Annotated in this window: 53 protein-coding genes and 1 pseudogene (1 of these 54 running past the window's edge); 31 read left to right on the forward strand and 23 right to left on the reverse strand. The window is 61.9% G+C overall.

The genetic code is table 11. The annotated features are described in order from the left end of the window. Together AC1DWA_RS12315 and AC1DWA_RS12320 are read right to left on the reverse strand one after the other, a co-directional pair. A pseudogene (locus tag AC1DWA_RS12315) lies at positions 1-354 on the reverse strand (alpha/beta hydrolase); the annotation flags it as partial. Between the two features lie 5 nt (positions 355-359). Then, positions 360-632 carry a DUF2277 domain-containing protein gene (locus AC1DWA_RS12320; RefSeq protein ID WP_030534727.1) on the reverse strand — a complete coding sequence of 91 codons (273 nt, stop codon included), beginning with the start codon at positions 630-632 and terminating at the stop codon, positions 360-362. 131 nt (positions 633-763) lie between these two features. Here AC1DWA_RS12320 and AC1DWA_RS12325 point away from each other — a divergent pair, with 131 nt between their 5' ends. Continuing rightward, positions 764-1,642, forward strand: a complete 879-nt coding sequence (locus tag AC1DWA_RS12325; protein WP_020968475.1) for a bile acid:sodium symporter family protein — start codon at positions 764-766, stop codon at positions 1,640-1,642. 81 nt (positions 1,643-1,723) lie between these two features. Then, complete coding sequence (locus AC1DWA_RS12330) at positions 1,724-2,734, forward strand: ABC transporter substrate-binding protein (RefSeq protein ID WP_477846360.1); 1,011 nt, start codon at positions 1,724-1,726, stop codon at positions 2,732-2,734. 47 nt (positions 2,735-2,781) lie between these two features. Here the strand turns inward: AC1DWA_RS12330 and AC1DWA_RS12335 are convergent, their stop codons facing one another. Next, entirely contained in the window at positions 2,782-3,369 is a 588-nt protein-coding gene (locus tag AC1DWA_RS12335) for a TetR/AcrR family transcriptional regulator (protein WP_020906279.1), read from the reverse strand. Positions 3,370-3,464: 95 nt separating this feature from the next. Between AC1DWA_RS12335 and AC1DWA_RS12340 the strand changes: the two genes are divergently transcribed. Together AC1DWA_RS12340 and AC1DWA_RS12345 are read left to right on the forward strand one after the other, a co-directional pair. Continuing rightward, positions 3,465-4,865, forward strand: coding sequence for a cytochrome P450 (locus AC1DWA_RS12340; protein ID WP_020968473.1), 1,401 nt, complete (start codon positions 3,465-3,467; stop codon positions 4,863-4,865). Between the two features lie 97 nt (positions 4,866-4,962). Beyond that, positions 4,963-5,280, forward strand: a complete 318-nt coding sequence (locus tag AC1DWA_RS12345; RefSeq protein ID WP_020906277.1) for a DUF4333 domain-containing protein — start codon at positions 4,963-4,965, stop codon at positions 5,278-5,280. Between the two features lie 30 nt (positions 5,281-5,310). On the opposite strand, the gene AC1DWA_RS12350 is transcribed toward AC1DWA_RS12345, so the two are convergent. The 4 genes from AC1DWA_RS12350 to AC1DWA_RS12365 all read right to left on the reverse strand — a co-directional run bounded on the left by AC1DWA_RS12350 (position 5,311) and on the right by AC1DWA_RS12365 (position 9,242). Next, the gene (locus AC1DWA_RS12350; RefSeq protein ID WP_477916675.1) at positions 5,311-6,441 is read right to left on the reverse strand and encodes an acetyl-CoA C-acetyltransferase; all 1,131 of its coding nucleotides are present in this window, start codon (positions 6,439-6,441) and stop codon (positions 5,311-5,313) included. Between the two features lie 11 nt (positions 6,442-6,452). Continuing rightward, positions 6,453-7,124 (reverse strand): TetR/AcrR family transcriptional regulator, encoded by a 672-nt coding sequence (locus AC1DWA_RS12355; RefSeq protein ID WP_020968472.1) that lies wholly within the window; start codon positions 7,122-7,124, stop codon positions 6,453-6,455. A gap of 76 nt (positions 7,125-7,200) precedes the next feature. Continuing rightward, on the reverse strand, positions 7,201-8,013 hold the full coding sequence (locus AC1DWA_RS12360; protein ID WP_003945582.1) for an SDR family oxidoreductase: 813 nt from the start codon (positions 8,011-8,013) through the stop codon (positions 7,201-7,203). Beyond that, positions 8,013-9,242 carry an acyl-CoA dehydrogenase family protein gene (locus tag AC1DWA_RS12365; protein ID WP_019746947.1) on the reverse strand — a complete coding sequence of 410 codons (1,230 nt, stop codon included), beginning with the start codon at positions 9,240-9,242 and terminating at the stop codon, positions 8,013-8,015. Before AC1DWA_RS12365 ends, AC1DWA_RS12360 begins: the two co-directional genes overlap by 1 nt. A gap of 55 nt (positions 9,243-9,297) precedes the next feature. On the opposite strand from AC1DWA_RS12365, the gene AC1DWA_RS12370 reads away from it, so the two are divergent. From AC1DWA_RS12370 to AC1DWA_RS12405, 8 genes are all read left to right on the forward strand, one after another. Further along, on the forward strand, positions 9,298-10,839 hold the full coding sequence (locus AC1DWA_RS12370; RefSeq protein ID WP_019746946.1) for a FadD3 family acyl-CoA ligase: 1,542 nt from the start codon (positions 9,298-9,300) through the stop codon (positions 10,837-10,839). After that, on the forward strand, positions 10,836-11,708 hold the full coding sequence (locus AC1DWA_RS12375; RefSeq protein WP_019746945.1) for an enoyl-CoA hydratase: 873 nt from the start codon (positions 10,836-10,838) through the stop codon (positions 11,706-11,708). Before AC1DWA_RS12370 ends, AC1DWA_RS12375 begins: the two co-directional genes overlap by 4 nt. Continuing rightward, a complete protein-coding gene (locus tag AC1DWA_RS12380) occupies positions 11,708-12,868 on the forward strand; it encodes an acyl-CoA dehydrogenase family protein (RefSeq protein WP_007734181.1) in 1,161 nt (386 codons plus the stop codon). The genes AC1DWA_RS12375 and AC1DWA_RS12380 overlap by 1 nt, the downstream gene beginning before the upstream one ends. Further along, the gene (locus tag AC1DWA_RS12385) at positions 12,865-13,830 is read left to right on the forward strand and encodes an acyl-CoA dehydrogenase family protein (RefSeq protein ID WP_113682144.1); all 966 of its coding nucleotides are present in this window, start codon (positions 12,865-12,867) and stop codon (positions 13,828-13,830) included. The genes AC1DWA_RS12380 and AC1DWA_RS12385 overlap by 4 nt, the downstream gene beginning before the upstream one ends. After that, on the forward strand, positions 13,827-14,879 hold the full coding sequence (locus tag AC1DWA_RS12390; RefSeq protein WP_446696406.1) for an acyl-CoA dehydrogenase family protein: 1,053 nt from the start codon (positions 13,827-13,829) through the stop codon (positions 14,877-14,879). Before AC1DWA_RS12385 ends, AC1DWA_RS12390 begins: the two co-directional genes overlap by 4 nt. A 146-nt stretch (positions 14,880-15,025) precedes the next feature. Then, complete coding sequence (locus AC1DWA_RS12395) at positions 15,026-15,790, forward strand: SDR family NAD(P)-dependent oxidoreductase (protein ID WP_003945543.1); 765 nt, start codon at positions 15,026-15,028, stop codon at positions 15,788-15,790. A gap of 24 nt (positions 15,791-15,814) precedes the next feature. Beyond that, positions 15,815-16,480: a hypothetical protein gene (locus AC1DWA_RS12400; protein WP_097387859.1), complete on the forward strand. Its 666-nt coding sequence runs from the start codon at positions 15,815-15,817 to the stop codon at positions 16,478-16,480. A 225-nt stretch (positions 16,481-16,705) separates the two neighbouring features. Next, the gene (locus AC1DWA_RS12405) at positions 16,706-17,593 is read left to right on the forward strand and encodes an alpha/beta fold hydrolase (RefSeq protein ID WP_003945464.1); all 888 of its coding nucleotides are present in this window, start codon (positions 16,706-16,708) and stop codon (positions 17,591-17,593) included. A 1-nt stretch (position 17,594) separates the two neighbouring features. On the opposite strand, the gene AC1DWA_RS12410 is transcribed toward AC1DWA_RS12405, so the two are convergent. Beyond that, a complete protein-coding gene (locus AC1DWA_RS12410) occupies positions 17,595-18,413 on the reverse strand; it encodes an HAD family hydrolase (RefSeq protein ID WP_195791494.1) in 819 nt (272 codons plus the stop codon). A gap of 62 nt (positions 18,414-18,475) precedes the next feature. After that, a complete protein-coding gene (locus AC1DWA_RS12415) occupies positions 18,476-18,946 on the reverse strand; it encodes a MarR family winged helix-turn-helix transcriptional regulator (RefSeq protein WP_097387861.1) in 471 nt (156 codons plus the stop codon). A gap of 111 nt (positions 18,947-19,057) precedes the next feature. On the opposite strand from AC1DWA_RS12415, the gene AC1DWA_RS12420 reads away from it, so the two are divergent. The 3 genes from AC1DWA_RS12420 to AC1DWA_RS12430 are packed head-to-tail and all read left to right on the forward strand — an operon-like array spanning position 19,058 to position 21,465. Further along, the gene (locus AC1DWA_RS12420; RefSeq protein WP_097387862.1) at positions 19,058-19,573 is read left to right on the forward strand and encodes a VOC family protein; all 516 of its coding nucleotides are present in this window, start codon (positions 19,058-19,060) and stop codon (positions 19,571-19,573) included. A 37-nt stretch (positions 19,574-19,610) separates the two neighbouring features. After that, on the forward strand, positions 19,611-20,399 hold the full coding sequence (locus tag AC1DWA_RS12425; RefSeq protein ID WP_477846362.1) for a pirin family protein: 789 nt from the start codon (positions 19,611-19,613) through the stop codon (positions 20,397-20,399). 1 nt (position 20,400) lies between these two features. Continuing rightward, complete coding sequence (locus AC1DWA_RS12430; RefSeq protein WP_097387863.1) at positions 20,401-21,465, forward strand: maleylacetate reductase; 1,065 nt, start codon at positions 20,401-20,403, stop codon at positions 21,463-21,465. A 7-nt stretch (positions 21,466-21,472) separates the two neighbouring features. On the opposite strand, the gene AC1DWA_RS12435 is transcribed toward AC1DWA_RS12430, so the two are convergent. Next, a complete protein-coding gene (locus AC1DWA_RS12435; protein WP_019746936.1) occupies positions 21,473-21,994 on the reverse strand; it encodes an Lrp/AsnC family transcriptional regulator in 522 nt (173 codons plus the stop codon). A gap of 109 nt (positions 21,995-22,103) precedes the next feature. Between AC1DWA_RS12435 and ald the strand changes: the two genes are divergently transcribed. Together ald and AC1DWA_RS12445 are read left to right on the forward strand one after the other, a co-directional pair. Continuing rightward, positions 22,104-23,204, forward strand: coding sequence for an alanine dehydrogenase (gene ald / locus AC1DWA_RS12440; protein WP_019746935.1), 1,101 nt, complete (start codon positions 22,104-22,106; stop codon positions 23,202-23,204). A 53-nt stretch (positions 23,205-23,257) separates the two neighbouring features. Continuing rightward, positions 23,258-24,133, forward strand: coding sequence for an aldo/keto reductase (locus AC1DWA_RS12445; protein ID WP_477846363.1), 876 nt, complete (start codon positions 23,258-23,260; stop codon positions 24,131-24,133). Here AC1DWA_RS12445 and AC1DWA_RS12450 read toward each other — a convergent pair whose 3' ends face one another. From AC1DWA_RS12450 to AC1DWA_RS12460, 3 genes are all read right to left on the reverse strand, one after another. Next, on the reverse strand, positions 24,134-25,384 hold the full coding sequence (locus tag AC1DWA_RS12450) for an NADH:flavin oxidoreductase/NADH oxidase family protein (protein WP_020968459.1): 1,251 nt from the start codon (positions 25,382-25,384) through the stop codon (positions 24,134-24,136). A 28-nt stretch (positions 25,385-25,412) separates the two neighbouring features. Then, entirely contained in the window at positions 25,413-25,916 is a 504-nt protein-coding gene (locus AC1DWA_RS12455; RefSeq protein WP_007734158.1) for an SRPBCC family protein, read from the reverse strand. A gap of 72 nt (positions 25,917-25,988) precedes the next feature. Further along, on the reverse strand, positions 25,989-26,564 hold the full coding sequence (locus AC1DWA_RS12460; protein WP_097387865.1) for a TetR/AcrR family transcriptional regulator: 576 nt from the start codon (positions 26,562-26,564) through the stop codon (positions 25,989-25,991). 85 nt (positions 26,565-26,649) lie between these two features. On the opposite strand from AC1DWA_RS12460, the gene AC1DWA_RS12465 reads away from it, so the two are divergent. Further along, positions 26,650-27,108 (forward strand): PaaI family thioesterase, encoded by a 459-nt coding sequence (locus AC1DWA_RS12465; protein WP_003945940.1) that lies wholly within the window; start codon positions 26,650-26,652, stop codon positions 27,106-27,108. Between the two features lie 258 nt (positions 27,109-27,366). Then, a complete protein-coding gene (locus AC1DWA_RS12470) occupies positions 27,367-28,668 on the forward strand; it encodes a TrpB-like pyridoxal phosphate-dependent enzyme (RefSeq protein WP_477916677.1) in 1,302 nt (433 codons plus the stop codon). Between the two features lie 64 nt (positions 28,669-28,732). Here AC1DWA_RS12470 and AC1DWA_RS12475 read toward each other — a convergent pair whose 3' ends face one another. Then, positions 28,733-29,854, reverse strand: coding sequence for a CU044_5270 family protein (locus AC1DWA_RS12475; RefSeq protein WP_477846364.1), 1,122 nt, complete (start codon positions 29,852-29,854; stop codon positions 28,733-28,735). Beyond that, positions 29,854-30,453, reverse strand: a complete 600-nt coding sequence (locus tag AC1DWA_RS12480; protein ID WP_019746930.1) for an RNA polymerase sigma factor — start codon at positions 30,451-30,453, stop codon at positions 29,854-29,856. Before AC1DWA_RS12480 ends, AC1DWA_RS12475 begins: the two co-directional genes overlap by 1 nt. A gap of 246 nt (positions 30,454-30,699) precedes the next feature. Between AC1DWA_RS12480 and AC1DWA_RS12485 the strand changes: the two genes are divergently transcribed. Further along, on the forward strand, positions 30,700-32,124 hold the full coding sequence (locus AC1DWA_RS12485; protein ID WP_477846365.1) for an outer membrane protein assembly factor BamB family protein: 1,425 nt from the start codon (positions 30,700-30,702) through the stop codon (positions 32,122-32,124). A gap of 256 nt (positions 32,125-32,380) precedes the next feature. Further along, positions 32,381-32,698 (forward strand): hypothetical protein, encoded by a 318-nt coding sequence (locus tag AC1DWA_RS12490; protein WP_477846366.1) that lies wholly within the window; start codon positions 32,381-32,383, stop codon positions 32,696-32,698. 66 nt (positions 32,699-32,764) lie between these two features. On the opposite strand, the gene AC1DWA_RS12495 is transcribed toward AC1DWA_RS12490, so the two are convergent. Continuing rightward, positions 32,765-33,982 (reverse strand): PucR family transcriptional regulator, encoded by a 1,218-nt coding sequence (locus tag AC1DWA_RS12495; protein ID WP_046379770.1) that lies wholly within the window; start codon positions 33,980-33,982, stop codon positions 32,765-32,767. 419 nt (positions 33,983-34,401) lie between these two features. Here AC1DWA_RS12495 and AC1DWA_RS12500 point away from each other — a divergent pair, with 419 nt between their 5' ends. Beyond that, positions 34,402-35,742, forward strand: a complete 1,341-nt coding sequence (locus tag AC1DWA_RS12500) for an MFS transporter (RefSeq protein WP_477846368.1) — start codon at positions 34,402-34,404, stop codon at positions 35,740-35,742. 214 nt (positions 35,743-35,956) lie between these two features. Further along, positions 35,957-37,267: an NAD(P)/FAD-dependent oxidoreductase gene (locus AC1DWA_RS12505; protein ID WP_060938419.1), complete on the forward strand. Its 1,311-nt coding sequence runs from the start codon at positions 35,957-35,959 to the stop codon at positions 37,265-37,267. Between the two features lie 76 nt (positions 37,268-37,343). Here AC1DWA_RS12505 and AC1DWA_RS12510 read toward each other — a convergent pair whose 3' ends face one another. Both AC1DWA_RS12510 and AC1DWA_RS12515 read right to left on the reverse strand, forming a co-directional pair. Beyond that, positions 37,344-38,129, reverse strand: a complete 786-nt coding sequence (locus AC1DWA_RS12510) for an alpha/beta hydrolase (RefSeq protein WP_477916680.1) — start codon at positions 38,127-38,129, stop codon at positions 37,344-37,346. Continuing rightward, a complete protein-coding gene (locus tag AC1DWA_RS12515; RefSeq protein ID WP_477846370.1) occupies positions 38,126-39,352 on the reverse strand; it encodes a metal-dependent hydrolase family protein in 1,227 nt (408 codons plus the stop codon). The genes AC1DWA_RS12510 and AC1DWA_RS12515 overlap by 4 nt, the downstream gene beginning before the upstream one ends. A gap of 98 nt (positions 39,353-39,450) precedes the next feature. Here AC1DWA_RS12515 and AC1DWA_RS12520 point away from each other — a divergent pair, with 98 nt between their 5' ends. Further along, positions 39,451-40,014: a TetR/AcrR family transcriptional regulator gene (locus AC1DWA_RS12520; RefSeq protein ID WP_477846371.1), complete on the forward strand. Its 564-nt coding sequence runs from the start codon at positions 39,451-39,453 to the stop codon at positions 40,012-40,014. 245 nt (positions 40,015-40,259) lie between these two features. Beyond that, a complete protein-coding gene (locus AC1DWA_RS12525; RefSeq protein ID WP_462374520.1) occupies positions 40,260-40,628 on the forward strand; it encodes a cupin domain-containing protein in 369 nt (122 codons plus the stop codon). A gap of 26 nt (positions 40,629-40,654) precedes the next feature. Here AC1DWA_RS12525 and recD read toward each other — a convergent pair whose 3' ends face one another. From recD to recC, 3 genes are read right to left on the reverse strand one after another with little or no spacing between them, the layout of a single operon-like run. Next, positions 40,655-42,523, reverse strand: a complete 1,869-nt coding sequence (recD, locus tag AC1DWA_RS12530; RefSeq protein WP_477846372.1) for an exodeoxyribonuclease V subunit alpha — start codon at positions 42,521-42,523, stop codon at positions 40,655-40,657. After that, positions 42,520-45,837 (reverse strand): UvrD-helicase domain-containing protein, encoded by a 3,318-nt coding sequence (locus AC1DWA_RS12535; protein WP_477846373.1) that lies wholly within the window; start codon positions 45,835-45,837, stop codon positions 42,520-42,522. Before AC1DWA_RS12535 ends, recD begins: the two co-directional genes overlap by 4 nt. 3 nt (positions 45,838-45,840) lie before the next feature. Beyond that, positions 45,841-49,122, reverse strand: coding sequence for an exodeoxyribonuclease V subunit gamma (recC, locus tag AC1DWA_RS12540; RefSeq protein WP_477846374.1), 3,282 nt, complete (start codon positions 49,120-49,122; stop codon positions 45,841-45,843). A gap of 97 nt (positions 49,123-49,219) precedes the next feature. Between recC and AC1DWA_RS12545 the strand changes: the two genes are divergently transcribed. From AC1DWA_RS12545 to AC1DWA_RS12560, 4 genes are all read left to right on the forward strand, one after another. Continuing rightward, positions 49,220-50,053 carry an ABC transporter ATP-binding protein gene (locus tag AC1DWA_RS12545; RefSeq protein ID WP_020906250.1) on the forward strand — a complete coding sequence of 278 codons (834 nt, stop codon included), beginning with the start codon at positions 49,220-49,222 and terminating at the stop codon, positions 50,051-50,053. Further along, a complete protein-coding gene (locus AC1DWA_RS12550) occupies positions 50,050-50,880 on the forward strand; it encodes an ABC transporter permease (protein ID WP_060938425.1) in 831 nt (276 codons plus the stop codon). Before AC1DWA_RS12545 ends, AC1DWA_RS12550 begins: the two co-directional genes overlap by 4 nt. After that, a complete protein-coding gene (locus AC1DWA_RS12555) occupies positions 50,877-51,674 on the forward strand; it encodes an ABC transporter permease (protein ID WP_042950824.1) in 798 nt (265 codons plus the stop codon). The genes AC1DWA_RS12550 and AC1DWA_RS12555 overlap by 4 nt, the downstream gene beginning before the upstream one ends. A 78-nt stretch (positions 51,675-51,752) precedes the next feature. After that, positions 51,753-52,835 (forward strand): ABC transporter substrate-binding protein, encoded by a 1,083-nt coding sequence (locus tag AC1DWA_RS12560; RefSeq protein ID WP_020968444.1) that lies wholly within the window; start codon positions 51,753-51,755, stop codon positions 52,833-52,835. A gap of 89 nt (positions 52,836-52,924) precedes the next feature. Here the strand turns inward: AC1DWA_RS12560 and AC1DWA_RS12565 are convergent, their stop codons facing one another. Together AC1DWA_RS12565 and AC1DWA_RS12570 are read right to left on the reverse strand one after the other, a co-directional pair. Further along, entirely contained in the window at positions 52,925-53,938 is a 1,014-nt protein-coding gene (locus AC1DWA_RS12565; RefSeq protein ID WP_020968443.1) for a hemolysin family protein, read from the reverse strand. Then, a complete protein-coding gene (locus AC1DWA_RS12570; protein WP_195791505.1) occupies positions 53,935-55,320 on the reverse strand; it encodes a hemolysin family protein in 1,386 nt (461 codons plus the stop codon). The genes AC1DWA_RS12565 and AC1DWA_RS12570 overlap by 4 nt, the downstream gene beginning before the upstream one ends. A 466-nt stretch (positions 55,321-55,786) precedes the next feature. Between AC1DWA_RS12570 and AC1DWA_RS12575 the strand changes: the two genes are divergently transcribed. Beyond that, positions 55,787-57,121: a lipase family protein gene (locus AC1DWA_RS12575; RefSeq protein ID WP_020968441.1), complete on the forward strand. Its 1,335-nt coding sequence runs from the start codon at positions 55,787-55,789 to the stop codon at positions 57,119-57,121. Positions 57,122-57,159: 38 nt separating this feature from the next. Then, positions 57,160-57,671: the start of a PucR family transcriptional regulator gene (locus AC1DWA_RS12580; RefSeq protein ID WP_080908928.1), read on the forward strand. The gene runs 712 nt beyond the window's last position; the window shows 512 of its 1,224 coding nt (coding positions 1-512); its start codon is at positions 57,160-57,162; its stop codon lies beyond the right edge, outside the window.

Raw genomic sequence — 57,671 nt, forward strand, 5'->3', positions numbered from 1 at the left:
CTCCTCCCCCACACGCACAGCTTTGTCACGGAGGTCGGTGCCGACCTGAGACCGCAGAGACAACGCATGATGAAGATCCGCGCTGACCAGCAGTGCCTCACCGATCAGTTCTCRCACCGCGACCTCGAGCAACTGGGCATGCACGTGGAGCGGGTGACCGTCGGCGATGGGCGCAACGGCAGAGACCGTTCCGTCCTGACGAATATGCAAGTCGTCGGCGACGGCCTCTTTGCGCAGCGTATCCAGCCGTCGCCGGATGTCGCGGACACGATGAGCGACCAGAACGCCCTCCAGCCCAGCTGACAGCTGATCCAACGGTTCGACGTCCCATACGTCGATATCTGTGAGATCCACTCGGGTCAGGACGAACGAGCAGCGATCCGCGCCTGTACTTCCGGACGACGCAACGGCGGGACGGTCTGAGGTGGCTGTCTGCGAGGCGGCAATGTGCTGAGCAGGCGCGTCGTCGTTTCGGTCACCTCACGCACCGCCTGTTCGAAGGCGTCTCGGTTCGCGTCGGACACCTTGGCTATTCCACTCACCTTACGTACGTATTGGCGAGAGGCGGCCTCGATCTCCTCGGGCGTAGCAGCGGGCTCGAGTCCACGAAGTTCAGTGATGTTTCGGCACATAATTCGACGATAACCCTGCTCACCGACGCCGTCACGGTTCGATACACCAATGTATCCAAACTGCCACGCAGATCCGGGCATCACGGTAGTTTCAGTGAAATTCCCCAGTGACTGGAAGTAGCCACTAACTCATGGACTCTGCACTCACCTCCGTCGGCCTACCCGCCGCACTCGCCATCATCATGTTCGGCCTCGGGCTTTCCCTGACGGTCGGAGATTTCGCCCGCGTGGCAAAAGCGCCGAAGGCCGTTTCGATCGCCCTGATCTGTCAGTTGTTGTTGCTCCCGGCCGCGGCCTTCGGATTGGTCACGTTGTTCGACCTCGACCCACTGCTCGCGGTCGGCATGATGCTCCTCGCCGCATCACCGGGCGGCACGACGGCAAACCTGTTCAGCCATCTGTTCCGCGGCGATGTTGCTCTCAATGTGACACTGACTGCGGTCAATTCGGTGATAGCGGTGGTCACTCTCCCCCTGATCACCAACTTCGCGTTGGGTTACTTCGAACCCGAGGACGCGGACGGCACTCTCGGGCTTCAGTTCACGAAGGTGCTTCAGGTCTTTGCGGTCGTATTGATTCCTGTCGCCCTCGGAATGTGGGTTCGGTTGCGCTCGAGCGCCTTTGCCGAGCGGATGGACAAGCCCGTCCGCATCGGATCCGCGGTGGTTCTGGCACTGGTGATCGTCGGAACGGTTGTTTCCGAGCGCGAGAACATCGCGGACTATCTCGTCGACATCGGCGTCGTCGCTGCCTTGTTCTGCCTACTGAGCCTATCGATCGGTTACGTCGTTCCCCGGATATTCGGCATCGAGGATCGTCAGGCAATCGCCAGTTCCATGGAAATCGGCATCCACAACAGCACGTTGGCGATCACCATCGCCGTCAGTCTCCTGAACAACGTGCAATTGGCAGTGCCGGCTGCGGTGTACGGCGTTCTCATGTTCCCGCTCGCCGCTGCCTTCGGCGCAACGATCACCCGCAAGTCACGGACAATGGCCGAAATCGACTAATATCAGGCGGTTTTCGATATAGGTGATCTGGTATCGCCGACCCTACGATCGATACGGACTCAGACCGAAGGGTATCGAAAAATGCTGACCACCACACCTACCGTGCTGGACGAACGCGCCTGGCAAGAGCTAGCCGACGCACTGACCCGTCGCCAATTCGGCATCGGAGCCGGGATGGCAGCAGTAGCAACAATTCTGTCGTCCTGCAGTTCCAGTGACGGTTCGGGTACATCTGACGACACTCAAATGCGCACCGTCACCACACCGTTGGGAACTTACGACATACCGACCAACCCCAAGCGGGTCTTGGCCGTCGACGCCCGCACCGACCTCGAGCTCGCCATTGCCCTGGAACTACCGGTCTTCGGATACAACATCTCGCCCGCCACCGAGTGGGTTCCCGTCGACGGCTCGGCCGAATACCTCAGCGACAAGCCCAATCTGGAGCAGATCCTCGGACTCGCACCCGATCTCATCATCTGCGTCAACGCCGACAACGAGTACTGGCCCGCTGCAAAACTCCAAGCCATCGCTCCTGTCCTGACGACCGAATCGAGGCAGACGTGGCGAGAAAATCTCACCCGACTCTCCGATTGGTTGGGCCGAACACCCACCATGGATCGCCTGATCACCGACTATGACGCTCTGATCACCGACATCCGCTCTCGACACGCTTCGGCGATCGCGGGAAAGACCGTCGCGAGTTTGTCCTACAGTCCGGACAAGGCCACGATCTACATCGACAGCCTGCCTGTGTCGGAGGAAACCGGTAAGAAGAATCGCCAGCCCACCGACATGACGCTCGCCGACATCGGTGGAAGAACATTGAACACAACCGGTTTCGACAATCAGGGGCGACTGAGCATCGAGGAGATGGATCGCCTTCGCGATTGCGACGCGTTCATGGTTTCCGTCACCGACAGCAGCGACACCACCTTCGATCAGCTCTCGGACAACAAGTTGTGGCAACGACTTCCGGCTGTGCAGGCCGGGAACGTCACCGTTCTGCGCGGCAGTACGTACTACGGATCCATCTACACCAACATGTACGTAGCCAAGGGCTGGGACGATCTCTATTCGACGCTCGACTGATCAGACTTGTCCGTGGAAATGCCGGCCGCTCCCACGCGGTCGGCATTTCACGTTTCGAGGTCGATGCCCAACGCTCCGGAGAGGGTCCGCAGACAAATCACTCTCAACTCTTCCTGCGGTATGGAAGGTTGATCGAGCCAGTCGAGGCAGACAGCCCGGACGAATGCGATCCATCCCCGAACTGCGACGGCAGCAATCTGTCTTCTTTCACCCTCGAATTCCAGTGCGTCGAGGATTCGAATCTGCTGCTGTTCGAGTTCCCGTTCGACGATCGCTCGGATACCGGCCTCGGCGGAGAGCGTCCCCACGTTGATGGCGCGTACTCCCCTGCTGTGCGACTTCACGTACGCGAAGTAGGCGTCCAACCCGGCTGCCACCTGTTCGCGCACCGGTAGCGTCGCGTCCGGTGCGGTCACCTCGAGCAGGTGCTGCGATTCGCGCTCGACGATTGCGGCGAAGAAGTCTCGCTTGGTCGGAAAGTAGTGGTACATCAACCCGCGCGAGACGCCCGCAATCTCGGCGACCTCTTCGATCCAGACGTCCTCGTACGAACGATCGGCAAAAAGTTGCGCGCCGATGTCGAGCAACTGCGTGCGCCGCTGCTCTCGGTCCAGGCGTTTTCGTGGTGCGACCATAGACAAGTCAGATTACTACTTGACACCGATTCAGTAAGGCGTACTTTGCGTACTAGACACCAATTCAGTAAGCGATCTCACCCGGGGGACACACCATGAGCGTCGACACCACTCCAGAGGCGACGACCGATGCTCGGATCCCGCATCCGGCATGGCGCCTGCCAGTCCTCGGGGACGTCCTCGGGATCAATATCCGGACGCCGCTGCAGAACTCCGTGAGCATCGGGCGCGAACTCGGCCCGATCTTCGAGAGAAATGTCCTGGGAAATCGCTTCGTCTTCGCCTCGGGCGCGGACATGGTGGCAGAACTGTCCGACGAGTCCCGGTTCGCGAAGCACCTTGCGCCTGGAGTCAAAGCACTCCGCGGAATCGGCGGCGACGGACTGTTCACTGCGTACAACCACGAACCCAACTGGGGCAAGGCGCACAATCTCCTGGCCCCGGCGTTCAGCCAGACTGCGATGCGCTCGTACCACCGCACCATGCTCGATGTGGCCGGCGAGCTGGTCGACCATTGGGACAGTCGTGACAGCGACTCCCCCGTCGACATCTCCGCAGACATGACCAAGCTGACGTTGGAGACCATCGGACGCACTGGATTCAGCTACTCGTTCGACTCTTTCGAACGGGACGAGCAGCACCCGTTCGTCAAGGCGATGGTCGGCGCTCTCTCCCATTCACAACGCACGACGTTCTTGAAGTCGACGGCCCTGGGGCGAGTCCTCGCACGTCGGGCCGATCAACGTGACGAGGTCCGCAAGGCGTACATGGCCGAGGTTGTGGACGAGGTGATCCGTGCCCGGCGGACAAGTACCGAACCGGGGCCGGAAGATCTTCTCGAACTGATGCTACGGGCGGCACGCGAAAACGATCCCAACCGTATCGACGAACTGAACATCCGCCATCAGGTCGTGACCTTCCTCGTCGCGGGACACGAAACCACCTCCGGCGCGTTGTCGTTCGCGCTGTACTACCTGTCACGAAACCCTGACGTGCTGGCCAAGGCCCAAGCCGAGGTCGACAAGGTCTGGGAGGGCGAGGAGCCCGCCTTCGAGAAGATCGCGAAACTTCGATACGTACGACGCGTCCTCGACGAATCGCTGCGTCTGTGGCCGACCGCTCCCGCCTACGGCCGTGCGGCGCTCGAAGACACCACGCTCGTCGGCAAGTATCCGATGAAAAAGGGCGATTGGATGCTCGTGCTCATCCCGTCACTTCATCGCGATCCCGTGTGGGGCAACGATCCCGAGGCTTTCGATCCGGATCGCTTCCTACCTGCCAACATCAAGGCCAGGCCGGCGCACGTGTACAAGCCGTTCGGAACAGGTGAACGTGCCTGCATCGGAAGACAATTCGCCATTCACGAAGCCGTCCTCGTGTTGGGCACCATCTTGCAGAAGTATACGATCGAAGCCGATCCGGACTACGAGTTGAAGGTGGCCGAACGGCTCACCCTGATGCCCGAAGGCTTCAACTTGACGGTCCGCCGACGCTGAGCTCGGCAAACGGCGTCGAGTAAGTCGGTTGAACAGTCCCGAATGCGGTAATCCCTGAGGTGGCAGCAGCGAGCACCGGCGCACCCTGGGAGTTCACATGACAAAGAGGCCTGCAGTTGGAATCGTCTTGCTCTCGGCGGCATTGGCCACGGGAGCTTGCTCGGCAAGCGTCGGGACGCCGCAAGTGGACAAGTCCGAAGTCGCAAGTCAGATCTCCACTCAACTCGCCGAGAAGATCGGCGAGCCACCTGACGACGTGACGTGTCCGGAGAACCTCGACGCAGAAGTCGGCGCATCGATCACGTGCATCCTGACCGAGCAGGGCACCGAATACGACGTCACAGCTACCGTGACCAGCGTTGACGGTGAAAGTGCGAACTTCGACATCAAGGTTGCGGATGTGCCGAACAACTAACTGCTGTGCGCCTTTATTAACCGCCGGCGGTTAATAATGGGCGGTGCCGCCACCTTCACAGATGGTCAGCAGGCCGTAACGACCGCCGGTGCGCTCGAGTTCGTTGAGCAGGGTCGCCATCAGCTTGGTGCCGGTCGCGCCGAGSGGGTGACCGASKGCGATSGCGCCGCCGTTGACGTTGACCTTGGCCGGATCTGCGCCGATCTCCTTGATCCAGGCCAGGACGACCGGGGCAAAAGCTTCGTTGATCTCGACGATGTCGATGTCCTCGATGCTCAGACCGGCCTTCGCGAGAGCATGCTTCGTGGCCGGAATCGGCGCACTGAGCATGAAGATCGGGTCGTCGCCGCGAGCGCTGAGGTGATGAATCCGGGCGCGGGGCTTGAGGTTGTACTTTTCCACCGCTTCCGCCGACGCCAGCAGCAGCGCACTCGCACCGTCGGAGATCTGGCTGGCCACCGCTGCGGTCATGCGGCCGTCTTCGACGAGAACCTTGAGCGTCGCCATCTTTTCGAGGCTGGTCTCGCGGGGTCCTTCGTCGACGGTCGCGTCGCCCATGGCAACGATCTCGTTGTCGAAGCGACCCGCGGCGATTGCAGCCTTGGCGCGCTCATGGCTCTGCAGGGCCCACTTCTCGAGCTCTTCGCGGCTGATGTCCCACTTCTCGGCGATCATTTCGGCGCCCTTGAACTGCGAGACTTCCTGGTCACCGTAGCGCTCGGTCCAACCGACCGAACCCGAAGTCGGCGTGTCGAATCCGTACTGCTGACCGACGATCATCGCTGCCGAGATCGGAATCTGGCTCATGTTCTGAACGCCGCCGGCAACGATCAGATCCGCGGTGCCCGACAGGATGGCCTGAGCGCCGAAGTGCACTGCCTGCTGGCTCGAACCGCACTGACGGTCAACGGTCACCCCGGGAACGTGCTCCGGGAATCCCGCTGCGAGCCAGGACATACGGGCGATGTTGCCGGCCTGGCCGCCGATGGCGTCGACGCAACCGAAGATCACGTCGTCGACGTCACTGGGGTCGATACCGGTGCGCTCGACCAGTGCCTTGACGACGTGCGCACCGAGATCGATGGGGTGCACGCCGGACAGCGCGCCACCCCTCTTGCCGATCGGTGTGCGAATGGCGTCGACGATGTAAACCTCGGACATAGCGTTAGCTCCTAGTTTCGTTGTGCAGCAATAGTTCTTGAAGTTGATTCAGCAATAGCTTCTGAAGTTGTGGCCGGATCGGAGAGCCCGTCGAGCACGATCGCGAGATATTGAGCCGCGACGGCGTGAGCCGACAGGGATCCACCCGGGCGGTACCAGCGAACCGCGACCCACACGGTGTCTCGCATGAATCGGAAGACCAACTCGACGTCGATGTCGGAACGGAAGGTCCCGTCCGCRACGCCGGCTTCGAGGACGCCGACCCACAGGTCCCGGAATTCGGTGTTGCGCTCGGCCAGGTAAGCGAAGCGCTCGTTCCCGACGAGGTGCTTGACCTCGTCCTGGTAGATCGCCACAGCCGAATGTGAGGCGTCGATGGCCTCGTAGGAGGTCACCACCAGCGCTTCGAGCGTCGCGCGACTGTCCAACCCCGCCGCGACGATCTCGCGGTATTTTCCGAAGAGTTCGTCGAGGAACTGGTGCAGGATCTCGTCGACCATCGACTCTTTGGAATCGAAATGGTGATACAGGCTGCCGGACAGTATCCCGGCGGCGTCGGCGATGTCGCGGACGGTCGTCGCGCGCACTCCGCGATCGGCGAACAGCCCCGCCGCGATCTCGAGCAGCTCGTCGCGGCGCCCGGACTTGCCGTTTGATTCGTCGGAATTTCGAGGTGGCGTCATGTATTCAATCCTATCCAGGGCCTTCCCCTGTGCGCGGTCAGCGAGTCCGGGGACTCCTTAACCGCGCACGGGGACGCTACGCCCTCTGCGAAGAAACGGAGACGATCTCGCCGGTCATGTAGGTGGAGTAATCGCTGGCGAGCATCGCGATGACCGTTGCGATCTCCCACACCTCCGCGGCACGGCCGTAGGCCTCACCGGAAGCCAACTGGTCGAGCAGTTCCTCACTGGTGACCTTCGCCAAAAACGCGTGACGCGCGATGGAGGGCGAGACCGCGTTGATACGGACTCCGTACTCCGCGGCTTCGATAGCGCTGCACCGAGTCAGTGCCATGACGCCCGCCTTGGCTGCGGCGTAGTGAGCCTGGGAATGCTGCGCCCGCCAACCGAGAACGGACGCGTTGTTCACCAGAACACCGCCGTGCGGAACGCTCTTGAAGTACCGCAGCGCGGCACGCGTCGAACGGAAGGTGCTGTTGAGGGTGATGTCGAGAACGCGATCCCACTGATCGTCCGTCATGTCGACGACGGGTGTCTCGCCGCCCAGGCCTGCGTTGTTGACGACGATGTCGATACGTCCCAACTTCTCGGCCGCGCCGACGAACAACGCGTCGACCTGCTCGGTGCTGGAGACGTCGCAGATGATGGACTCGACCTGCTGGCCGGGAAACTCGGCCTTCAGCTTCTCCACCGTCTCGCCGAGCCGACGCTCGTGGAAGTCGGAGACGAGAACGTCGCCGCCCTCGAGAAGCACCCGGCGCGCGGTAGAGAAGCCGATGCCGGTTCCGGCTGCGGCGGTGATGATCGCCTTCTTGCCCGCGAGTAGTCCGTGGCCCGGGGTTTCCTCGGGCGCAACGGAAAGCGGGGACGCGGCTTTGGTGTCAGACATTAACGAGCCTCTCGGGGAAGACCGAGCACGCGCTCGGAAATGATGTTGCGCTGAATTTCGTTGGAGCCGCCGTAAATCGTGTCGGCGCGGGTGAAGAGGAAGAGTCGCTGCCACTCGTCGAGCTCGAGATGCTCGGGATCGGTGATGTCCGAGGCATTCCCTTCGGAATCCGCCCACGGCGCAACCAACGACGACGCACCCTGCACGTCCATCGCCAGCTGTCCCAGGTCACGATGCCAGTTGGCCCACAACAGTTTTGCGACGGACGCTTCGCCGCCACCGGTTCCGGCGTCGACCGCGTCGAGAGTACGCATCGCGTGGGCGCGCATCACGCGCAGTCCGACCCAGGCACGAGCGATCTTCTCGCGAATGTGCGGATCCTGGTCACTGCCATTGGCCTTCGCCAGGTCGACGACGCCCTGGAGCTCGCGAGCGAATCCGATCTGCTGTCCGAGCGTCGATACCCCGCGCTCGAAGGTGAGCAGCCCCATCGCAATCTTCCAGCCCTCGCCAGGTTCCCCGACCACCAGATCGGCGTCGGTGACGGCGTCGTCGAAGAAGACCTCGTTGAACTCCGACGTACCGGTGAGCTGCTGGATGGGCCGAACTGTCACACCAGGCTGATCCAACGGGACCAGCAGGAAGCTCAAGCCCTGATGACGCTTGGAGCCCACCTCGGTGCGGCAGACCACGAAGCACCACTGCGCGACGTGAGCCAGTGAGGTCCACACCTTCTGGCCGTTGATGATCCACTTGCCGTCTTCGAGGCGTGCGGTGGTGGAGACGTTCGCGAGGTCTGAACCGGCGCCGGGCTCGGAGTAGCCCTGCGACCACAGTTCGCTGACCGTGTTGATGCCAGGAAGGAATCGGCGCTTCTGCTCGTCGGTTCCGTACGCGATCAGCGTCGGGCCGAGCAGCTCTTCACCGATGTGGCTGACGCGAGCGGGCGCACCGGCCTTCGCGTACTCCTGATGGAAGATGACCTGCTGAGAGATGCTTGCTCCCCGCCCGCCGAACTCCTTCGGCCACCCGAGGCACGTCCACCCTGCGGCTGCGAGGTGCTTGTCCCACTCGAGGCGTTGCTCGAAGAACTCGTGCTCACTGCCGGGGCCGCCCTTACCCTTGAGCTGGGCAAATTTGCCCGTCAAGTTCTCGGCCAACCACTGCGCGACCGTGGCCGCAAACTCGTCGTCCGTCATCTGCCCGTCCGGGCTCTCGCTCTGGTCCACATATGTAAGATAACCTACCAAGCACTTGCTAGGTAGCGTGTCAGGTAGGAGTCCAGTGACCGAACAACCGAGAACCATCCCATCAGCCCTCATCCGGGCCGCCGAGGAGTTCGGTGAGCGCGCGGCTATCGCCGATGGCGACACCCGACTGACCTTCGCACAGCTACATCAACGTGTCCGCGATTTCGCCGGCGCGCTGATCAACCGTGGGGTGAAGGCAGGCGATCGCGTCGTCATCTGGTCGCCCAACACGTACCACTGGGTGATTGCCCTGCTCGGCGCTCAATATGCCGGCGCGGCCATCATCCCGATCAACACTCGATACACCGGCACCGAAGCTCTCGACATCATCGAGCGCGTCGACGCCGCGGCCTTGGTGGTCGTCGGCACGTTCCTCAAGGCCGATCGCTATCAGCAGTTGCTCGACGCCAACCCGGACCTGTCGATCCCGACTGTCATCCAGGTACCGATCGACGGGGACGACGACCGTGACGGCGTCATCGAGTTCGAGGACTTCCTCGCGCTCGCCACCGACGCCGCCCGCACCGAAGCCGACGCGCGTGCTGCGAAGGTGCAGCCAGACGACGTCAGCGACATCCTCTTCACCTCCGGCACCACGGGACGCAGCAAGGGTGCGATCACCGCGCATCGTCAGTCCATCGCTGTCGCGAAGTCGTGGGGTGAATGCGCCGAGGTCACCGCCGACGACAACTTCCTCATCATCAGCCCGTTCTTCCACACCTTCGGGTACAAGGCCGGAATCCTGGTCTGCCTGCTGAACGGTGCGACGATCGTGCCGGTGTCCGTCTTCAACATCGACGACACTCTTGCCCTGGTCAACAGCGAAAAGATCAGCATCCTGCCTGGCGCCCCGACGATCTACCAGACCATCCTCGATCATCCCCGCCGCAGCGAATACGATCTGTCCTCGCTCCGCATCGCGATCACCGGCGCAGCACCCGTTCCGGTTGCTCTCGTCGAGCGCATGCAGGCAGAGCTTTTCGACGCCGTCCTCACGGCATACGGTCTGACCGAGGCAGTGGTCGCGACCATGTGCCGCACCGACGACGACCCGGTCACCGTCTCCACCAGTTCCGGCCGCGCGACAGCCGATTTCGAGGTCAAGATCGGCGACCAGGGTGAGATCCTGCTTCGTGGACCGAACGTCATGCTCGGATACCTCGACGACCCCGAATCCACCGCCAAGGCAATCGACGCCGACGGCTGGCTGCACACCGGAGACGTCGGAACCCTCGACGAGCGTGGCTATCTCGACATCACCGACCGTCTGAAAGACATGTACGTCAGCGGCGGATTCAACGTCTACCCCGCCGAGATCGAGGGCATGTTGGCTCGCCTGCCCGGCGTCCACGAGTCTGCTGCCATCGGCATCCCCGATCACCGGATGGGAGAGGTGGGCCGCGTCTACATCGCCCAACTCGACGGTGCCGGCCTCACCGAAGAGTCGGTGATCGCCTTCCTCAAGGAGAAGATCGCAGGCTTCAAGGTGCCCCGCGAGGTGCGCTTCGTAGATCACCTGCCCCGTAACCCCTCAGGCAAGGTCCTCAAAACGGTTCTGCGCGAGGAACAATCATGACCGTTCCCTTCGAAGCCGACGTCGTGACCTACGAGGTTCGTGACTCGGTCGCCGTCGTGACCTTGAATCGACCCGACTACCGCAACGCCCAGAACTCGGTGGTCACGTACGCCCTCGACGCGGCATTCCAGCGCGCCGTCGAGGACGACGACGTGAAAGTGATCGTCCTGGCAGGCAACGGACCTCACTTCAGCGCCGGACACGACCTGGGAACTCCGGGACGCGACCATCACGTCGAGTACGAGAACAAGGCCACCATGTGGTGGGATCACGTCGACAAGCCAGGCGGTGACCAGCGTTTCGCCCGCGAGATGGAGGTCTACCTGGGCATGTGCCGCCGTTGGCGGGAGATCCCCAAGCCCACCATCGCGATGGTCCAAGGCGCCTGCATTGCCGGTGGGCTCATGCTCGCCTGGGTCTGCGACATGATCGTCGCGGCCGACGACGCCTTCTTCTCCGATCCCGTTGTCCGCATGGGCATCCCCGGCGTCGAATACTTCGCGCACCCGTGGATGGTCGGTTCACGTTTCGCGAAGGAAATGCTCTTCACCGGCGATCGATTCACCGCGCAACGCGCCTACGAAATCGGCATGGTCAATCGCGTCGTCGCCCGCAAGGATCTCGAGAAGGAGACGTTCGAGCTCGCCGGGCGTATCGCCGAGATGCCGCGCTTCGGACTGGCTTTGACCAAGAAGGCCGTCAACCAGTGCGAGGATCAGATGGGGATGCGTAACGGCATCGACTCCGTCTTCGGTCTGCATCACTTCGCTCACGCTCACAACGCCGAGGTCGGCAAAGACTCGCTTGGTGGTCTCGACGCCAAAGCCATGGCTGCCAGTGCTCGCGCACCGCAGGAAGGAACAAACTAGTGGATCTCGTATTCGACGACGCCACAACCGCATTCCGTGACGAGGTCCGCTCGTTCCTGGAGGCGAATGTGCCCGCCACTCCCCTGAAGTCGATGGATACCGCCGAAGGCTTCGAAGAGCACCGTCAGTGGGAGCACACTCTCGCCGACGCCGGCTACGCCGTCGTCTCCTGGCCCAAGGAACTCGGCGGACGCGATGCGTCCCTGCTCGAATGGGTCATCTTCGAGGAGGAGTATTACCGCTCTGGCGCGCCCGGGCGCGTAAGCCAGAACGGCATCTTCTTGTTGGCTCCCACACTGTTCGAGCATGCAAATGCCGAGCAGTTGGCTCGCATCATGCCGCGCATGGCTCGTGCCGACGACATCTGGGCCCAGGCCTGGTCCGAGCCCGAATCCGGTTCCGACCTCGCGAGCCTGCGTTCGAGTGCGAAGAAGGTCGACGGGGGCTGGCTGCTCAACGGTCAGAAGACGTGGAGCTCACGCGCAAGCTACGCCGACTGGGGCTTCGGCTTGTTCCGCTCCGATCCGGATGCGCAGCGCCACAAGGGCATCACGTATTTCATGTTCGACCTGCGCTCGAAGGGCGTCACCGTTCGCCCGATCGATCAACTCGACGGCGAGCCCGGCTTCGCCGAGATCTTCCTCGAAGACGTCTTCGTGCCGGACGACCCGGCCAACCCTGGTGAGTCGGGTGTGATCGGCAACGTCAACGAAGGTTGGCGCGTCGCGATGAGCACCGCGAGCAACGAGCGTGGTCTCTCGCTGCGCAGCCCCGGCCGCTTCCTCGCCACCGTCGACCGACTGCTCGAGCTGTACAAGTCCAGCGGACGAACCGACGACAGCGCTCTGCGTAACCAGGTTGCCGACGCCTGGATCGGCGCTCGCGCCTACCAGCTCAACACATTCGGTACCGTCACCCGTCTCGCCGACGGTGGACAACTCGGCGCCGAGTCCTCGATCAACAAGGTCTTCTGGTCCGAGTGGGATATCGCCACCCACGAGACTGCTCTCGAACTGCAGGGCCCTGAAGCAGAGCTGGCCGACAACTGGATGGACGGATACCTGTTCTCCCTGTCCGGCCCGATCTACGCAGGCACCAACGAGATTCAGAAAAACGTCATCGCTGAGCGTCTGCTCGGCCTACCGAAGGCGGACCGATGAGATTCGCGCTCGACTCCTCCCACCAGGACTTCGCTGCAAGCATCGATGCACTGCTGACCAAGTCCGACATGCCCTCCGTCATCCGTTCGTGGAACGACGGTGACACCGAGCCGGGCAAGAAGCTCTGGCAGCGCCTTGCCGAGACCGGCGTCAACGGCCTCGTCATATCCGAAGAACACGACGGACTCGGCGCCGACGCCGTGGACCTGGTCATTGCACTCGAACAGCTCGGTCGGCACGCAGTACCCGGACCGGTCGTCGAGACCATCGCAGTAGCACCGACGCTCCTGGCTTCCGTTGCACCGGAACGTCTCTCTGCTCTCGCCGAGGGTTCGCTGGCAACCGTCGCCGCTCCCCCGCGCACACCGTTCGCGCTCGACGCCAATGCGGTCGATCTGGTTCTACTCGCGCAGGACGGCACCGTCTCACTCGGCGTCCCTGGCGAAGCCAGGGCATCGGTGGATCTCTCCCGCAAGCTCTACGAGGTTTCCGCCGGCGAATCGCTGGGCTCCGCCGACTTCTCCGCAGCCTTCGACATGGGCGCTCTTGCCACTGCCGCGCAGTTGCAAGGTCTCGGCCAGACACTGCTCGAGGTCACCACCGAATACGCGAAGCAGCGCAAGCAGTTCGGCAAGGTCATCGGACAGTTCCAGGCAATGAAGCACCACCTGGCAGAAGTTGCCGTTTCGCTCGAAATGGCTCGACCCCTGCTCCACGGTGCCGCTCTGTCGGTTCGCGATCAGTCGGCCGACGCCTCGCGTGACATTTCTGCCGCCAAGGTCGCGTGCGGGGATGCTGCTTACAAGGCCGCCCGCGTCGGACTCCAGGTTCACGGCGCCATCGGCTACACGATGGAACACGATCTCTCACTGTGGCTCACCAAGGTACGAGCATTGCTCACCGCCTGGGGCACACCGTCCGAGCATCGTGCGCGCGTCGTCGAAGCGCTGGTTGCATCATGAGCATCGACACCGAAGACCAGGCAGCACTACGTGCGTCGGTACGCGATCTCCTGAGCAAGCATTCCGATTCCGCTGCCGTCCGCGCTGCCATCACCACAGAGATCGGCTACGACCCCGCGTTGTGGAGCAAGCTGTGCGAGCAGATCGGCGTCGCCGCGCTGGCGATTCCGGAGGAGTTCGACGGCGTCGGAGCAGGTTTGGGCGAGGTACATGTGGTCCAGGAGGAACTGGGCCGCACGCTGACCCCCTCACCGATGCTGGGTTCGGCGATTCTTGCCGCACAGGCACTGCTGCTTTCCGGTGACGACGACGCATGCTCGCGACTGCTGCCCGGTGTCGCGTCCGGAGAGAGCACGCTCGCCCTGTGCTGGGCAGGGGCTGCGGGTTGGAGCACCTTCGGCGTCGAGGCAACCGAGGATGCGTTGACCGGCACGGCGTCGTACGTCCTCGACGGACACATTGCGGACACCCTGCTCGTTCTCACGGCCGACGGCTTCTACGAAGTGGATCCCGCGGCCGAGGGCGTCTCCCGCCGACGCGTCCCCACCATGGATCCGACGCGAACGCTGGCGGAGGTCACGTTCTCCGGTGTTCGTGGTCGGCCACTGGAGTGGTCCGAAGATCTGGTCGATCGCATCCGAACCGTCGTTCTGATCGCGTTGTCAGCTGAACAGGTCGGAGCGGCCGCAGCGATCGTCGAACAGACCGTGGAATACACCAAGTCGCGCAAGCAGTTCGGTCGCGCGATCGGTTCTTTCCAGGCCCTCAAGCACCGGATGGCCGACATGTACACGTTGGTCGAGACGGCGCGGTCGATGACGTACGCCGCCGTGGCGACGCAGTCGGCGGACGACGCGGCAGTGGCGAAGGTCTACTGCTCGGAAGCTTTGCAGCAGATCACCTCCGAAGCAGTTCAGTTGCACGGCGGAATCGCAATCACCTGGGAGCACGACGCTCAGCTGTACTTCAAGCGTGCACACGGCAGCGCTCAGCTCTTCGGACAGCCGAGCACCTACCTGCCGAGCCTCGCTCAGGCCGCGGGTCTCTAAGACACATCGGTGCTTGTTCGCTCGCAATCCCGGGCGAACAAGCACCGATGCTGCCCAGTCAGTGGAATGAACCGCAGATTTATGCGGCTGGATCACGCAGAATCGGTCACCAGACAGCTGTCCATCTCACAGACCGGAGTTTTCTCGTGAATCGATTCGACGACAAGCGCGTCCTCATCAGCGGCGCAGGGTCCGGAATCGGCCAGGCCACCGTTGCCCGCATCCTGGCAGAAGGAGGCACCGTCGTCGCCGCCGACATTTCCGAGACCGGCCTCGAACAGACGCTGAACGCCGCGAAGGACGCCGGCCACTCCGATCGCCTCACCACGGTGAAGGTCGACATCTCCAGCGAAGAGTCTGTTCGCGAACAGGTCGGCGCTGCGATCAAGGCTCTGGGCGGGCTCGACGTGCTGGTCAATGCGGCGGGCATTCTGCGCTCCGCACACACCCACGAGATGACACTCGATTTCTGGAACACCGTCATCGGGGTCAACCTCACCGGAACATTCCTCATGACGAGGGAGTCCCTGCCGGCACTGCTCGAAAGCGGAGCAGGTGTCGTGGTCAACTTCAGTTCCACTTCGGCGACCTTCGCCCACCCGTACATGACGGCATATGCGGCGTCGAAGGGTGGAATCCAATCCTTTACGCACGCACTTGCACTCGAGTACAGCAAGCAGGGTCTTCGCGCCGTGGCCGTCGCACCCGGCAGCATCGCGTCGGGCATGACGTCCGATCCCGGTTTCCCGGCCGACATCGACTTCACGCTGCTCGGCAAGCTGGCCCCGGCAATCGGTGAGGGTTTCGCGCCCCCGTCCGCGGTCGCCGGTGTGATCGCGATGCTCGCTTCCGAGGACGGCTCGTTTGTCACCGGAACGGAAATCCGCATCGACGGCGGCACGCATATGTGATCCCCTGCTGTGGGGGAGCCAGCGGTGAGCGAATCAACAGGCAGTACAAACCTCGAGCCCGTGCTGATCAGTCCTGTCGTCGGCGGAATGATTCGCACCTGGTCCGAGGACGAGACCCGCTTGTGGAGCGTCGACGATCCCGCCGCTCTCGGCACACTGCTTGGACGCGGCATCGTAGCTCGTACTGCTCTGCCGGACAACAAGTTCCGAGAAGTTGCGTTTCTGGATACCCAGACCCAGGCCCTCACTGTGCAGCCGCGCTTCACTTCCCCGGACAGCACTGCCCTCGCCGCACCGTTCAAGCTCACCGAGGCGTCGGCCCCGACCGGCGACGCTTGGGAAGATCTCGAATCGGTACTCGCGTCCATCGCGATCTCCGCTGCTGGACGCGGCGAATTCTGGCTCGCGGAACTCGGCGGGTGGGATTCTCCGCACGAGCCGAACTGCCTCTTCACGACCGTCGACGAATCGGGCCTGGCCAACGCAGTCATGGAGGCAAACCCCGCACCCGTGGGCACAGGCGTCTGGCCGGAGGTTCCGAGCGACCAAACCGGCGTTTCGGTGTCGGCACCAGCCTCACAGGACACCATCGAGGCTGCCGGAATCTTCGCGGTTTCAGCGATCGAGACGTGGGGCGTCACACCGTGGGACATCAACCTCACCTTCGGCAAACTGGTCGATTTCGCCTGATCAACGGCGCCGACACGCGGCGGTGAGTTGTACGTCTCCTCTCAGCCGACGGCTCACGGTTCGTCACAACACGCCCGATGGCCACGACATCGACCCCCTCGATGGGCATACTGAGGGAACTGGGGTTACTCCCGGTCACAAATACCCGTGGATCCGCGTCGGGGCGGGTGCGGTCCGACAACACGCGAGCAGCCACAGACACTGGCGGCTCCGAAAGGTTCAATCATGGCAACCGACCAATTACAGACGGTTGTATTGCACGGCGACCAGCTCAAATACGTCGACCAAGGCAGTGGCCCCGTCGTGGTGCTCATTCACGGCCTGCTGGGCGCGCACTCCAACTGGGAACCGCAGATCGAGACGCTCTCGCGTCATTACCGCGTGATCGCCCCTGATCTCTTCGGACACGGTGCGTCGGACAAGCCTGCCGGCGACTATTCACTCAGTGCTCACGCCGCCACTGTGCGTGACCTCCTCGAAGCCCTCGACATTCCGTCGGCCACCCTGGTCGGACACTCCCTCGGTGGTGGGATCGCGATGCAGACGCTGTATCTGTTCCCCGACCGGGTGGAGCGGCTGTGCCTGGTGGCCAGCGGTGGACTCGGGCCCGAGGTGAGCCCACTCCTGCGCGCGGCGACACTGCCCGGCAGCGAACTGGTACTTCCCGTCCTCGCGTCGAGGACGCTGACCGACGTGACAGACAAAGCGCTCGGACTTTTCAACAAGATCGGCCTGTTCAAGCTCGGTGCCAGCGCAAGCGAGGCCCGTAAGAGCTTCGCTTCGGTATCGGACGCGTCGACACGTCAGGCATTTCTGGCGACGGCACGATCGGTCATCAATTACAACGGTCAAACCGTCAATGCCACTCCGCATTTCGCCAACTTCAAGAATCTGCAGGCACTACTGGTGTGGGGTGAGGAAGACACCATCATCCCCAACGCCCACACCGAGAACGCTCGCGCCGAACTACCGCTGGGGCGGGTGGAGATCTTCAAGCGAGCCGGACATTTCCCGCACCTTGACTACCCGGATCGCTTCGACCGCGTCTTCTCCGAATTCATGACGGACTGCGGAGTCGGTATCGGCACCGGACCCAAGGCCGTCAGCAGCTGAACTAGCGCCCCGCAACCAACTCTTCGAGGTAGCTCGCCACGCCGTCCTCGTCGTTCGTGGGCAAAATTCGGTCGGCGAGCTCGATGACCTCGGTTCTCGCGTTGGCCGGCGCCAGAGCCGTTCCAGCCCAGGTCAGCATGGCAACGTCGTTGAAGGCGTCACCGGCTGCGGCCACTTCCGACGCGTCGATGCCGTCGATCGCGCACAACTGCGCGAGAGCGCTGGCCTTCGAGACGCCCGCTGCAGCCATTTCCATGTACGGGGCGCCGGAGTGGGTCAACTCCACGCCCTCGATGCCCGCAGCGACGGCTGTTCGGTACAGGTCGGCGCTGGAAACCTCCGCATGCCGGGCCACGATCTTGACCATCGGCTCGACATCGAGCGGCAAGGTGTCGGCCAGCACCATCTCGTGCAGGTGCCGGTGATGGTCCGCGAACTCGCACAGAGCGGCGTACTCCGGCTCAGCAAAGAATTGGGTGGGTCCGACGTTCGCGAACACGACGCCCGGAACCAGCGCCCGAACTTGCTCCATAGCCGTTGCAGCCAAGGACATTTCGATCGAGACGGTGTCGACGATCTCCGGCGTCCCGTCGGCGAGGTCGAGAATCACAGCTCCGTTGGCACACACAGCTTTACCGCGAAATCCGCACGAGTTCGCCAATGTGTGTACCGAATGCCGGGCGCGGGCCGTCGCCCACACAACTTCGATTCCGGCGAGCCGCGCGTTCTCCATGGCCTGCGCGGTGCGCGCCGAAATCGTTCGGTCGGAGCGCAGCAGGGTGCCGTCGAGGTCGGTTGCGAAGATACGAATGCGGGTCACCAGACAATGATGGCAGTCCGTTCGCAGCCCTCACCAACTACGTGACACGGACCGTTGCTCTGTCAATTACCTGACTGGGTCTCGAGAAGGTGCCGACGCATCTCGCCGAAGACCACACCGAGCCGCTCGACATCTCGCGGGCTCAGCAGATCGAACATGCCCTCCCGCACTGCGGCTACGTGCGCCGGGCTTGCCGACGCCAGTTTGTCGGCACCCGAGTCGGTCAGCTCCGCATTGGCGCCCCTCTTGTCGTCGACACACTCAACCCGGCGCACCCACCCTGCGCCGACCAATCGATTTACGGCCCTGGTCACACCACTTCGGGTAGCCATCACAGCGTCGGCGAGCTCACTCATGCGCAGTTGCCGGCCGGGCGCTTCGGCGAGAGCGACCAGCAGTTCGAAATCGGTGAAGGAAATGTCGGAGTCTCGCACCAACTGCTGATCGAGAACACGCTGGAGCAGTCGGGTCGAGTCCAGGTAAGCCCGCCAGGCCGTTTGCTCCGAGTCGCTCAACCACCGCGTCGATTCCATGACAGCAGCATATCCGAAGTAGTTGACAACGAAATCAAATGATCTATTCTCAATGTAGTTGATCAGTCAACTACCTGTTCGAAGAGAAGGTTCAACCGAGAGGCGGGCGCCATGAGCGACAACAACGCAGTGCAGTTCGACAACGCAGTGCAGTTCGAGGAACGCCGGGCCGAGATCAGGGATCGACATCTGCTCCCCTCCGACAAACGACCCGCATCGACCGCACGCGGCCTGCACCATACGGCCCTGATCAGCAGTGACGTCGAACGAACCGTGAAGTTCTACCAGGATCTCCTCGGATTCCCACTCACCGAGTTGATCGAGAACCGTGACTATCCCGGGTCGTCGCACTTCTTCTTCGACATCGGCAATGGCAACCTTCTGGCCTTCTTCGACTTCCCGGGTCTCGACGTGGGCCCGTACCAAGAAGTACTCGGCGGCCTCCACCACATCGCGATCAGCGTCGAACCTGCCAAGTGGGCGAAGCTGCGCACCCAACTGACCGAGGCCGGCGTCGAACTGATCGAGCACAGCGAGGTCTCGTTGTACTTCCGCGATCCCGACGGCGCTCGACTCGAGCTGATCGCCGACCCCCTCGGCGAGATGTACGGCAATCACGTCCTCTGAAAACTTGCTCTCCCCCACACCATTCGGAAGGCACACCATGACCTCCACTCTGTCGCAGCCGAACCTCGATATCCGTCGATCCGAGGATCGCTTCAAGTCCAATGCCGGCTGGCTGGACTCGAAGCACTCGTTCTCGTTCAGCAATCACTACGACCCGAAGAACACTCACCACGGTCTTCTCCTGGTCAACAACGACGACATCGTCACGCCCGGAATGGGATTCGACACCCACCCGCACCAGGACATGGAGATCGTCACCTGGGTACTGAGAGGTTCTCTCGTACATCAGGATTCGATGGGGCATTCGGGCGTCATCTACCCCGGTCTTGCCCAGCGGATGAGCGCTGGAACGGGAATCCTGCATTCGGAGAAGAACGATTCGTGGCGACTCGGTGACGTGGCGGGCGCGCATTCCGACAAGCACAGCGATCCGGTTCACTTCATCCAGATGTGGGTCGTCCCCGACGAAGCCGGGATCACACCCGGTTACGAGCAGTTGGAGATCGACGCCGAATTGCTTGCCGGTGGGTTGGTTCCGGTCGCCTCGGGTATGGACGCGTACGCCGATCACTCGGCAATCCGGATCAAGAACAAGTACGCCGCGATGCACATTGCGCGTCTGCAACCCGGACAACCTGTGACCCTGCCGGACGCACCGTTCCTGCATGTTTTTGTCGCCGACGGTCAGGCCGCCATGGAAGGCGTCGGAGTGCTCGAACAGGGTGACGCGGTACGAGTATCCGGCGGTGGAGGTCAGCAGCTCAGCTCCGATACCGGGGCAGAGGTCATCGTCTGGGAAATGCACGCCACCGTTTCGCAGGGATGACATGAAGCCCTTCTCGTACGACGCTTCACCGGCTCGAATTGTCTTCGGCCAAGGGACGATCGATACGATCGCCGAAGAAGTGCGGCGGCGCGGCCGTAGCCGAGTGATGGTGCTGGCAAGTCGTCGACTCGACGCGGTTGCCGCCGCCGTGACCGAATCTCTYGGCGACATGGCGGTGGTCCGCTTCGACGGCGCTGTGATGCATACTCCGATCGAAGTCACGACAGCCGCGCTGAGACTTGCCGAGAACCATCACGTCGACACGGTCGTCGCGATCGGCGGCGGTTCGGCAACCGGGTTGTCCAAGGCACTGGCACTACGAGCGGGGTTCGATCAGATCGTCGTTCCGACAACGTACGCGGGATCAGAAGTCACTCCGGTGTTGGGTGAAACAGAGAACGGACGCAAGACAACTCGCTCCTCTCCCCACATCAGACCGGAAACCGTCATCTACGACGTCGACCTCACTCTCGATCTGCCGCTGGATACCACCGTCACCAGCGCCGTCAACGCGATGGCGCATGCGGTTGAAGCGTTGTACTCCATCGAGTCCAACCCGATCACGGACTCGATGGCGATCGAGGCGATCTCCGGGATCGCCCGTGCGCTGCCGAGCATTGTCGATGATCCGAAAAATCTGGAAGGTAGGGCCGAACTACTACAAGCGGCCTGGTTGGCCGGAACTTGCTTGGGCACAGTCGGTATGGGGCTTCATCACAAGTTGTGCCACACCGTCGGTGGCAGCTTCGGTTTGCCGCATGCTCCCACCCACACCGTTGTCCTCCCCCACGCGATGGCATTCAACGCGCCTGCTGTCCCGGATGTGATGTCGCGAATAGCGACTGCTCTGGGCGCATCCGATGCCGCTACCGGCGTTTTCGACCTCGTCACCGCGTGCGGCGGACCGACCACTCTGCGAGAACTGGGAATGAGTCACGATCAAATCGAAAATGCAGTCGAACTCGCCACCTCCGCCGCGTATCCGAACCCGCGTGAGATCACCCCGCCGGGCCTGAGCGAACTCCTCGAGAACGCCTGGTCCGGGCGTCGACCCGCCATCAGGTGAGAACTAATCAGGCAGTACCGCCTCGAGGCCTGACGTGTTCGAAGATCAGAATCGTCTCGGTCGCAGCAACCGCTGGATGTGCCGAGAGATTGTTGACGACGAAGTCACGCAACTGCGCCGAATCCGTCGTTGCGACGTGCAGCATGTAGTCGTCGACACCGGCAACGAAGTACACGTTGAGCACCGAGTCCAGCTTGGCGAAATCGTCGCCGAGCCGGTTGAGGTGCGACCGTGCGTTGGCCTGCAGTCGAACTGCGATCATCGCCTGCAGATCCATTCCGAGAGCGGCGGGGTCGATGTCCGCGTGAAATCCCCTGATCACGCCGTTGTCCACCAAGGCGCGCACACGGCCGAGGCATGTCGACGGCGCAATTCCCGCGATCGCGGCCAGCGCATTGTTCGGAATCCTCGCGTCTTTCGCCAGCTCTTCGAGCAGAACCCGGTCGACCTCGTCCAACTTCACGGCAGCCCGAACATGCTTCGGCGAGGCGGCCGTCTGAATACCGATTTTTGAACTTTCGCGCACCATGAATACAGACTAGAGAATTATCTTCACTTCTCTTCACTATCTGGCGACGAAACTTCATGCTTGGCACCTGCCATTCGAAGAAACAACAGACTCAGTTCGGAGCCGTGTCATGAAGGTCGGAATCCCCCGCGAAATCAAAAACCACGAGTACCGCGTGGCTATCAGCCCAGCAGGCGTCCACGAACTGGTCGGCCGAGGGCACGAGGTCGTCATCGAAACGGGCGCAGGCGTCGGCTCCTCGTTCAGTGACGAGGATTTCAAGGCCGCGGGCGCGCAGATCCTCGGGTCCGCCGATCAGGTCTGGACAGACGCAGATCTACTCCTGAAGGTCAAAGAACCTATTGCAGAAGAGTATTCGCGACTCCGTAAGGACCAGGTTCTCTTCACCTACCTGCACCTGGCGGCGTCGAAGGAATGCACCGACGCACTCCTGGCTTCGAAGACCACTTCCATCGCCTACGAAACCGTTGTCGGTTCCGACGGTTCACTGCCCCTTCTCGCACCGATGAGCGAAGTAGCCGGACGCCTTGCGCCGCAGGCCGGCGCCTACCACTTGATGCGTCACGGCGGCGGACGCGGAGTGCTGATGGGCGGCGTCCCCGGAGTGCGCCCCGCCAAGGTCGTGGTGATCGGTGCTGGCGTCTCCGGCAAGAACGCCATCGCCGTGGCCTACGGCATGCAGGCCGACGTCACCGTTCTCGATCTGTCGATCGCGCGCCTGCGGGAAATCGACGAGCTGTACCACGGCCAGGTCAAGACCATCACGTCCAACAGCCTCGAACTGGAACAGGCAGTACTCGACGCCGACCTCGTCATCGGCGCAGTGCTGGTCCCCGGGGCGAAGGCGCCGACTCTCGTCTCCAACAGCCTGGTGGCGCGCATGAAGCCGGGTTCTGTCCTGGTCGACATCGCCATCGACCAGGGCGGCTGCTTCGAGGATTCACACGCGACCACGCACGCCGATCCGACGTACCAGGTTCACGGTTCCGTCTTCTACTGCGTTGCGAACATGCCCGGAGCCGTCCCCCGTACGTCGACGTACGCGCTCACCAATGCGACGCTTCCGTACGTCGTCGCATTGGCAGACAAGGGGTGGAAGGACGCGGTCGCGACAGTTCCCGGCCTGGGGTCGGGACTGAGCACACACGACGGCCTGCTCCTGTCCGACAGTGTTGCAGCGGCGCATGGGTACTCGGCTACGACTCTCTGACCCAGGCGGCTCTGACCCAGGCAAGGAAAGCTCTAGATCGCTAGCCTTGATCCATGAGCAATCCTGACATCACGCTGAATTCCGGAACCACGATCCCGCAACTCGGCCTCGGAGTCTGGCAGGCCACCAACGACGAAACCGAGCATGCAGTGCGGTTCGCTCTCGACGACGCCGGCTACCGGCACATCGACACCGCTGCCGCTTATGGGAACGAAGAGGGCGTCGGACGAGGTATCGCCAACTCGTCCGTCGCGCGAGAGGACATATTCCTCACCACGAAGCTGTGGAATGCAGATCAGGGCTACGAGCCGGCGTTGAAGGCTTTCGACAGCAGCATCGACAAGCTGGGCGTCGATTACGTCGATCTGTATCTGATCCACTGGCCACTGCAGGACAACGACCGACTCCTCCGCACTTGGGACGCGCTCGAAAAGATCGCGGAATCGGGCCGCGCCAAGGCAATCGGGGTGTGCAACTTCGAGCCGCATCATCTGCAGCTTCTCGTCGATCGCGGCGGATTGTTGCCGGCAGTCGATCAAGTGGAACTGCATCCGCACCTCACGCAGCACGCGATCCGCGACAAGGCCGCCGAGCACGGAATCAAGGTCGAATCGTGGAGCCCACTCGGCGGTACCAGCAACGCGGGTTGGGGTAAGGCATCGAAGCCCAACACGCTGCTCACCGATCCGATCATCACTCGAATCGGTGACCGCCACAGCAAGACTGCCGCGCAGGTCCTGATCCGTTGGCACCTGCAGAACGGCCTGATCGTCATCCCGAAATCAGTGCATGACGCCCGGATCGCTCAGAACATCGACGTATTCGACTTCGAACTCACTGATCTCGATCTGAGCGAAATCGACACTCTCGACGACGGTACCCGCATCGGCGCGCATCCCGATGAACTCAACATCGGTGCACCGAACTGATCAAGCCGCTCGTTTGGTGGGGCGAAGCGCATCGATTCCGTTTCGCCTCACCATGGTCCCGAGGGTTTTCCACCACGGCCGAGCCGGATCCGGCTCGTTACCGTCGCCCATTCGATGCAACTGATCGGTGTGCCACTGCAGGTCGAGTGCACCGTCGAGCATCGAGATGTCGGCAACCTTCCCCAACAACTTCCGCGCTCCGAACTCCACAGTCGGGACGATCAATCGTTCCCGATTCGATTCCAGGAGAACGGTTGCCGCGTCGGGAATCGTGATCGTCGGCCGGCCGAGGCCGATCACGTCGCAGGCGCCGGAAGCGAGTGCCTCGACCATCGCCGATCGCGAGCGGAAGCCGCCGGTGACCGCCAAGGGAATGTCGCCGGCAATCGCTCGAACCGTCTCGGCATACTCGAGGAAATATGCCTCTCGATCGCGAGTGCTCTGCTTCTGCGCTTTACCCATCATGGCCGGCGATTCATAACTGCCACCGCTGATCTCGATGAGATCGACCGACTCTTCGGTCAACGCGCGTACTACTTCTCGCGATTCGTCTTCCGAGAATCCGCCGCGCTGGAAATCAGCCGAGTTGAGTTTGACCGACACCGCGAATCCGGGAGCAACGGTCGAGCGTATGCGCCGAACGATTTCGATCAGAAAGCGTCGTCGACGCTCGGGATCTCCACCCCACTCGTCCGTCCGCTGATTGGTCAACGGCGAAAGGAACTGCGCAACAAGATAACCGTGGGCGGCATGTATCTGCACGCCTCCGAAGCCGGAGGACTCGGCGACGCGAGCGGTTTCCGCGAACTTGTCGATGATCTCTTCGATCTCAGCAGTCGAGAGTTCTCGCGGCGTCGCCATTCCCGGAATCTTCAGAGCAATCGCGCTCGGTGCGACCGGTCGACCTCTGCTGGCGATCGGGTTGGATTGCCGCCCTGGGTGGTTCAGCTGCATCCAGATCTCGGCGCCGCCGTTCTTGGCAGTCTTGGCCCAGGCAGTCAGCGCTTCGGCATCACGATCGTCGTCGACGACGACGTTGCCCGGTTCGGCGATCTGCGATCGATCGACCATGACATTGCCGGTGACGAGCAATCCGAACCCGCCACTGCCCCAACGGCCGTACAGCGTTTCCAAGCGGGTGGACGGTCCATGAGTCCGGTCCCCCAGAGCCTCACTGAGCGCAGCTTTCATCGTGCGATTCCGCAGTATCTGCCCACAGGGCAAAGTCAACGATTCTCCGAGTGTGGTCATGGATACCTCTCGCATGAAGGGAAGAAAGTCAATGGCGTGGCGCAGAACCGAAGTGCCGCTTGGTATCGCGCACGAAGCTCGAGAAGATCAGTGAGTTGACCGGTAGCCCGCCGCGCACCGCGAGCGACAGCTTCGGACGCGGCGAGAATGCAAAATTCCACTGCAGTCTCGAACCCACTGCGAGCTCGTCGACGCGGTAGTCCTCCGCGAAGGATTGGAACAGCGGAACATTGGACTGTTCGACGTAAAACGAGTGCCGACGCGTTTCGTCGTCCCAGGTGATGAACTTTTCGCGCATCTGCATCGCGCCACCGCCCACCTCCGCGATTCGGCGCGTGCCGACGCCGTAGGGGCGCGGCGAGGTGTAGTGCACTTTTGTGAGCAGTCGGCACCACGACAAAGGCTCGTCGGCGGTCAGACCGGCCCAGACGACATCAGGTTCGGCGGCGAGGTCGATCGAGTACGTGAAGATATGCGGTGCCGTGTCGAAGAAATCGACACCGACCGGTTCGAGGTCGAACCAATGTGTCATCGCCTACTCCTGCCTAATTAGCCGTTACATGAAGTTACGGATACTTGATGGCCGAAGTCAACCCCCGAAGGCTCAGCGGGACCAAGCCTCAGAACGAGAGAGCCCCTGCAGTGAAGCGATGACCTGTTCGAGCGGCTCGATACTTCGAGTCGTCTGGCACACCGCCACTGCACCTTCGACCGACGTGATCGTCAGGTTTGCCATCGACTTTGCTTGCACTGCAGGATAACCCGCAGTTTCGAGTTGCGATTCGATCAACTTCTGCCATCCCAGCATGACCTCAGCCGATACTTCCGCGACTTCTGGCTCACTGGCGCGTGCCAACCCGCCGGCAATCACCGGGCAGCCGATCGCGAAGTCCGAGCGCGTGAGATTGAGTCGCCAGATGTCTCCGACCGTTTCGATCACGTCGGCAGTGGAACCGGTGGCCGCAGCCGAGCTGATTCGTCTGGTGATGATCGCACCAGCCGCGCGCACAGCTTCGACCATCAGCTCGGTCTTGCCGCCGGGGAAGTGATGGTAAATCGACCCGCGGGGCGCGCCGCTGTGCTTGATGACGTCGCTGAAGGATGTCGCATCGACACCGTTGCGGCTGATCAGTTCGACCGCACTACGAATCATGCGATCACGTGAGCTCAGCTCTGCCATGTCACAGATCCTTCGGCCGTCGGTACACCTGTCAACTCATACGCTACGTTATGTATGACGACCTACATAGTGATGGGATGAAACAATGAGTGACGAGACAACCGCAACCGTCGATCCGGCGCAGATGACAGGCCTCGAACTTCTCCGCTGGATGGGAACGCAGGTCAACGACCGACCCAGCATCGGACGCCTCCTCGGCATGGAGATGCGCGAGGTCAACGAGGGATCCGTCAGCTTCGCACTGACCCCGCGTGCCGATTTCAGCAACCCGCTCGGCACCGTGCACGGCGGCATCTGCGCAACGCTGCTCGACTCGGTCATGGGCTGCGCGGTGCACACGATGCTTCCGGCCGGCGTCGGCTACACGACCCTCGAACTCAAGCTCAACTACATCCGCACGGTGCCTCTCGACGGTGACGAACTGACAGCCCACGGCAGTGTCATTCACGTGGGCGGGCGTACCGCGACCGCAGAGGGCAAGGTCTTGGACAAGAACGGCAAGTTGGTGGCGCACGGAACTACGACGTGCATGATTTTCCGCTGAGCCGACGGAGGATGGCGAAAATGTAGCCGCGCCCGACGTGAGCAGGGTGCGAGTACCGATGTACGATCGGCTCGTGACCCTGCTCACTGCGCACCTCTGGTGGCCCGACCGCTGACGGTCAGCCGCAACTGCGTGCTGCCCGGACCGACATCGGGTGGTCCAGCAGGCTCCTCTCCAGGATCCCCGATCCGGCAAATGCCGTACGCGTCGTCGCTACGACCGCCAAGATCAGGTACCGAATCCACGAAGGAGAGTTAGTTGACCACCACCCCACTCAACCGTTCGCTCGAGCCTTTGGGCGTCTCCATCCCGTCGAAAGTGCCGACGCACTGGTACAACCTGGCGGCTGACCTCCCCGAGCCTGTTCCCCCGCACCTGCATCCGGGCACTCGTGAGCCGCTCGGCCCTGAGGACTTGGCGCCGCTGTTCCCGATGAACCTCATCGCGCAGGAAGTCGCAACCGAGCGCTACATCGAGATCCCGGAGACGGTTCGCGAGATCTACGGCATGTGGAGGCCCTCTCCCCTGTTCCGGGCGCATCGACTCGAGCGCGCTCTGGGCACGCCTGCCCGCATCTACTACAAGTACGAAGGCGTGAGCCCGGTCGGTTCGCACAAGCCGAATACTGCTGTCGCGCAGGCGTACTACAACGCGATCGAAGGAACCACCAAGCTCACCACCGAAACCGGCGCAGGCCAGTGGGGTGCGTCGCTGTCGTTCGCGGGCGCACTGCTCGGACTCGACRTCGAGGTGTGGCAGGTTCGCTCCTCCTTCGATTCGAAGCCGTACCGACGCATCCAGATGGAGGCGTACGGCGGAATCTGTCACCCGTCGCCTTCCGACCTGACGGAAGCCGGACGCGCACTGTTGAAGTCGCATCCCGACACCACCGGCTCGCTCGGTATGGCGATCAGTGAGGCCGTCGAGGTCGCTGCGCAGGATCCGAACACGCACTACTCACTCGGCAGCGTGCTGAATCACGTCATGCTTCACCAGACCGTGATCGGTCAGGAAGCAATGGTCCAGCTCGAAGAAGCCGGCGACGCCGTCCCCGACACCGTGTTCGGTTGCGCCGGTGGCGGTTCCAACCTCGCCGGACTCACCTTCCCGTTCCTGGGACGAAACCTTCGCGAAGGCACCAAGACTCGTCTGGTCGCCTGCGAGCCTTCGGCATGCCCGTCCCTCACTCAGGGCGAGTACCGCTACGACTTCGGTGACGTCGCCGGGTTGACGCCGCTGCTCAAGATGCACACTCTGGGTAAGGACTTCGTTCCCCCGGCGATCCATGCGGGTGGCCTTCGCTACCACGGCATGTCGCCGATGGTCTCGCATGCGGTCAACCTCGGACTCATGGATGCGATTGCCGTCGATCAAGACGACGCGCTCCAGGCCGGTCTGATTTTCGCCCGCGCCGAAGGGATCATCCCGGCTCCGGAATCAACCCACGCGGTTGCCGGCGCCATCGCTCACGCTCGCGCCGTCACCGAACCCGAGGTGATTGTGATCGGACTGTCGGGCAACGGTCAGTTGGATCTCCCGGCGTACTCGCCTTACGTCTGACGCCGTCGGTGTGGTGGTCTCGTGTGTGCGAGGCCACCACACTTCGTCACACCGAGCACGTTCCCTATTCGGATCCCAATTCGTCGACCGGCCGGACAGTGATCGAACTTGTCCCCAATACGGTGCCGGGGGCTATCCAAGGATCTTCCGGAGCTGCGCCCGCGACCCGTCGTTCACCGATGAACTCACCGGTTCCCGGATCGATGATCAAGTCGCGACGCTCGTGAACACCGCTGAGCCCGAGTGCGATTCCGGATCGACCGTCGAGCGTGGTCTGTTCCACGGTCTCCACACCATCGATTCCGGCGATCGCGCGATACCACTGCGCTTTGACGTCAGGCGGCATCATGCCGGCTCTCAGTATTTCAATCGCGATGTGGAACATCGCTTCCGGCGTCGAACCGCGCGGCGCCGTGTAGTCGCGGAGCCATCGAAGCAACCCCTCGGGGTCAGCGGGCAGCGACCGATAGAAGTTGGGATCGTCCCAGTCGTCCGGAACGCAGTTGATGTTGTCGCGATTGTCGTCGAAGAATCTGCCGCAGCGGGCACGCCATTCCCCGTTTCGGGTTTCGTCGATGTACAGAGCTGATTCACTCTCCGGCGTCGTGCCGCCGAGCCACCGCGACTGGCCAGTTGACCGCCGCTCGAGCCATTCTTGTGTTTCGTCTGCCGGAATCCATAGCTGCGAACGGGTTTCGAGCAGGTAGGTGTAGCCGTTGCGTGGAGCGTCGGGCCCTGCTTCGTAGGGAGATCCGTACTCCATCCCCTGTTGGACCCACGCGTGCTCCTCGACGAGTCGAAACGGTCCCTGTCGAGCGGAGATCATCTCGATCGATTCGAGAGAGCGCGCGGCTTGCTGTAGGACGTGTTCGGCGGAGGCGAGTTCGATGGAAGGCACCGGCAGCGACACACCACCCGTAGTGCCTGTCTGCTCTGAAGGTGTGAACTGCACCAGCATCGCAGCCAAGCAGAGGGCCATGAGCACCGCGGTACCGGCGTAGACCGAAGCGGGCACGCGCCGCAGAGCGAACCTGCGACTGGGTACCGGCGGAGAACTTTCGGCCGCTTCCGCGTCGGCGAGGACCCGATTCCGGATCGCTGCCAAGGCGTCGACGTCCGGCTTGTCGAGCGCATCGCGGAGTTCGAGCAACGTGTCGTCCAGGGGATCGGTCCGACGATTCGGCATCAGTTCTCTCCCGAGGCTTGTTGGAGGTTTTCGGAGTCGAGCAGCAAAGTCCGCAGGCGAGTGCGTGTGCGGTGCAGCCTGGACCGGACGGTGCTGGCCGGCACGGACAGGATCTCCGCGATCTCAGCCGGCTCGAGATGGGCCCAGGACGAGAGGAGCAGCACGTCGCGTTCGTCCTCCGTCAGCTCGGCGAGTGCCGACGCGATCACCTCGAGGCGGCGGGACGCGTCCACCCGAGCCGTGACAAGGTCTTCCGGCGCAGTCTCGGACACGGCACGTTCGCCATGTACCCGCGCGAGTGCGCGTTCGGCGCGATCCTGGGAGCGAAAGTGTGCCCTGAGCAGGGTGTGGGTGATGCCGAACAACCAAGCGCGAACGGGAGCCCGGCTAGGGTCGTAGGTGGATCGACGATCGATCGCGACGGCAAAAGCCTCGGCGACGAGGTCGTCTGCATGATGTTCGCCGGCTCGGGCACACACGTAGCGACGAAGATCGGCGGCATGGGCGTCGAAGAGTTGAGCGAAGACCTCCGCCACGCGCGGGCTGTGCAGGTCCGGGTCCGGTGTGCCGCGATCACCGGGTGGGCTCGAAGATGTCACGGTGATACTTGGTCGGTGCGGCCCATAGCGTCCCCGGAGTGCCTGAGCGGGCGGCGATAACGAGGGACGATCCGCAATTTCCCCCCGAGTTTTTCACTACGCAGCGACGGTTCTCAGTCTCTTGGTCGGAGACAAACGCTACCCGGCCCTGACGCGGTAGGCCGTGGGCTCGATCTCGCGATCGACATCGTGCCGGCCGTCCGCGAAACGAACCGATCAGTTTGCTCGATCGGTTACGGTCTTTCGATGCAGCTTCGGTTGAAGGAACACTGGAAACTGGTCGCCCTCGGACTGGCGTTGATCGTGGCGATCGCGTTCATCGTCGTATCGGCACTCTCCGACTCCAGTGAGGCGGCCTCGCCGAAGCAGAAGATAGGCGGTCCGATCGTCGAGCAGGGCGTTGTCGACGTGGACCTCTCCGATCCTCCGCAACAAGCCTGGGAACTCGATGTTCGAACGCTCACGGACAACTCCGGCGACGTACTGCTGTCGATGCCTTCCGGCCTCGATCGCTACTACGGCTACGGCAACACGTACCAAGTCGGTGACGTGCTGGTGGCTGCGACTGCTTATCCCCTTCCCAAGACCGACGAGTCTTCGTCGAGTCAGGGAGTCGGTGCCGTCACACTGGTCGGTGTGAATCCCGACGACGGAAGTCCGCTGTGGAAAACGCGAATCGGCGGAGTCATCGGCCAGTGCAGTCAGCAGAACGAATCCACGATCATCGCGTGCTGGGGCGATCGACGGATGATCTTTGTAGATACCGCGACCGGAACTCTTATGTCCGACCTCGGAACCGACTTCGATCTCAATGGCGCCGTCATCACCGGAGACACCGTGTACACGTCCGGCGAAAGGATGGACGGAACGATTCGAACACGAATTCTCGCCAGCGGCAACACAACCAACTTAACGGCCAACTTCGTTCGCACCTTCGAACCAAGTGAGAAGTTCGGGGCCGTCTACACGGTCCCTCACACCGACACTGTCATTGCGATGGAACAGGGCGATGGCGGGCACCCACAGTACCGCTATCGAATCTACGATCTGGATTCCGGCGCAGAACGATTCAGATTCGAGGGTGATTCGCTTGCCCCGGCCGGGAACGGATTGTTCCTGACTAGTGTCGGCGGCAGATCAGGCTATGTGGGAACCCAAAACCTCTTGGCTTCAAATGGATCCACGATTCGTGCGATACCGATTCCCTCGTACTCATCGTCGTCCTACCCAAGTAAGTCCTCGACGGGCCTGCCGATGTTTCTCGGCGACGGCGCCTACGACCCGAATTCCGGTGACGAACTTTGGCGCAGTTCACAAATCGTCAACACCGCGATGGCCGGGACGGGAAGCGCCATCGCCGCAGTGGTAGGAAAAACAATCCTGGTCACGTCGCCGGAGACGCGCACAATCTCGGGTCTCGACATCGAGAGTGGCCGACAGTTGTGGCAAACGCCCTGGCAAGACGCGTACTGGGTTCGCAGCGGGGTAACCGATGGCGACCACTTCGTCTTCAGCGACTACACCGGAATGCATTCGATCCGGGCTCGCGACGGAAAGATGATGTGGTCGGTTCCCCTTCCCCCAGAGGTTGATCCGCGTGGAGTCGTCGTCTCGAATGCCGGCAAAAACGTGTCGTTCTCCTGGCAGAACCATTTCACCGTTTGGCGTTAGGCCGGCAACATCACCGATACCGTGTCGTACTGACCAGCCAGTTCAGCAGCAAGCAAATGGCTAGACGTGCAGCATCAATGGCCACAATCCAGTCTGGCGCGTTTGTTCAATTTCGGGGGAACGATCTCGAACAACTGCATATATCTCCGCGACTCCAATTTCGGAAAGATCAGACCAGACCTGCAGTGAAGGGGTGCGTAAAAATCGCACCGGCTCAGGTATCTGATCCAATCCAACCGTAAAGGGAGCCAACGGGATGGACGCGAAATCCCCTGCGTTCAGTCGGCAACAAATAGTCCAGTTTGCGCGCAAACATCTGCGTACCGGGGGACCGAACTCAGACCAAATTCGTCGTCATTTCGGTTTGCAAAAACGCGCGTTCTTCACGCAGCTCGACACCCATCTGGACGATTCTGCACTTTCAATGCCCGAAAAAGTTGCACTCCGCCGCATCTGCCGACAGGAGGATAGAAGGTGCCCGATCAAACGTATGAACGTCTCAGCAGGTCAAGCCAACCCACCCCGGCCGATGTACGACGCGCTTCCTTTCCCACCCCAGAACCATCCCGATTGACGATCGAAAGCCCCGAACTACGTTGAGCCGCTGGATTCTTCCGCAGTCCCCTCTTCTCGGTTGGGATCATCGGAGATCTAACAACCGCGCGACTTTCAGACTCAAATGCAATGCCAACCGGTCGTCGCCGTTTGCCAAGTCTGCGCGTGTTATCTCCTGAATTCGCCGCAAACGATAGTACAAGCTCCCTCGATGCACACAGAGCGCCTCGGACGTTCGCTTTACGTCACCGGCATTGTCCAAAAAGCTCTCCAGCGTCGCGAGAAGAGCCTCACTTTTTGAGTCCTCATGGCTGAGCAAGGACTGCAAACCTGAGTGAATACTGTTCTCGAGTCGATCCTCCGACAGTTCGGCCAGAAGTCCGTAGACGCCGAGATCCCGATAATGCACAACATTTCCGAGCACCTTGACGACCTGGGCTACATCTGCGGAGCGTCTGGACTCTTCGTAGGATTCGCGCACGTCTGCAACCGAGGTTCGCGGTTCACCGATACCAACCCAACATTCGATGTTCTGGCGCCCACTTTCAGACAAGACTCGCTCCCGGGCTGCCACGATCAACGAGTCCAGATGGGTTTGAGTCGAGCGTTCGGCCACCGATACGATCAACAGACTGTGGTCGGGGCGGTCGAGTTGGATTGCACTGTTCCGCGGGAGCCTCCGCCGAAGCTGATCGACGCCGACGGCAACACTCAGACGATCTCTTTCGGTCAATGTCGACCGGTCCACGGGACGAAGCAACATAGTGACCGCGACTGCTGGACCCGCAGCCATCAAGCCCTCATCAGCCAATCTGCTTGCCGCGTCCTCGCGCAGCGACCGCTCGCCAGACAGTACGTCTCGAGTAAGTTCCCGCTCCCGACTTCGGGACAACTCGTCCAGCAACTGTTCGCGGTGGAGGATCATCGCCGCCGCATCAGCCGTGCGCCTCAAGACCTCGGCTTGATCCTCGTCAACTTCGCCCTCTGAAGTCAACAGCCAGACGAAGCCCAGCAGCGCATTGCGGTACCGGATCGGCATCCCGACCCGGCCAAGGGTCAGCCCTAGTTCTTCGTTGACGGGAACAGTGAAGAGATCGAGGGCTTCACGGCCTCCACTCGCGTAGATGAAGTCCACAATCTCGCGTGAAACATTCCGCTGTAGAACGGAATTCATTCTGACTGAATCGACGGCACTGTCATGCGAGTTGTACGCGAGTAGACGGATCTGTGCATCGTCGATCGCAACGGAACGGTCCAGTCGTCGCCCGGTAGTATCCACCAAATGCTGTAGTTCTCCGGCCATGGTCGAACTGTACGAGCCACGCTCGCCGTTTTGCAACATATGACTAAATTCGTCCGCGACAATTTGAACGAATGACAGTGATGCAACTAACTTTCGCGCCATAAGCTCGCTACATGCCGAAGCACATGAGACCCGGAACGTGTTCGCTCGGCCCGCGAACAGGCATACCCAGCAACGACAGGTTGYACGACAGCGACGAGATTCGTTGCAGCCGTGAGATTTGCATTGTGGGCCGAAGCCAGCCGACACGCTCTCGCGTGAGAAAGCGTTGTCCCTGATCCGGAATCGATCGCAACCTCCGTTCGCCAGATCAACGTGGGTCCGGTCGGCCTCTTTCAATTTCGCATGCCTCCGAACGACATCGGCCACCGTGACGTCGCAAAACCGTTGCTATTCAGCATATCCCGAGAGGAATCATCATGACCGGCACAGCAAATGCTCCTGTAGAGCATCAAACCGAGACGTCACCCGGACGTCGATCGGCGCGCCGTAGGGCCCTGATTGCCGGCGCGACAGGCAACATCGTCGAATGGTTCGATTTCACGATCTACGGTTTCACTGCCGCAGTTCTCGCGACAGTGTTCTTCCCTCCGGAGTTCGGCAGTGGCGCACTGCTTGCCACCTTCGCTCTTTACGGAGTCGCATTCTTGGCCAGACCTGCCGGCGGCATATTCTTCGGAAGACTGGGTGACCGCCTCGGCCGACGGAGGTCACTGTCCCTGGCAATTACGCTCATGGGCTGCTCGACAGCGGCTATCGGCCTCCTACCGACCTACGCTTCGATCGGTGTTGCAGCACCGCTGTTGCTGCTGCTCTGTCGCTTGGTTCAAGGATTCTCGGCCGGCGGCGAATACACCGGAGCGGCAACCTTCGTCGTCGAGCATGCGCCGTCTCACCGCCGAGGCTTGTACGCAGGGATTATCAGCTCTTCGTCGTTCGTCGGCAGCATCTTGGCCACGGTCACAGTCTTGTCATTCAGCTTGGTCGGCACTGAGTCCTTTGCCGACGGGGGATGGCGTTGGCCGTTCATCATCGGAGGCGTTGTCGCCATGGTGGGACTGTTCATGAGGCTTGCGGTCGAGGAAACTCCGGCTTTCAAGGAAATGAAAGAAAACGATTCCCTTCCAACCCGCCCTCTCACAGATCTGTTCCGCAATCACTGGCGGACTCTGCTCACGTCATTCGTGTATTTCGCCTCGCTCGGTGTCGTTACTCATATGCTGCTCGGCTACATGCCGACATTTCTGATTCTTTCAGCCGACGTTTCGAGCACGGTGGCACTGCTGATGACAACCGGCGCTTTGGTTCTCGCAGTCCCGCTGTTCATCTACTTCGGCGCCACGGTCGACCGAATCGGCCGGAGACCTCTCGTCAGAATCGGCATGGTGATGTCAGTTTTCGTTTCAGTGCCCAGCTACATGCTCATCGGCACCGGAAACATTTTCGCGATTGCCATTGCACTGGCTGCTCTGGTCATCGCGCTTTCCCTACTCGCGTCCGCTTTGCTCGTAATCCTCGAAATGATGCCGACGCATGCTCGATTCACCGGCACGGCAATCCCCTACAACATCGCATATGCGCTCTTTGCAGGAACTGCGCCGCTGGTGTGCGCAGCACTGGTCAACGCCACTGGAAGCGATCTGTCGCCTGCCTTCTACGCGACCGCCATCGCTTTGATCGCACTTCCCATTCTGTGGCGAGGGATTCCGGAATCGAAAGACTGGTCTGCCACGCGGGGCAGCTCGACGAAACATTTCTGACAACGGACGCGCCACGGCTGTGATTTTTTGAGCAGCTGTCGATAGCGTTCCGATGGCCGCCACGAGAGAGTTGAGGACGACGGACACCTCTGGACTTTCAGGTACCAAATCCATTAAGGCAGAGCCGAATCCGAGAAGTCGGGATGCGGGTCTCCAGAGGAAGTCGACGGCGTCGGAATTACCAGAACCCAAGCTCGCCGGATCGAATAGCTGAGTGCCTACCGACAAGACCGATGCAGTTGTGGTCGGAGCTGGAGTGATCGGCAGCTCCATCGCCTACGAACTGGCCGCTCGAGGCTACGAAGTCCTGGTCATCGACAAGTCTGGTGGTCCGGGCTACGGCTCGACCAGTGCATCCAGTGCGGTCATCCGGTTCAACTACTCCACATTCGACGGTATGGCTGCGGCTTGGGAGTCGCTGCATTGCTGGCAAAACTGGAACGAGCATCTCAACGCGACAGTCGACGGCGCGCTTGCGAAGTTTCGGCAATGCGGGATGGCACTGCTCGATGTCGACGTCGCACCCCACGCGCGCACGATTGGACTGTTCGAGAAGATCGGAATCGACTACCAACTCTGGGACGCAACGACACTCGTCGAAAAGATTCCCGGTATCGACGCAGGTAAATACTATCCACCGAAGCCAGTCGACTCGGAGTCCTTCTTCGCAGATGCGGAAACCACGCTCGGCGCGCTGTACACACCGCAGGCGGGGTTCGTCGACGACCCGCAACTGGCAGCCGCGAATCTTGCTGCGGCAGCACGTTCGCACGGTGCGGTTTTCGCATACAACACGCGTGTGGTGGCAGTCGAGCAGTTGCCTGACGGCACCTGGCAGCTAGGGCTCGACGACGGGGAAAGTGTGAAATCCAAGATTGTCGTCAACGCCGCCGGCCCCTGGTCAGGAGCGTTCAACAAGCTGTCGAATGTCGGGTCCGACTTCAAGGTTTCGGTTCGGCCCTTGCGTCAGGAAGTCCATCACATCACCGCACCCACTGAGTACAACGACGACGAGATCCTCGGCCCGATGATCGCCGATTTGGATCTCGGAACCTACATGCGAGCCGAACCTGGAAACGGTTTCCTCGTCGGCGGAACCGAACCGGATTGCGATCCGCTCGAGTGGATCGACGATCCTGATACCGCAAACCCGAATCGCACTGTTGCCCGATTCGAAGCGCAGGTTTTCCGCGCCGCCAGGCGTTTCCCCACCCTGGAGGTCCCTTCACAACCGAAAGGTATTGCCGGCGTGTACGACGCAGCGTCTGACTGGACCCCGATCTACGACAAGACAGACAGACAAGGTTTCTACGTCGCCATGGGCACCAGCGGGAACCAATTCAAAAATGCGCCCATCGCTGGGCGCCTCATGTCCAGGATCATCGACGAAGTGGAAGCTGGACACGATCACGACGCTGATCCCCTGACCTATGTCGGGATGCACACCGGGCTCGAAATCGACCTCGGCGCATTCTCCCGCCTTCGGGCACCCAATGCCGAGTCGACCGGGACGGTCATGGGTTAGAAGTCTTGTCCGGCTTGGAGAATCGATAGCCGCGACAACTGAATAGACACGGCTGTGGGTGTCCACTACGTGGTGGTCACCCCCACCCGCCTTCGCCTTCAACGGGCTCCACGACGGCGAGAACGTTGCGTGACAGTCCGCGATAGATCGGAATGGGTCCAGTCAGTTCGGCTTCGTTCAGCGTGACGTGCAGCTGCGGAACAACTGAGCCCACGCCACGCTCGGGCAGTGCCTCGACCAGTGTGTGGATCTGGCTGTCGGCGTTCACAACTCCGGGACTACCCGCACCGAAGGTCGCGAATGGGGGCGCGTCGCGCAGCCATGCGTAGAGGGCGAAAAGGCCTCCGTACGAGTACCCGAAGAGTCCGTGCCCGGACTCGCTGACACGTAGCTCCGACGAGTACAGGCGAGGGTGGAGTTCGTTGGTCAGGAAGTCGAGGAAGACGTCCCCGTGGGTGTCTGCCAGCTCCTCGAGGTAGGCGTCCACGTACTCCTGGGTCATTGCACCAGAGTCGCGAGCAGCGGCAAGAGTAGCCATCATTTCTTCGCCTACCGGTTCCCCAGGCGGCACGAGATCGCGGTTGCGGAGCCGTGCCCAGTTGGCGGCTTCCTCACCGGCATATCCGACACTGACCTGAATGTACGGGGCGACCGTCAGGTACGGGTCTGCCTGCGTGACGATGAGCGGGGCGGTAAGACCTACAGCCCAGTTGCCGTCCATCACGTAGATCAGCGGTAAGGGATCCGTGGAGTCCGCGTAGCCGGGGGGTATGGTCACCCAGACGCCGTAGCTGTGTCCCGACTTCGCCGTGATTTCGAAGTACTCCGTGTCTGCAAAACATCCGTGCAGCATTGCGCTCATCGAACGTCTCCCTTGACGATATTTCCGGACTTCACGACGAGAGCAGCCATGTCCGGATCGGCGAACACCTTTGCGTCTCGGAGTGGGTCTTGCTGCCAAGCAACCATGTCCGCCTGCATACCGACGCGGATAGTCCCGACGGTTTTCCCGATACCGAGAATGTAGGCATTGACGCTGGTGGCCGAAACGAGTGCATGCATCGGCGACTCCAACTCCGCGCGCAAGCGCAACTCCTCACCTCGGCGCTTTTGGTGCGGCCCGATGAGGTCCGAGCCCAGGCCGATCCTCAGGCCTGCTGCGCGAGAGGCCGCGAGCGCTCTGGCCATGCGTTGACGCACTCCGGCTGCACGTTCTCGTATTGCAGGGTCCAGGTCCATGCTTTCGGTGTCCGTCAACTGCTCGACCACGGCGAAGGTAGGGACCAGAGCCACGTCATGCTCGCGCATCAACTGGGCAGTCTCCGCGTCGATGTCGGTGCCGTGTTCCACGCACCGCACTCCCGCCCGCACTGCGTTGCGAATGCCCGCATTGTTGTGCGCGTGGACCGTGACGTAGGTGCCGCGCGACGCTGCTTCTTCCACTGCCACGGAGATTTCCTCGACGGTGAACTGTGTGTCGGTGAGGCGGTCATGGCCTCCGACGACACCGCCGGTGACGCACAGTTTCAGAAATGTGGCCCCTCGGCGGAACGATTCGCGCACGTTGCGTCGTAGCTCGTCGGCATTACCCGACATCAAGGACAAGGCGCAGAGCCCTGGAATGTGGTGCATGTTCCACAGCTCGGTCGGCTCCCATGCGGCCCCGTAGTAGCCGTGTCCACCGGTCTGGCACTGCACAGGACCACACGAGAGGACACGCGGACCACGCACCTTGCCGCTCGCAATAACGTCGACGACTCCGCCGTCGATGCCACCGACGTCTCGCACCGTGGTGAAGCCCGCGTCGAGGGCATCGCCCGCGGTGGCGAAGATGCCCGCAGCCAGTTCGGCTGCCGAGAGCTCAAACCCGAATTGCCTTCGGATCGGACTCGAAATACCCAGGTGGACATGAGCATCGATCAGCCCCGGAGTCAGAAGCATGCCGTCCAAGTCAACTGTCGTCGAACCCGACGGCGCCTGTCCGATCGCTGTGACAATGCCGCCACTCACGCACACGTCGACTTCGACCGGGTCGGTACCCGATCCATCCGCGACCATGCCGCCGGCAAACCATACGTCAGTCAAAGGGACCTCCCGAGCATTAGAAACCACTCTCCTAAACACTGGTGAATTCGATATGCGGTACCGTACTCAACAGTGGTGAACCCGTCAATGGAGGTAGCGTGAGATCGCCGGTTGGAGAGGGTCGAGAGCGACTGTTACAGGCACTGTTCGACGAGTTCGGTGAAACCGGCCCAAGTCCGAAGCTGTCGATGCGCCAAGTAGCGGAGCGACTCGGAGTGCACCACACGCTTCTGACCTATCACTTCGGATCACGACCAGGTCTCCTCAGCGCCGTACTGTCGGAAGCGCGCCGCCGTGACAACCTCGTCATCGCCGCGATGGGCAAAGATCTTGGGTTCGCAGCCCTGTGCAGGGCGATCTGGAGCTTCTACTCGAACGCCGAGCATGAAGATCGAAGCCGCACCTTTTTTCACCTGGCCGGACTTGCGGTGTACGAGCACAAAGCATTTCAAGATTTCGCCGCCGACCTCGACGACTTGGCTCACCTCCTCGAAGTGGCAGCACTCCGCGAAGGATTCACAGTGGTGGATGCAAAGCAGCAGAGCATCATCGCAACCGCATGTCTGCGAGGACTGTTGCTGCAGAAATTGCTCACCCCCGACGCCGAGGTCGACGCGGCAGCCGAGCGCTTCATCACCTCGTTGACAGCGTCCACCACGTAAGGCCGCACAACCGATCACCCTCGTTCCAAATCACGGACGGGGGCGGTTTTGTCATGGGCTCGGGCCTGTTTCGGCGTCAGCTGGCTCCCTCAACCCCGGCCAAGTGGTGGGTGATCGCACTTTCGACATCTGTACGAGCGAAGTGCCGAAAGATGCGACAAGTGAACCTATCCCGCCCCAGCAGACACACGACATCATCGACAAGTCCGATGATTCACATGAGTTTCGAAAGTCAGGATTGAATTGTGACCATTACCTTCCGTGCCGCAGAGTTGAACAGCGCAAGTGGGATCTTCCAGCAAGCACTGCTCGGCCAACCCAGTGCAGAGCCACTCGGCGGAGACATCATCACTCGTGCAGATGTCGAGTTCACCAGTGACGACGGCCGCATTCAATCCGGAGTCTGGGAGAGCGAACCGGGAAAGTCGCGGTGGGAGTTCCTCACCCGCGGCGAGATCATCACCATCGTCTCCGGCGCCATGACCGTCGAGGAGGACGACGGCGATCCCGTACATCTCATTGCCGGGACGAGTGCAATCTTCCCAATCGGATGGAAGGGTACGTGGACGGTCACCGAGACCGTGCGCAAGGTGTTCGTCGTATACAACGAATGACCAAGAGAATCCGCAACATCCGACTTTCACGGCCCGTCGTACGGACGGATCTCCCGACGCAGCCCACTTGCCCTGAGCACCTGTCGCTGAACTCCCGCCCTCACGGAATCCTCCGTGCCGATTACCCTCACATGGTTTCTGGCGCGAGTGATCGCCGTGTACAACAACTCCCGGGTCAGTAGTGACGACGCTTCGGCCGGCAGCATCACCGATACCGTGTCGTACTGGCTGCCCTGGCTCCGGTGAATCGTCATCGCGTAAACGGTCTGCACCGACGAAAGTTGGCTCGGGTGAATCAGAAACGCATCACTCCCCCGCTGGAATGCGGCAATAGGAACGCCATCCTCACGCTGCACGATCACCCCGGCATCCCCGTTGTAGATCTTGGCCTCGTAGTCGTTGGCCGTCACCAACAGGGGTTGGCCCGGATACCACCTCGTCGGATCCAGAAATTGCCCTGATGCCGTGCCGACCCACTCCATCGCCTGCTGCGCCCACCGCCCGACACCGTACGGTCCGTCACGGTGAGCGCACAAAAGACGGTGCGATTCCAGGCCTTTCAGGGCGCCGATCGCATCACCCTCCTCGGCCGACCTCGTCACCACCTCTGAACTCGCAACGATGTCGGCGCGTAATGCGTCAACATCCTCGGGAGAATGGAAGGAGACGGCGGGATCGCCACTACGCAGGATACGCAGAACCTCAGCGGAATCTCCCGCTCGCACTGCCCTGGCCAACGACGCGATGGTTCCGTCGAAGCGGCGCCCACGTGAGAGTTGAATGATCCCGCCCCGCAGACGATCCTGCTCATCCGCACTCAGCGCCTCTTCGGAACCAGTGGCCGTGAGATCGTCACCCACCAACTGTGTCAGCGCCGGATTTCTACTGACTTCTACCGGGCGGGCGACAAGGTCAGCAAGAACAGCGCCGGCGTCGACGGAGGTCAACTGATCGGGATCGCCGACAAGCAGCAGACGGGCATCGGGGCGAACGGCCTCGAGCAGGCGCGCCATCAAGGTGAGGGAGACCATCGACGTCTCGTCGACGACGACCACGTCGTAGGGAAGTCTGTTGGTCGCATTGTATTTGAAACGGCTCGAACTCCCCCGCTGCCAACCGAGTAGCCGGTGCAGGGTCATGGCCGCGAGTTCTTCGGGAAGGCCAAGGCTCGCGGTCTGCTCACGTACGGACTCTTGCAGACGTGCTGCGGCCTTACCCGTCGGTGCGGCCAGCCCGATGCGAGCATTCGAACCCAGTTCCTCCGACACGAGAGCGAGAATACGTGCGACCGTATGGGTTTTGCCGGTTCCGGGCCCACCGGCGATGACCGTCGTCCACTGTGTCGCGGCGAGAGCAGCGGCTATCCGTTGACGATCAGGGCTGGTGGTCGGCCCGTTCTCGTCTACGAACAGCGAATCCAGTCGCGCTCGGACCGCTTTCAGGTCGGCGGGTGGCCACGTGGACGCACGCTCGTCGAGCACTCGCCGAATCGTCTGCTCCTGCAGAAAGTACCGATCGAGGTAGAGAAGCTCACCGTCGTCCGTGTCGACCAACCGGAGGGGCCTGAGCGGTCCGGCGTTGCCGCCGATCACCAGAGGGCTCAGGCGAAGGGCAGCAACGATCTCCGACGGTTCGGGCCACGGCAACGACGTGAGTTCGTCTTCCGTCGCATTGTCGACGCTCACGTCGCGCATCCGTCGTAGATCGAGGCACACCGAACCTGATCGCACGGCCCGAACTGCCAACGCCGCGGCCAGCATCACTTCTTCGGAAGTTTCACCGCCCAGGCTGCACACTCTCGTCGCGACATGAACGTCGGCGGCAACCAGAACCCCGGCTTCATTGAAGATTCGCACGATCCCTTTGGCGCGCTGCGCCAATTGCGCCTCGGTCATCGAATCTTCTCCCCTACTGTGTGGGACGCATCAAGACCGGCCAGCAGATCCGATAGTTCAACCGTCAGCTGAGCAGGCGGTTTCCATTCGAATACACCACATTCCGGCGGACTGTCCGGGCCGAGCATCCCCCGCACGAATTGATACTGCGCGCCTCCGAGATGGTGATGCGGATCGTAGTCGGGCAGTCGCCACCGCAGATATCGATGCAGCGCAACCGAATACAGCAGTGCCTGCAAGGGATAGTGCGAGCGCATCATCTCCGTCGCCATGAGTTCGCGCGTGTAGTTGGCAGCCGTCAGATCGCCGCGGCCCAGCCGATTTGTCTTGTAGTCGACGATCACGAACGACGGGCCCGGGATCCGCAAGACGGCGTCGATACTGCCCGTCAGGAACCCGCGCATCGGTGACGTCTCGACACGGTCAAGATGGTCGGCGTACGACGCCAGAATGTCGTCCGGGGGAAGGTGGCGCCTCAACAGTTCCGACACTCCGCGAAGTGTGACACTCATCGACACCGGATCGTCGCCACCGGCCAGTGGGAGTTCGAAATCGAGTTCGGGAAGACGATCTTTCGGCGCGATCGTGGCCAAGGTTCCGAATCCCAGTGGAGTCTGCATCACCAGCAACAACGCATCCGCGAGTGCTTCGGAGTCGACCTCGGCCGCCCGAACCGAGACCGCCTCGGCGCAGCGTATACCGAGTTCCGCTCTCAGGTCTGAAGCAGCCGTGTCCACTACCTCGAGCACTTCATGCACCAGCGTGCCGAATGCGGCGCCCGCCGGAAGACCGTTCATCGGTGAAGGCAACGCCTCCAGCGGCGAGGGGGTGACGGTCCCGACGTCTACGGAATCCTCTGGCTCGTCGTCCTTTTCGGGATCCTCTACCTCACTGTCGGTGCTCGTGACCGCGTGGTGCGCTCCGGCGGTCAGTGCCGAGTACGACGTACGACGCCAGAGAGTGTCCAGGTCTCGATCGAAACGCGCCGCGGCCAGTTCGGTCACGTTCGCGGCTGCACCGGACCACTGGACGGGCGACGGAGGATGTGGACCAACAGGTTCCACCGAGATCACATCGGAAGCTGCTGCCGGCCACGTCGCGAGTCGTGCTGCGGTTGTACCGTCGTCGAGCACCTTCACTACCCGAGCAGGTTCGGCGATGCCGGGTGTACGTCCGAGCATCAACCGGTGCAGTGGCGAGCGGGAGGTCCCGTAGCTTGGCGCCCACCAGAGCACGAGTTGGCACTGCGCCCGGGTGAGCGCCACGTACAGCAGTCGCAGTTCTTCGCCCGCTTCTTCAGCCTCCGCAACAGTCTTTCTGGCGTTGTGCCCCGGGCCTTCCTGCCCACCGACGTCGAGGATGCGGCGCCCATCCGGATCGTGCAACAACTGCGTCGGAGAGTTGAAGCCGCCCACGCTCTCCCAACTGAACGGGACGTAGACGATCGGGAATTCGAGCCCTTTGGTGGCGTGCACGGTTGCGATTTGTACAGCGGCAGCATCGCTGTCGAGGCGACGGCTTCTGTCGGTGGCACTCCCGGACGTCGGGTCCTTGATCCGATCGGAGAGCCAGCGAACCAATGCGCTCAACCCGAACGCTTCCTCGGTGGCGACGCGGCCGAGAAGTTGTGCGACGTGCCGCAGATCGGTGAAATCTCGTTCGCCGGACGGGGCCGCGAGTACACGCTTCTCCAGATTCGTTTCGGCGGAGATCCTTTCGAACACGGCTGCGAACCCGACGCGTGCGAACAACCCGGAGTATGAGCGCAGTTGACCCGCGAGTTCCGCGACGACGTTGTCGCCGTCGAGGTCCAATTCTTCGGCGGTGCGCCCGAAAATCGGAGAGAGGGCGGTCAACCGGACGCGATCAGACCGGTGCGGCTGCTCGATCGCCTGCAGCAGCCATAGCCACTGTGTTGCGCTGGGTGTCGCGAAAACACTGGAACCGCCGGTCAACACGGACGGTACACCTACGGCATCGAGGGCATCGCGAATCATCGCCACCTGCTTGTGGGTGCGCACCAATACCGCGACGTCTCCCGGCTCGACCGGGCGCGGATCACCGTCGACTGCCAAGCGGGCATCGCTGCCAAGCAGTCCGACCACGTCTGCTGCGACGTCGTCCGCGACGCGACTGCGAAGTCTGCCTACGGCCGGAAATCCCGAACGATTGAGCGGTCCGGCTCCGGTACGCGGCAGATGGCGTACACGCATCGGCATCGGGCCGGACAACCGAGACTTCTTGTGCGAAGCCTCTACTGGATGCGCGACGATGCCCTCGTTACCCAGTGCGGCGCCGCCGTAGAGGTGTTCGAGTGCCGCCAACAACCCTGGATCGCTGCGCCAATTGGTGGTCAACTCCTGGTGCGCATCCGCCTGATTGACCGCATCGAGATAACTCAGGACTTCTGCCCCGCGGAACGCATAGATGGCTTGTTTGGGATCACCGACCAGGACCAGGGTGGTGTGACCGTGGAAGGCCAACCGCAGAATGTCCCACTGCAACGGATCGGTGTCCTGGAACTCGTCGATCAGCACGACCTTGAACTTCTCGCGCACCCGACGGCACGCGACGGGGCCGTATTCCGGATCCGTCAACACGCCGTGCAGCAGCGTCAGGAGATCGTTGAAGTCGCGAATTCCTTTGGTCCGCTTACGTCGTTCAACCTCGAGACGAGCAGCCGCCGCGAACAGGACTCGCTGACCGGGAGCGGTCTCCTCCTCGCCGTCGGGTTCGAGAATTGCCTGGCCATCGCCGACTGCGCTTCGGGCAATGGCCAGCGCGTCCTTCGTGGAAAACGGTGGAGACGAGTCCGTCCGGCTGTAGCGGCTGAGGTACAAATCCGAGACGACCTCACTGATCAGGTCGTCGACCGACTCCACAAAAGTTGTGTCGGGTTCGCGTTCCCCGGCGATGCCGAGTCCGTCGAGCATCCTCTGACAGAAACTGTGGGTGGTCGTGATGGTGCCGGCGTCGAACTCCGCGAGAGCGCGCAGGAGTCGACGACGCCGCACGCCGATCTCCTCGTCGTCAGCTGTGGCGAGGTACGACACCAGATCATCATCCGACCGCCTCGCCGCCTCCGGGTCGACCAGAGCGGCGGACACTCCGGCGAACCTCTCCCTGGCACGCTCACGAAGTTCCTGAGTGGCGGCCCGGCTGAATGTCACCAGCAGAACTTGCGAAATGTCAGCGAGACCTTCGGCAACACAACGGGTCGCGAGTCCGACGATCGCGTAGGTCTTGCCAGTTCCGGCGCTCGCTTCCAACACCGTGGTGCCGGTCGGTAGCGGCCCCAAAAGGTCGAAGTCCACGGGTTACTCCGCTCTTTCGTTGGTCAGCAACGGATCCCACAGTCGTCGGGCGAGAACTCCGAATCGAGTCGGTTCCTCGGCCCAGACGAATTCGTCGTCCGACGGCGGATCCGCAGCCAACTCCGCCAGTGTTCGAGCTTCTCCGAAAACGTAAGCGTTGCTCGGATCGATCATCTCGCCGTACTGCCCGGTCCACTGGGTGTCCGCACCGTTTGTCGCATCGTCGACCGACTCGCCACCAAAGCGTCGGCGCGCATATTCGGCTGAAGTAGCGGCCCACATCGGCAACGGACGCTGCAACCCCCGCTCGCGTAGGTCCACCAGTTGCTGCAGGATCTCGACCGCATTGCCTGGCGCATCGAGCACCGACCGTGCCGCTGCTATCTTTCCCCGACCCCGTCCGATGGAGACTGCATCGAGCGCACCGGGTCGTCCGTGCGCTTTCAAGGCGAGCAGGTTTATCCAGGCCGTCATTCGATGTTTAGGCGCCAGTGAGGAATACGACGCTCGCACCACTGAATTGCCGTGCACACCGGTTACCGTTCCGGTGAGACGACGCCCGTCACCGAGGTCGATGTCGACGTCGACAGCCTCGGAGTCGCCCTCGAGGTGTGGCAATGCAAGACCGGCAAGTTGGTCTACCACCCACTCGACGTTGCCCAGAACCGAGGCGCCCAGGTTGTAGGGCGGCAAAGTACCGCGGCGCCACTCGGCTGCACGGAAATCCGCCGAGCTGCGTCCAGCCAAGCGCGAGAGAAGCATTCGGTCACCCAGAGCCCAGGTGGACAGTGGATCGAGCTCGGTTGCCAGCGAATCCGCGATGTCGTCGTCGAGTTCCGGTACCCGGACGCCGAGGCGTTGGCGCAGAAAACCACGGGCGGGGTGTACGAGGAAGTTCACCAGGTCGGCAAGGTTCACTTCCTTCGGATGCACCTCGAGTAGCTTGGCCGACAAGACTGTCGGCAATTCGATCGGTGTTCCGGCAGCAGCCCTGGCACCGGCCAGCGCTGCCGTGTCGAAGCTGAACGGCTGATCCGGCGAGAAGTTTCGATTGTCGAACGACTGCAACGGGTGTCGAGTCAGCACCCCGTTGATCGCTTCCGGGCCCACCGTCGCACTGAGTACGTCGAGGAGGCCACTGAGGGGGATCGCCGGCGGTCTGACGACACCGGTGACCGGATCGGCACCGGTATACAACAGAATCAGATGCTCACCCGCAGACATCACGGCATCGAGAAGCAGTTGCCGGTCTTCACTGCGCAGATCACGCTCCCCCACAACTGGATCACGGGACAAGATGTCGTCGCCGTCGACTCCACCGGTTCGAGGGAACACCTCGTCGTCGAGCCCGATCAGAACGACCACGCGATGCGGCACCGAACGCATCGGAACCATCGTGCACACCGTCAGTTCGCCGGTTCGGAAGTTGGCCCGCGTAGGTCTGCCAGCGAGGCTGCGCGAGAGCATCGCGCGAACATCGGCCAGACGTAACACCGTCTCTTCGCCGAATTCGACAGCAGCTACAAGTTCGCGGTGGGCCCCCGCGCTCTGCCAGGAATCGGCGGGCGCAGTGTCGGTCAGTAGATCCAGGGCCCGCATCAGCACACGAAGCCATTCGGCCGGCGAATGTGGGCCGGCAAGATCGCGAAGCGAGACTGCCAGGCGATCGACGAACTCTGCGAAACGTCCACTCAGATCGATGTCTGTGCCGTCCACGTCATCGAGTGGCAGCGCGAGATCCAACCAGGCATTTTCCGATTCGTCCGCGCTGACCCCCAACAAGATTCGGTCCATGGCGGTGTTGAAGGTGTTCTGCGGAAATGCATCGAGACCGAACGTGGCACGCTGCCGACTACCGATTCCCCAGCGAGCACCCGCTTCCGTCGTCCATTCCCGCAGTCTTTCCAATTCGTCGTCGCCCCACGAAAAACGTGTGCGGACAGGCTCGGTCGCAACAAGGTCGAGAACCTCACTGGCTGTGGCCCGGCCGTCGGCCAATTCGAGGAGAGAGCCGAGAACGGCCAGGACAGGATTGGTCTGACGTAATCCGCGGTCTGCCAGCTTTACTCGAAGAAGATGCCCCGGGTGTCCATGGACACCTTGCCCGAATGCAGCACGAACCAAGGGTGCGTACGTTTCGACGTCCGGGCACATCACGAGTACGTCGCGTGGCTGCAATGTCGGGTCGTCCTCGAACAATCGGAGCAGACATTCGCGGAGCACCTCGACCTGCCGTGCCGGCCCGTGGCAAGCGTGGACCTGAACTGTCCCGTCCGGTTCCGCTGCAACGCTGGGAGCACGATCTGCGATGACATCGGCCTTGACCGTCGCCAGGAGGGATTTCGGGCCGGCTGGTTCGGGAAGATGCACCGACTCGAACTCGGCGGCACCGAGGCTGATCTGAAGTTCACGAACGTCGCGAGCAAGACTCGACAGCAACGGATTGGCGGATATCAGCGCTGACCCGTCTTCCGAACGTCGGATCGTGCTCTCACTTCGAGGCTGCATGCGCGAGCTCATCTTGGTCCACAGCGCGGGGCTGGGATGCGGGAGCCAGATGTGCACGTCCCGATTCGCACTGAGTGCGCTCAAGATCATTCGCTGATCGACCGGCAGCCGGGTCGGCCCGAAGACCGACAGACGTTCCGGTAGGTCGACCAAGGCCGGGTCCTCGACCAGCGCGCGGCTCACTTGCCCCAGTCGCTCTGCGGGCCCCGGAACGTCGATCTTGTCCGCGACGATGCACCACAGACGTGCCTGCCATTCGAAATCCTCCGACAGCGCCAATCCGTGTCCGTCGGTCAACCGCCCGGCGGCCCAGTCGATCAGCATCTGTGGGCGTTGCGCGGCATAACTGCGGAAGAGTTCGGTGACATGTGTGGCGGAGGCAAACCGTCGACCTTCACGATGGCCTTCGAGATGCTTCGCCAGGACTCCGCACCAGGGCTCGCCGAGGGACTCGTCGATCACGTCGAGAACCGTCCACACCAATCGCGTCGGCGACCATGGGTCGTCGTCAGCCGTGATTCCACTGACCGCAGCCACGGATTCCGCGACCAGGCGCGCGGGTGAAGGAAACGCGATGTTCGCAGAAATTCCGTCCACTGCTGACGGTCCGGACGTACCTAGCTGGGAGGACAGCCGCTGATTGAGCCAACGCTCGACGCCCTTGGCCGGCACCGCAACAGTTTCCTGGGCGAATGGATCCGACAGCGGTGTACGGAGGAGCGTGGCCAACGCCGAGACCAAGGTGTCCGAACGCTCGGCCCGGTACAACTTCAGCAATCTTCGCTCCCCTCACTCCGTCCAGACGTCCATCTCACCACGGCGCTGTGACAGGAGACGCCGAACCAGCCTCACGCAGCGGTGACGCGCAGGCAACATGACCGCAACCGGACGTTCGTACTGTGCGGGAATGACCAGTCCCGTCACCACACCTCGCCCCGCTGGAACCGGTCTCGACATCTCCGGCCTCGGCAAGACCTTCGAGATGGGTCGTCGGTCGGTGACCGCGCTGACCGACGTGTCCCTTCAAACCAGCGAAGGATCCTTTCTGTCTCTGCTCGGGCCGTCCGGATGCGGGAAGTCCACCGTTCTCCGCATCCTTGCGGGCCTCGATACTCCGACGTCGGGAACAGCACTTGTCAACGGACAGTCGCCCGCCGAGTTACGCAAGCGCCGCGAACTCGGAATCGCCTTCCAGGATTCGGCTTTGCTGCCGTGGCGGACGGTGACCTCCAACATCAAACTGCCGCTTCAGGTTGCCGGCATCGATCCCGACCCCGACCAGATCGCCGACCTGATCGCTCTCGTCGGCCTCGAAGGATTCGAGAAGGCCAAGCCCGCTCAATTGTCCGGCGGTATGCGTCAGCGTGTGTCGATCGCACGATCGCTCGTGGTCAAGCCGAGTGTCCTCCTACTCGACGAACCCTTCGGCGCGCTGGACGACATGACCCGACAACGACTTAATATCGAATTGCTCAGGATCTGGACCGAGAAACCGGCGACCACGTTGATGGTGACTCACGGAATCGCCGAAGCCGTGTTCCTCTCCGACGTCGTTGCCGTCATGACGCCGAGGCCCGGACGCGTCCTCGAAGTCGTGCCGATCGACCTGCCGCGCCCGCGTACTCCCGAGATGATGCGTACACCCGAGTTCCACGAGATCCACGACTACCTCTCCGGACTGCTCTTCGGAAAAGCAGGCGTCGCATGACAATTACCGATATCGAGAACGTCGCGACCGCGGCGGCGCAGCCATCTGTACCGCGCCGGATCCGATTGAAGCGTCCAACGTGGTTCGGCGGTGCAGTCGGCATCTGCGGACTGATCGCTCTCTGGTGGATTCTGGCGGCGGCCGGTGTTGCGGGAGGTACGATTCCGACGCCGTGGGTGGTTGTTTCAACGATGTTCGACGACGGTTGGTCGCTCTACGGACCCAATTTCACCGTCACGGCTTCCGGTGCGCTGCAGGGCTTTCTCTGGGGAAATCTGCTGGCGATCACGCTTGCCGTGCTTGTCGTCCTCATTCCGCCCATCGAGGGATTGGCCACACAATTGGCGATCCTGAGCTACTGCACACCGCTGTTGGCGCTTGGCCCAATCATCCTGGTCGTCTTCGGCGGCCGGACCCCCACAATCTTTCTCGCCGCGATGTACTGCTTCTTCACCACGATGGTCGGCACACTCGCAGGCCTGAGATCGGCAGACAAGACGAGCCTCGATCTCGTTGCCGCCTACGGTGGTGGGCGTTGGCAGAAGTTCACCAAAGTTCAATTGGTGAGCGCACTTCCGAGCACCTTTGCCGCCCTCAAGATTGCTGCACCCTCGGCCGTACTGGGTGCAATTCTCGGTGAGTATCTCGGCGGGGTGGACAGCGGGATCGGCGTCGCACTCACGGCCGCTCAGACGTCGTACAACGTCCCGCGAACGTGGGGAATGGCCATCGCCGCCGCCTTGCTGGCCGGCCTGGGATACGCCGTCGTCGCAGCGATCGCCCGGCTCGTCACCCCGTGGACGAACGCTCCGGGAGCACAGAAATGACCGCGGTACGAGGAACATTGAGATTCCTCGCTCCGATTGCCATCGCCTCGGCGCTGTTGCTTGTCATCTGGGTGGTCTTCCTCAACACCTTCCCCCAGGTCGGCCCGCGTGTGGGAAAGACGCCGGCCGACGTCTGGGAGTACCTGTTCTCCGGTCCTAAGTCCGCCGACGCTCGTTCGGGCATCATCGACAACCTGTTCATCACTCTGCGCGACGCCGGTGTCGGCTTTGCCGTCGGAATGACTGCCGCGCTCGTGGTGGCATCGATCTTCGTCGTTTCCCGCACTGTCGAACAGACTTTCATGCCCGTTGCAATGCTTCTACGATCTGTTCCTCTCGTTGCGATGACCCCGATCATCGTCCTGATATTCGGCCGCGGAATCGTGGGTGTGACGGTCATGGTTGCGATAGTGGTGTTCTTCCCAGCCCTCGTCATGATCATGGTCGGTCTACGTGCCGCTCCGGCTCAGGCACAAGACCTCATAGCTGCGTACGGTGGGAGTCGTTGGACCGCATTGCGAATGGTGTCCGTACCGTCCGCACTTCCGGCGGTGTTCGCCGCCGCTAGGGTGTCAGTGCCCGGCGCTTTGATCGGAGCACTGATCGGCGAATGGCTCGGTAGCGGTCAAGGCTTGGGTTCGAGCATGATCAAAGCCATTCCGCGCTACCAGTACAACGAATTGTGGGCATCTATCGTGGTGATCACCGTGGTGTCGATCGTCCTCTACGCCGTGGTCGGGATCTTCGAAAGCATCGCTCTGTCTCGCTTCGGTCCTTCGGCGGGCAAGTCGTGACATCTGTTAACACGACCTCAACAAACTCTCTCTCCCAAGCAAACTGAACGAAACCGACTGGCCCTAGTGTTCCGATTCATGACGCCATTCAAGCCCGTCCGCCAGCTGGACCGCAGGGCCTTCTTCCGCTACTCCGCGCTGACCGGCATCGCAGTCGCCGGTAGTGCGTCATTGCTCGCGTGTAGCAGTGACTCCAGCAGTTCGAGTGGCGGAACCACGGACGACGGTTCCGAATTCGGAACAGTTGCAGTGCAGTTGTCCTGGATCAAGAACATCGAGTTCGCCGGCGAGTACTTCGCTCTCGACAAGGGGTACTACAAGGATGCCGGGTTCGGGAATGTAGACCTGGTGGCAGGTGGCGCAGCCGGCACCGGCGTCGAAGCCGGCTTGGACACCGGCAAGGTGTGGATCGGAATGTCCGCACCGCAGCTCACAGCCCCCGCCGTACTCGACGGACTGGAGGCAAAAATCGTCGGGGCCACGTTCCAGAAGAATCCGTTTGCGATTGTCAGTTCCGCTGCGGCACCGATCAACTCACCGCAGGACATGATCGGCAAGAAGATCGGCGTCCAGGATTCCAATCAGCTCGTCTTCGGAGCTCTCCTGGCAGCAAACGGCCTGACCGAAAGCCAGATGACGATCGTGCCCGCGCAGTTCGATCCGAGCCCCCTGGCAAACGGCGAGGTGGACGGCTGGGTCTCCTACGTGACCAACGAGCCGATCACACTGGCCGCCAAAGGTTTCCCCAACGCCCACTTCCTCTTCGCGGACTACAACCTGCCGTTGGTCGCCGAATCGTTCACGGTTCTCCAGTCCACCATCGACAACGAGAGGGACAAGCTCAAGGCATTCCTGAAGGCCGAGATCCAGGGATGGAAGGATGCGGTCGCTGATCCGGCAGAGTCGGCACGGCTTGCCGTCGAGGTCTACGGCAAGGACCAGAACCTGGAACTCGAAGAGCAGATCAAGGAAGCCACCGCACAGAACGATCTTGTGGTGTCGGCAGATACCAAAGCCAACGGGTTGTTCACGATGACACCCCAACTGATCGAACAGAACATCGCGGCACTGTCGAAAGCGGGGCTGGAGATTACGGCGGACCAACTGTTCGACATGTCGATCCTCGAAGAGGTGTACGCCGAGAATCCGGAGTTGATCTGAACACCGGTCGTTGGGCACGACGATCTGGTCGTTCCTTTCGAGCATCGCTTCGAGCAACCTGAGATCTGATCGTCGTGCCCAAGCCCGGGTCAGATTGCTGGTTCGGACCGCGGGAACAATCGCGAGAGAACATCGGAGAGAGTGATGATGCCGACCGTTGTTCGTTCGTCTGTGACTACGGCGAGGTGATTTCGGCTCTCCCTCATCGAGGCGAGTGCGAGGTGGACGGGGGTATCGGGCGCAAGGGTGAACGCCGGTCGCATGATGTCCTCGGCGCGGGTGTGGTCGGGTTGGAGCAGGGTGTCGCGAACGTGCACGATCCCGAGAGGAACACCGTTGTCGCGAACGAGGATTCGTAGGTGCCCTGATTGTTTCGATACCGATCGAACGTGGTTCATGGTCGCGGATGTGGTGACGGAGGTCGGAGCTTTGTTGCTCGGAAGCAGATCGCGGACGGTCAGGGTCTGCATGTCGAGGGCGCCGGAGAGTTGCGCGGAGTATCCGGCGTCGAGGGCTCCGACGTTGGTGGAGTGCTCGACCAGGTGCCGCAAGGCGTCGGGGTCCTGGCCGCTGCCGACGTGATCGACCGGTTGCACACCGACTTTGACCAGAAGCCAGTTGGCCATCGAGTTCAGCGATTGCAGTAGAGGCCGGGTGATCCACATGAATCCGCGCATCGGGATGGCGAGCAGTGTGGCGGATTTCTCGGGGTGGGCGATCGCCCAGGATTTCGGTGCCATTTCACCGACGACCAGATGCAGGAAAGTCACGATGATCAGCGCGAGAACGAAACCGGCGACGTCGGCGATCCACAGCGGCATACCCCAATTCGAGAAGGCAGGGGTGAGCCAGTGGTGGACGGCGGGTTTGGTGATCGCGCCGAGTGCGAGGGTGCAGACGGTGATGCCGAGTTGGGAGCCGGCGAGGAGCACGGTTAGTTCGGAGGCGCTGCGCAGTGCGGCTCGGGCGGAGCGGCTGTTGGGGGCGGCGTCTTCGAGGCGGTGCCGTTTGGCGGAAATGAGGGCGAATTCGACGGCGACGAAGAAGGCGCTCAATGCGATGAGGCCGACGGTGATCGCAATGACGATCCAGGGATTGCTCATCGGTTCTCCTCCGCGGCTTCAGTCCCGGCCATCTCGGTGGGGTCGAGGCGTAGTCGTAGTGATGCCGGGACGTGCCGCTCGACGGACAGGACATCGATGACCAGTGAATGTCGGGGTTGTTCGCCGTCGGAAATCAGGTCGGCGGGATCAGGTGGCAATTCGACGCGGATTCGGGTCCCTTCGGCCGGAAGTTCGCCATGATGAGCGATGGTGAAGCCGGCGATCGTCTCGTAGTCACCGCTCGGGAGGTCGTGTCCGATGGTGCGTTCGATCTCGTCGAGGTGCACGCCACCGTCGACGGTCCACGATCCGTCCTCGCTGGGTAGTTCGAGTGGCAGATCGGGGTCGTGTTCGTCGGTGATTTCGCCGACGAGTTCTTCGGCGATGTCCTCGAGGGTGATAATTCCGGCGAATCCACCGTATTCGTCGATGACGCAAGCGAGTTGGTTCTTGCTGTCGGTGAGTTCGGCCAGGGCCTTCGGCAGGGGAAGTATCGTCGGGAAGATCAGGGCGGAGCGGGTGAGTGCGCGCACAGTCAGATCAGTGGTCGGCGTCAGGCCGAGAACATCCTGAAGGTGGATGACGCCGACGATGTCCTCGGAATCTGCCCCCACGACGGGATATCTGGAGTGCCCTCGCCCCATGAGAGTGATGACGTGGTCGAGGGAGTCGTCAGCGCGGACGGTGTCGACATGGGTGCGCGGGATCATCGCGTGCTCCACCGGACGAGTGGGGAAATCGAGAATACGATCGAGCATCGTCGACAACTCGGGCGGCAGAGTCCCAGTTTCGCGGGACTCGGCGACGATGTGCTCGAGGTCGCGGGCGGAGGCGGAGTGTTCGACGTCGTGCACCGGCTCGATCTTCAGGGCGCGAAGCAGCAGGTTCGACGCTTGGTCGAAGATCCAGATCAGCCAGCCGAACAGTTTCAGATAGAGGGTGGTCGAGCGAGCTAGCCACCGGGCCACCGGTTCGGGACGGGCGATGGCCAGGTTCTTCGGAAAGAGCTCACCGAAGAGCATCTGGACCAGAGTGGAGAACAGCAAAGCCAAGACAGCACCGATCGCGAGCCCGACGGCGGTGGGAATGCCGATGCCACCGAAGATCGTTCCCAGCGATTCACCGATGAGAGGTTCGGCGACGTAACCGACGAGCAGACCGGTGACCGTGATACCCAGCTGGGCGCCGGAGAGCATGAACGAGGTGCGTCGCGTCACCGCCAGAGCCCGCTGCGCCCCCAAATCGCCGGCCTGGGCGAGTGAATTGAGCCGGGATCGGTCCACGGCCATGTAGGCGAACTCTTGGGCAACGAAGTAGCCGGTCACTGCGGTGATCAGCAGAACGACCAGCACACCGAGCAGCAGTGTCAGGGCGATCATCATGAGCCGGACACCTCGCCATCACATGCGTTCACGTAGTGGGGTGTGTCCGGCCTGGGTCTGTGGCTGTCCATGGGTCTCTCTGTCGATGCGAAAGAAGCCTTGTTCTTTACTCTACGTTTACCCTGCCGGGAAAGTTCCCACCGGCATACGTTTTCACCGAAAGTATTCGCTGCGAAGAGGGAAACGATGTGGCTACGAATAGAACATCGGTTCCCAGCATTTCCCCCCAGGGGACCGTAGATTGCCCTACTCGATACCGGGGCCTACGCGCATCGCGTCCTTCCTGGAGCGTCCCGCCAGCAATTCCTGTCCAGTCAGATGAAGCGCAGCCGATTCGATTGTGCACATGCACTAATAATTGCAATCACCGCTGGGATCGTGCCGAAGATTTCACACCGCGTCATGCGGTGTTCTTGTTCCAGACGCCTGGAGGCTTTCACCTCATGGCGATGACGCTGGAGGCTAAATGAGTAAGACGTGGTTGCGACACTCGACTGTGGCAATGATATCCGCGGTAGCTGTGCTGGTCGGTGCGAATACTGCGGCGGGTGATCCCACCGATATCGTATTTCCTCCGGACCAGAACCAGCTCCCACAACTGCCGTCCGAACCGCAACTCTACGATCAGCTGCCGATTCCGACCCCCTCGGAAGACCCCTGGTACAACGATCCGGAGGACCTCGCGTCCTATGCACCTGGTCAGATTGTGCGCACTCGGGAGGTGCAGACCCGGTTGGTCGGTATTCCGGTTCCCGTCTACACCAAGCAACTACTCTTCCGATCCAACGATGTCCACGACAATCCGATCGTGACAGCCACGACGGTCATCGTGCCAGGCATTCCGTGGCAGGGAAGTACCCGGCCGGTGGTCTCGTTCCAGGAGGCCATCGACTCCACCGATTCGTCCTGCAATCCGTCGCACACCTTGCAGGTCGGCACGATGAAGGAGTCCCCGCTCGTGGCCGGTTGGCTGGCGCAGGGCTTCGCCATCAACGTCCCCGACTTCGACGGCAAGTTCAACACGTTCAACACCTATGCCGAGGGCAAGATGGTGCTGGACAGCCTGCGCGCGGTGAAGAACGATGAGGGGCTGGGCCTGGCCGATCCCGGCATCGCGTTGTACGGATACTCCGGTGGCGGCTCGGGATCGATGCGCGCTGCCGAACTGCGTGCGACCTACGCGCCCGACGTACGGCTGCTGGGCACGGCCGCGGGCGCCACCCCAGGCAGCCTCACCGGCATCGCACGATATGCAGTGCAGCCGCACCCCGGACTCGCGGGAGCCGGAAATTTCACCATGTGGCTCGGGTTCGTAGCCTTGGCACGGGAATACCCGGACGTGTTCCGGCCTGAGGAATTGCTCACCGAGGAAGGCCAGCAATTGCTGCGCGATTTCCAATCTCGCTGTGTCATCACCATCGCGCCCTCAGGGGCTTACCGCCCACTCAGCGCATATTTCAAGCCAGGTAAATCGTTGGACACCGAACCTGCGGTCATGCAAGTGCTCGAAGAAAACAGTCTCGGCAAGCACATCCCGGACAGCCCGATCCTGTGGTGGCACGGCATCTGGGACGAGATCGTGCCACCCTCGACAGTGCTGCCGACAGTGAACAAGTACTGGGACAGCGGTGCCGACATGCGGTTCATCACCGTACCGTTGCCCGAGCACGGACTCAATGCCGTCACCGGTTGGGCTCCGGCGGTAGCGTGGACCAGCGCCGTACTGCGCGGCTTGTCCCCAGGTCCGAAGTTCAATCTCGGGTCCCCCGCCCCTCTGCCCGCAGGCTTCCCAGGAGCTTGAGCGAATTGGTCGTGGGTACCAGTGACTGAGGAGGCAATATGGCGCATTCCCCCGAACCCGGGCCCGCGCACGACGAGCAATGGCAGCACGTGATCGCCCGGGCGCACGCCCGGGCGGCCGGCTTGGCCACCACTCTAAAGACCGACGACCTGCTGCCGCACTCCATGCTGGACGCAGACTTCGTGCCCAGCGTGCAGCTCAACATCGCATTGTTCTTCCGGTCACTCGTCATGGAACACGAACTGACCAGGGAAGACACCCGCCCGATCGTCGAACGAGCGTTGCGACTGATCCGTGACGGCATGTCCCTCGAGGAGATTCTGACCAACTACCGGGTCGGCACCGCATTCCTATGGAGCGAGTCCATCCTGGCCCTCGAACCAGATGAGTACCCGCTATTGCCCAAACTCGGGCTGTGCCTGACCAACTACCTCAATCTGGTGGTCACACACATCGCCACCACCCTGATCGAGGACAGCCGGCAGCCACGCTGGGACATCCTGGAACGCCAAGGCGAGATCGCCGCCGACCTGCTCGCTGGACGCGAGGT

It is taken from the genome of Rhodococcus sp. P4_F3_2, from assembly GCF_056401335.1.

What these genes read in the sequence shown, in the direction of transcription:
- AC1DWA_RS12320 (WP_030534727.1), bottom strand. Translation starts at nt 632, where the DNA reads ATGTGCCGAAACATCACTGAACTTCGTGGACTCGAGCCCGCTGCTACG.
- AC1DWA_RS12325 (WP_020968475.1), top strand. Translation starts at nt 764, where the DNA reads ATGGACTCTGCACTCACCTCCGTCGGCCTACCCGCCGCACTCGCCATC.
- AC1DWA_RS12330 (WP_477846360.1), top strand. Translation starts at nt 1,724, where the DNA reads ATGCTGACCACCACACCTACCGTGCTGGACGAACGCGCCTGGCAAGAG.
- AC1DWA_RS12335 (WP_020906279.1), bottom strand. Translation starts at nt 3,369, where the DNA reads ATGGTCGCACCACGAAAACGCCTGGACCGAGAGCAGCGGCGCACGCAG.
- AC1DWA_RS12340 (WP_020968473.1), top strand. Translation starts at nt 3,465, where the DNA reads ATGAGCGTCGACACCACTCCAGAGGCGACGACCGATGCTCGGATCCCG.
- AC1DWA_RS12345 (WP_020906277.1), top strand. Translation starts at nt 4,963, where the DNA reads ATGACAAAGAGGCCTGCAGTTGGAATCGTCTTGCTCTCGGCGGCATTG.
- AC1DWA_RS12360 (WP_003945582.1), bottom strand. Translation starts at nt 8,013, where the DNA reads ATGTCTGACACCAAAGCCGCGTCCCCGCTTTCCGTTGCGCCCGAGGAA.
- AC1DWA_RS12375 (WP_019746945.1), top strand. Translation starts at nt 10,836, where the DNA reads ATGACCGTTCCCTTCGAAGCCGACGTCGTGACCTACGAGGTTCGTGAC.
- AC1DWA_RS12385 (WP_113682144.1), top strand. Translation starts at nt 12,865, where the DNA reads ATGAGATTCGCGCTCGACTCCTCCCACCAGGACTTCGCTGCAAGCATC.
- AC1DWA_RS12390 (WP_446696406.1), top strand. Translation starts at nt 13,827, where the DNA reads ATGAGCATCGACACCGAAGACCAGGCAGCACTACGTGCGTCGGTACGC.
- AC1DWA_RS12405 (WP_003945464.1), top strand. Translation starts at nt 16,706, where the DNA reads ATGGCAACCGACCAATTACAGACGGTTGTATTGCACGGCGACCAGCTC.
- AC1DWA_RS12415 (WP_097387861.1), bottom strand. Translation starts at nt 18,946, where the DNA reads ATGGAATCGACGCGGTGGTTGAGCGACTCGGAGCAAACGGCCTGGCGG.
- AC1DWA_RS12420 (WP_097387862.1), top strand. Translation starts at nt 19,058, where the DNA reads ATGAGCGACAACAACGCAGTGCAGTTCGACAACGCAGTGCAGTTCGAG.
- AC1DWA_RS12425 (WP_477846362.1), top strand. Translation starts at nt 19,611, where the DNA reads ATGACCTCCACTCTGTCGCAGCCGAACCTCGATATCCGTCGATCCGAG.
- AC1DWA_RS12435 (WP_019746936.1), bottom strand. Translation starts at nt 21,994, where the DNA reads ATGGTGCGCGAAAGTTCAAAAATCGGTATTCAGACGGCCGCCTCGCCG.
- ald (WP_019746935.1), top strand. Translation starts at nt 22,104, where the DNA reads ATGAAGGTCGGAATCCCCCGCGAAATCAAAAACCACGAGTACCGCGTG.
- AC1DWA_RS12445 (WP_477846363.1), top strand. Translation starts at nt 23,258, where the DNA reads ATGAGCAATCCTGACATCACGCTGAATTCCGGAACCACGATCCCGCAA.
- AC1DWA_RS12450 (WP_020968459.1), bottom strand. Translation starts at nt 25,384, where the DNA reads ATGACCACACTCGGAGAATCGTTGACTTTGCCCTGTGGGCAGATACTG.
- AC1DWA_RS12455 (WP_007734158.1), bottom strand. Translation starts at nt 25,916, where the DNA reads ATGACACATTGGTTCGACCTCGAACCGGTCGGTGTCGATTTCTTCGAC.
- AC1DWA_RS12460 (WP_097387865.1), bottom strand. Translation starts at nt 26,564, where the DNA reads ATGGCAGAGCTGAGCTCACGTGATCGCATGATTCGTAGTGCGGTCGAA.
- AC1DWA_RS12465 (WP_003945940.1), top strand. Translation starts at nt 26,650, where the DNA reads ATGAGTGACGAGACAACCGCAACCGTCGATCCGGCGCAGATGACAGGC.
- AC1DWA_RS12475 (WP_477846364.1), bottom strand. Translation starts at nt 29,854, where the DNA reads ATGCCGAATCGTCGGACCGATCCCCTGGACGACACGTTGCTCGAACTC.
- AC1DWA_RS12485 (WP_477846365.1), top strand. Translation starts at nt 30,700, where the DNA reads ATGCAGCTTCGGTTGAAGGAACACTGGAAACTGGTCGCCCTCGGACTG.
- AC1DWA_RS12490 (WP_477846366.1), top strand. Translation starts at nt 32,381, where the DNA reads ATGGACGCGAAATCCCCTGCGTTCAGTCGGCAACAAATAGTCCAGTTT.
- AC1DWA_RS12495 (WP_046379770.1), bottom strand. Translation starts at nt 33,982, where the DNA reads ATGGCCGGAGAACTACAGCATTTGGTGGATACTACCGGGCGACGACTG.
- AC1DWA_RS12500 (WP_477846368.1), top strand. Translation starts at nt 34,402, where the DNA reads ATGACCGGCACAGCAAATGCTCCTGTAGAGCATCAAACCGAGACGTCA.
- AC1DWA_RS12510 (WP_477916680.1), bottom strand. Translation starts at nt 38,129, where the DNA reads ATGAGCGCAATGCTGCACGGATGTTTTGCAGACACGGAGTACTTCGAA.
- recD (WP_477846372.1), bottom strand. Translation starts at nt 42,523, where the DNA reads ATGACCGAGGCGCAATTGGCGCAGCGCGCCAAAGGGATCGTGCGAATC.
- AC1DWA_RS12545 (WP_020906250.1), top strand. Translation starts at nt 49,220, where the DNA reads ATGACCGCAACCGGACGTTCGTACTGTGCGGGAATGACCAGTCCCGTC.
- AC1DWA_RS12550 (WP_060938425.1), top strand. Translation starts at nt 50,050, where the DNA reads ATGACAATTACCGATATCGAGAACGTCGCGACCGCGGCGGCGCAGCCA.
- AC1DWA_RS12555 (WP_042950824.1), top strand. Translation starts at nt 50,877, where the DNA reads ATGACCGCGGTACGAGGAACATTGAGATTCCTCGCTCCGATTGCCATC.
- AC1DWA_RS12560 (WP_020968444.1), top strand. Translation starts at nt 51,753, where the DNA reads ATGACGCCATTCAAGCCCGTCCGCCAGCTGGACCGCAGGGCCTTCTTC.
- AC1DWA_RS12565 (WP_020968443.1), bottom strand. Translation starts at nt 53,938, where the DNA reads ATGAGCAATCCCTGGATCGTCATTGCGATCACCGTCGGCCTCATCGCA.
- AC1DWA_RS12570 (WP_195791505.1), bottom strand. Translation starts at nt 55,320, where the DNA reads ATGATGATCGCCCTGACACTGCTGCTCGGTGTGCTGGTCGTTCTGCTG.
- AC1DWA_RS12575 (WP_020968441.1), top strand. Translation starts at nt 55,787, where the DNA reads ATGAGTAAGACGTGGTTGCGACACTCGACTGTGGCAATGATATCCGCG.